This is a genomic window from Synechocystis sp. LKSZ1 (assembly GCF_040436315.1).
In the GTDB taxonomy this organism is placed as follows: Bacteria; Cyanobacteriota; Cyanobacteriia; order Cyanobacteriales; family Microcystaceae; genus Synechocystis.
Window position 1 is genome coordinate 1,664,874 of record NZ_AP031572.1, and the last position, 57,671, is coordinate 1,722,544.

Below are 57,671 nucleotides of genomic sequence, written 5' to 3' on the forward strand. Positions count from 1 at the left end.
TCCGACCGCAATGGTTCCCAGGCCATCTATCTTTTTAATACCCAAACGCGCCAGCTTCTACCGCTTCCTGGTCTCAACAGTCTTGATCAAGTGGCTTCCCAGCCTGCGATATCAGAGGATGGTCGCTACATTGTTTTTGCTGTAAGTCGCCAAGGGGCCTCGGATATTGTGCTTTACGACCGAGAAACGCAACAGAAACGTAATCTGACGGCAGACCTCGCGGCGGACACTCGCAATCCGACCATTAGTGCTGATGGCGAACGTCTGGCCTTTGAAGTAGCCAAGCAGGGCCAATGGGACATCATGGTGATGGATCGTCAGGGAAATCGTCTGTTGGAATAGCTTCCATCAATAGGTTAATTGACAGTTTCAGGACAGCAATGTGATGATAGAGCATTCTCTTTGAGGCTGATGCCTGCGTCCCTATCCCCATTGCCATGGAACCCGAATTACTGGGTGAACAGCTTCCCCTTTTTAGTACGGCCAATAGGGAAACCCTCGCCTGGATTTTATCCCTAGCCAACCCGCAAGTTCATCCCCCCCAAACCATCTTGGCTCAACCCGATAACTGGGGACGGGAGGTGGCCTTTATTTTGTCCGGTTGGGTTCAGGTCTGTACCCAAGTGGAAGGCATCGAAAAAACCCTCGATATCTTTGGTCAAGGTAGTTATTTTGGCACGATGGCCGTCCTGGATGATTATCCGCCCCTCACGCAGGTGGTGGCCCTGTCAGAAGTCCGACTTTTAGTTTTTTCAGCCCAACGCTTTCTCCAACTTCTCCTCAAAGATTCCCAGATCCAACAGCGGATGTTGAAGTTGACCACCCAACGAGTCCGCCACCTCTACCGACGCCTTAAATCCACCTACCAATCTCCCCAACGGCAGTTGATGAAGACTCTGGTTTATCTAGCGGAAAACTATGGTAGAACCACTGACCGGGGCGTAGAAATTTTTCACTTCAGTAAACAAACCCTCGCCGATCTGGTTCACACAGAACCGTCTATCATTGCGGCGACCCTAGAGAATCTAGAAGCCCATCAATTATTGCGGGTTTTACCGGAGGAATCCTGTTTCTGTTTACCGGCCCTTAAACAGCTCCATCATTTTTCTAAACAATTTTAGCAATGTCCTCCACTGCAAATCTGCCCCAATTGCACTACCAAGTGGCCCTGCCGGAACCGGCCAACCATTACTTTGAAGTGGCCCTCACGGTCACCTCCTGGTCTGCTCCAGTTTTGGATCTGAAAATGCCCGTCTGGACTCCTGGTTCCTACCTCATCCGGGAATACGAGCGCCATGTGCAGGAATTAAAAGCTACAGATCTGAGCACACAAAACCTTTTAACCGTCACCAAACAGCGTAAAAACCATTGGCAAATTAACACCGAAAGCTGTGAACAAGTTCAAGTCACCTATCGGGTCTATGCCTACGACCTGTCGGTGCGAACTAATCACCTCGACACCAGCCACGGTTATTTTAATGGCGCAGCCCTATTCTACTGGATTCCCGGTTACGAGCGGTTGCCCCTGACCCTAGAAATCGTTCCTCCCCAAGCCGATTGGCAGGTTTCGACGGCCCTGGCTCCCCTTCCGGGTAAGCCAAACTGTTTCCAGGTACTGAATTTTGACACATTAGTGGATAGTCCCGTCGAGGTCGGAACCCATCAAATTCATCGGTTTGAAGTATTGGGGAAGTCTCATACCTTTGCCATTTGGGGAGATGGGAATCTTAACGTGGCGCAACTGTTGGCCGATACACAAAAAATCATTGAAGTTGAGGCCCAACTCTTTGGTGGTCTGCCCTACGATCATTATCTTTTTATCTTGCATCTTTCTAGCCAAGGCTACGGTGGCCTGGAGCATCAGAATTCCTGCACATTAAATTATTCCCGTTTTGGCTTTCGTGACCCGGAGAAGTATCAACGCTTCCTGCAATTAGTGGCCCACGAATTTTTCCATCTCTGGAACGTTAAGCGTCTCCGGCCCAAGGCCCTGGAAAGCTTTGACTACGGGCAGGAAAACTATACCGAATCTCTCTGGTTTTCTGAAGGAACCACCAGTTACTATGATCTGCTCATTCCCCTCCGGGCCGGTATCTACGATGGCAAGACATTTCTCAAGAATTTAAGCCAGGAAATCACCCGTTACCTGCTCACGCCCGGCCGCTTGGTTCAACCCCTAGCGGAATCTAGCTTTGATGCCTGGATTAAGCTCTATCGCCGTGATGCCAACAGTGATAACAGCCAGATTTCCTACTACCTCAAGGGGGAATTGGTGACGCTTCTGCTGGATTTACTAATCCGGGAGCGCCACCAAAATCAACGCTCCTTTGACCAAGTGCTCCAGGGCCTGTGGGAAAAATTTGGGAAAGACGAAATTGGCTTTACCCCTGACCAGTTAAAGGCAGAAATTGAGGCCGTTACTGGTTTGGATCTCCAAGACTTCTTCCAGCGTTACCTCCATAGCACCGAAGAACTCCCCTTTGACGCTTACCTAGAACCTTTTGGGTTGACCCTCAAGCCTATTCTAGAAGAGTCTAGCCCCTACCTAGGCCTTAAGGTGCAGAGCGAAAACGGCGTTAACAAAATTAAATTTGTGGCTCGGAATTCCCCTGCTGAAAAAGCTGGTATTAGCCCTGATGATGAACTTCTGGCCCTGAATGGCCTGCGCGTCAGTGCCGATCAACTGGCTGACCGTCTCAAGGATTACCCAGTAGAGGGCCAGATTGAATTAACCATCTTCCACCAAGACCAACTGCAAACGGTGACGGTTCGCTTAGCCCCACCCCAACCCAGTCGCTATGAGTTGATCCCCCTGGAACGGCCCTCGGAACGTCAACGACAGAATCTCCAGGGTTGGTTAGGTTTTGGTATTTAGGAATAGTTTGAGATAAATTTGAAACACAACAATGAATATATTGTATTTATTTGCTGGATTTTTAAGCGTCTATTTTGTTTTACTTTGCTTAGGAAATGATAATAGTGCTCGGCTACTATTTATCAAAAGTTGCATAATAACAGGCGTTTGGATAACTCTCACCAATGAAATACTTAGTATAAACCAAGAATTAACTCAAAATAATTTGAGCCTGTTATGGTTGGGGTTTAGTCTTGTCACAGAAATATTGAATGGTTTATTTGAACCACCAAGGAATAGACACAACGATTCTGTAAAAGCCCAGATTCAACAATTTACCACTAACTCTCTTAGCCAGTGTACATAACTTATTTTTTCACACATAAATGCCTGTAAATACCGTAGCTTATCTAATAAAGATTCCCCAAACTCTTTCGGAATTCTTACCAATCTCAACATTAAATATCCAATCAGGCAACTATAAATCTGAATCTCTATTCCGTTTGTATTTTTAGTGATTAGCCTGTCCAACTTTAAGTGCATTTTTAAGAACTTCCATAATAGTTCTATTTGCCAACGCAATCGATAAAACTCAGCTATCTCTTCATTACTTATTCCTCCCTCTCCCTCTTCTGGTAAATTTGTTGCCAACCTAAACTCTGTTCTTTCTTCTCTATCACTAAATACTACTACTCTTCCTTCTAGCTTTTCCTTCCCACTTCCTATTTCATACTTTCCATTTTCCAGCATATTTAAGCTTATATTGTTCTTTGTTCTTAACACAAAGTAACGCTCTTTCTCTTCTTGCAGTTTTGCTATTCTTGCTAGACTACAAAATCCTCTATCCATTATCCCAACTCCATTCTCTGGCGTTGCTTCTATCGTTTCATTCCCATATTTACTATCATGCCCTTGACCAAAATTAATTACTATTCCTCCTGGGGCTCCTGTGTCTAAATTAATCCCACTAAATAGTTTTACCTGATGATGTCCTTGTCTCCATAATAATTTGCTCGTTAACGATATCACTGTTGAGTCCAGTGGAAACAAAACCAGTTCCCTTTTTTCTGGTTCTCGAGAGACTTCTACTTCTTTTTTTAGCTTTTTTAATATTTCTTTAAAAACCTTTGGGTTTCGCTTTTTACTTGCTTTTGAGAAGGTCGATATATCTACTGACTCTCCTCTCGCGTTTAATCTCTTGAATTGACTTCTCATGCTTGTTTGGCTTTGGTCTAGCACGAAACTTAGCCAAATTGAGACAAACTTAAAGGTGTCCAGTTCTGGATAATCCTTTTTGGGCAAGTGACCCAGATGCTTTTGCACAACTTGAGGAAAGTTTGATATAATCATATTCAGTTATTTTGATTTTGTGCCCCTAATTATACAAGTTTAGGGGCTTTACCTTTTTGATTTTCTTCTAACATTCAACACTTCTGGTCTTGTCAATATCACTTTGATACTTTATTTACACCAAAAGGCGAAATATGAAATAAAAGAATTTTTCCAAAAACTTTATTTAAAAATAAAGGTCATCTTATCAGACAAATGCGATTTTTGGGTCTTGATGCCAGTTGTTATTATTTTGGCAATCACCTTAGTAACGGCTGTGGTAGGAGCACCTAACAATTGGGATTCCATGACTTATCATTTGCCTAAAGTTATGCATTGGATACAGAACCAGAGTATTATTCCTTATCCTACAAACAATCTAAGACAAATCTCTTTCTCTCCTGGGGCATCCTACTTAACCTTACAAGTTACACTTCTTTCTGGTAATGATTATTTGGTAAACTGTGTTCAATGGGTTGCTTTTTTAGGTAGTATAATTTGTACATCCTTGATAGTTAAAGAAACCATTGGAGAAAAATATCAATGGGTTGGTGCTTTTTTAACTACTTGTTTTCCAATGGCTATCATGCAATCTACTACAACTCAGAGTGATTTGGTGACAGCTTTCTGGATACTTTGTTATACTTACTTTATTGTCCAAAATGATACCAAAAAACTTGCCGATAATATTACTTGGGCTTGCTTGTCTTTTGGATTGGCAATTTTAACTAAACCTACTGCCTTAATTTACGGACTCTCCCTATCGATATTTTTTCTCTGCAGAATCTTCACAATCAGAATCTGGTCAATCAGAAACAAACTTTTTTATTTGTTTACATTTATCGGATTTAGCTTGGGTTTATCATTGCCTCATTTTTTAAGAAATAAAATTCTTTTCGGAAATTTTTTGGGTATAGATACAGGAACTCGATCAACCGCTTTTGGGATAAAATATACTATTTCTAGTTTGTTTAAAAATATAATTATTAATCTCCCAATAAATCCACTCAAAACAGTAATAGAATGGGTTCACAAGAATATTCTCTTTGTCGCCGTTGATGATCCTAGGATTAACTTGGGTGGACGTAGTATCTTAAATGAAGAAAATTTACTAAAGTATTTAGTTCCCCATGAAGACTTCGTTGGTAGTCCAATTTACTTGATATTTTTAATGTTAGGCGGTTTGATAATCATAAAAAAAATGCTTTTTCAAAAATCAAGCATAAACTTAAACAACAAAAATAACATAATTTGTATCTTGATCATTGTCATTGTTAATTTTTTTATTTTCTCTACACTGTTAAAGTGGTCAGTCTTTCATAATCGATTGCTATTGATTAATTTCTTAATAGCCATGCCTGTTGTTACTCTATCCATTTGCTTTTTTGTCCATAAAAAAATAAAGATTTTTGTTCTTTTTTCGATTGCAAGCCTTGCAATATTTTATTCGCTAACTTCTATTCGCCATCCTCTAATTGCATTGCCGATAGTATCGTATCAACAACAGCAAGAACAATCTGCTTCTATTTTAAGCCTGAGTCGACTGGACACTTATTTTAGCGGATCAAGAAAAGAATTAAAAGAACCATATCAAAAAATTTCTGATGCCATACTAGATAGCAAATGCAAATACATTGGTCTTAATTTCCAGGAAGATACTTGGGAGTATCCATTGTGGCAATTACTCAAGTCGAAGATGAATGATTTTAAAATCAAACACGTTGATGTTGATAATCAGTCAAGTCATCTAGAACAAGAGTTTCCTGATGGTATTGTTTGTGCAATAGTATCAAACACACCTGATGGACACTTAAACCAACACCTGGCAAGCAATAGTGAATGGTTTGAAATCGAACAATACAAAGTGCCAACAAAAGAAGGTAATGAAATTTTTAGTCTTTACTTAAATGCAAGATACGATAAGCAACACAAATCATAAATACTATAAAACAATAAGTTTTTTAACCTTATTTAAACTGACCTGAAACTCAGAAATCCTAGTCAACAACCTGAGTGACGGACACATTTCTCAGTACTTTTACTAGTGCTCTGCTTGTAACCCATATACAACAAGGGTTTGAGCGTTGGGAAATTGTGGGCTGGTCGATTTAATTAAACCCAGTCCTAGCAAGGGTTTGAGGCACTTGTGTCCTTCAGTGAGGTCAACAACACCTCCAACGGATGCAAGTAGAAGCCTTCATTAATTCTGGGGGAGTGCATCTCTACATGCCTGAATATATCCAGCTCTAACTTGAAGCGGTCGATCACCAGGAAGTGCCCCTTGCAGATAGCAGTCATCGTCTCATTTCCGACGTTGGCCCGATTAAGCTCCAATTTCAAAATCGAGTTAGCTGTAATGGATTTTGGCGTGGATAGCGGCTTAGTAGGGCTTTTGCAGGTGCTGGGGCTCCCGGACTCGACTACGTTGGCGATAGCTTGGACGTTGGGGCTCAAACTGGCGGACCATGGTATCCCGTTTTAGAAGTTTCATAACAATGGCCATGGGGGTTACGACCAGGAAAAAAATTAATCCTAAAATGAGCCGACTGTTGACCCAGCCTAGGACATGGCCTAATTTCATCCAAAAGCGGTAGATGGGGCCCAGGGCCTGAGGATAGCTGAAACCAAGACCTACAAAAAGACCTGCCAGACCCCAGGGCCAAGGCCCGAGCCCATGGCCTTTCCAGAGGGGAATGACCAGGCCAAAGAGTCCCGCAATGACCGCGCCCATGATTAGGCCAAATTTCCGGAGTAATTTAGGAGTGAGGGAGGAGGTTTCTGCCATGATGAATTGAGACGTGCTTGAATTGATCCAAATATTTGCTTGAAACAGCTTAGCCTTTTTGATGCCCCTTCTCCCTACCAGGTGCCCCGGTCGGCGGCCCCAACCCTCGACCCAGAGGGTCTGAGGCGCTGGAAGCAAAGGATTTACGATTACCAACAGGCCCTGCGTAGTCAAGCCGTACCCCAACAGCAATCCCTTTTTGAGACTGGCCCAACCAGTTGGCACCAGCCGGAGCAGATTGATCCCTTTGAGCTGTCTACTCACTCAGCTCTCTTTTGGCGTCAGGCCCCCCAGGCAACCATCAATTCTCAACAAGGGTGTCTGTATTTCATTCTGGATCGTCAGCTTCCTCTGCTCCTCTACATCGGTGAAACCAAGCTCACGGCTAACCAGCGCTGGCGGGGTACCCACGACTGCAAAACCTATCTATTTCGCTACGTGGAACTGCATCGACGTTATGAGTTTCCTGTTGCCGTTGTTTCGGCTTTTTGGCACCATCTACCCAATCACAAAAAAATTCTCCAACGCTGGGAGCGAGACCTGATTCTCAAGTGGCGGCCGCCCTTCAACAAGGAATGCTGGCAATGGTGGGGCCAACCCTTTGGGAAAAAAGCCTAATGTCACGTTGATTGTAAGCAATGGACAACCTACGCAGTTTTACGTTGCAGCAGAACTAACATCGGTGGCCGAGCTGCTGGCCAGCCATTCGGGAAATAGCCCCGATAAAGCCGTGCAGGGTTTCTTCTCCTTCGGGGCCGCCAACCCAAACCAAGAGAGTCATGTTCGTCGCTTGGGCCAAAATCTCTGGGGTTTTGAAGATCTTCCGGGAGGGGGCGACCGGGACTACAACGATGCGGTGCTAGAGGTCACCTTTGCTAGCCTCTAGGCCAGGGGGGAGGGGTTCCCGGCATTGCTGGTGAATCTCTCCAATCCGCTGGAATAACCAGGGATAGTTGTCTCGATAGTCAGGAATCCGGGCCAGGGGACTGAGCAGGGCAGCGGCAGTCACATCGGCAATACTGATCTGGTCACTACAGAGGTAGGGCCGGTCTTGCCAGGGGGCCAGTACCCGCAGGGCCAGGGCCAAGCGTTCTTCAGCCAGGGCCACGGAAGCGGCATTGATGCCATACTGGGCCCGCACAATATTGATTACGATCTGACTAGGTAGGGACGGATCCAGGGCCTTACCCTCCCCCGCCCGGAAGTGATAGTACACAAAGCGGGTAGCCGTGCCAATGCTTTCATCTAACCAATCTTCCAAAAGTTCGGCCTGGTGTTGGTGCTCGGGATTACTCAAAAATAAAGGGGGGTCGGGTTGATAACGTTCCAGGTAACGAAAAATATGACTGGAATCGGCAATAAACTCAGGCTGACCAGCGATTTGGGGCAAGAGGACAGGAACCGTGGTCAGGCCGGTCAAGGGCCTTAGTTGTAGGGCATGGAGGCCGGGGGTTAGATTGCGGACTTGATAGGCCAGGCCCTTGTAACCTAAGGCAAGGCGCGCTTTACGGCAATAATGGGAGGTGCTAAATTGAAGTAACAACATTGTATTACCTACTTCTTTGGCCCTATTTTCTCACTCGAAGATCCACCAAGAAATCCAGACTTTTCCGTTAACGAGGCAAGCACCATGGCAACCATCTGGGTTAATGAACAACTCGATCCCACGGGCATTGTCTATGCTTGCATTGCCTGTCTAGATGAAACAGCGGCCCAGGATTGTCATCAAAGCTGGTTAAGTAATCTCAGCGATGAGCAAAAACAACAGGGCTGGTCGGCCCAGCTCCGCACCGTCGAGTCCTGGGATGAGGTGCCAGTGAATGCCCTCAAGTTAAGTTTTTAATTCTTAGTCCAAGTCAAAGCGCGTTCCCCTTCCCAAATTTTCTCCTAAGATTTGGATAGGCCCTGCCCTTTGCTATGGAGACCCTCAATGCCATCTAACCCCACTCGTCCCGGACAAACCTCTCCTCTGGGGGCCAGCGTTTATCTTGATGGTGTTAATTTCTGCCTTTTTTCGAAACATGCTACGGGCATTGAGCTATTACTATTTGATAGTCCCAATAGCCCTGAGCCAAGCCAGGTTATTGCCCTAGATCCGAAGCGGAATCGCACCTTTTTTTACTGGCATATTTTCGTCGAGGGCCTGATGGAGGGCCAGGTTTATGCCTATCGTGTGGAGGGCCCTTGGGAACCGGAGAACGGCCATCGCTTTGACCCGACTAAAGTGTTGCTCGACCCCTACGCCAAGGCGATTGTGGGGGATGAAATATATGACCGCCAAGCGGCTATGGTTCCCGGAGATAATTGCGCCCAGGCCCTCCGCAGTGTGGTGGTGGATACCAGTCCCTACGGCTACAACTGGGAAGGCGACCGGCCCCCCCGCACGCCCTACGCCGCTAGTGTGATCTACGAACTGCACGTCGGCGGCTTTACCAAAAATCCCAATTCTGGCCTGCCGGCAGAAAAACGAGGCACCTTTGCCGGTTTGATTGAAAAAATTCCCTACCTGAAGGAATTGGGCATTACAGCAGTGGAACTGTTGCCGGTGCATTACTTTGACCCGGAGGATGCCCAACCCGGACTGACCAACTACTGGGGCTATAGTACGATCAGCTTTTTCGCACCGCACCGGGCCTATAGTTCTCGACGCGACCCCCTCGGCCCAGTGGATGAATTTCGAGATATGGTCAAGGCCCTGCACGAGGAAGGCATTGAAGTCATTCTAGACGTGGTGTTTAACCACACTGCCGAGGGTAACGAAAAGGGGCCGACCCAGTCCTTTCGGGGTATTGATAACAGTACCTACTACATTTTAGATGAGGACAAATCACAGTACAGTAACTACAGTGGTTGCGGTAATAGCGTCAAGGCCAACCACCCTGTGGTTGGGGGACTGATTCTCGATTGTCTGCGCTACTGGGTGTCGGTGATGCATGTGGACGGGTTTCGCTTTGATCTGGCCTCGGTGCTGGCGCGGGATGTGAATGGCAATCCTATCCATGCCACGGATATGGGCACGGTCAATATTATCTGGGCCATTGAATCCGACCCAATTTTAGCGGGAACCAAGCTCATTGCTGAGGCCTGGGATGCGGCGGGCCTCTATAGTGTCGGCAAATTCGTCGAATTAGCGGATTGGTTTGCGGAGTGGAATGGGCCCTTCCGGGATGATGTGCGGCGCTTTGTCAAGGGCGACGAAAATACCGTGGTCAGACTGGCCTATCGACTCCTAGGTAGTCCCGATATCTACCACCGTCAGGACACCGATATCAACCGCAGTATTAACTTTGTCACTTGCCATGATGGCTTTACTCTTAATGACCTCGTTTCCTATAACCTTAAGCACAACGAGGCCAATGGCGAAAAAAATCGTGACGGCACCAACGACAACTTTAGTTGGAACTGTGGTACTGAGGGCGAAACCGACGACCCGAAAATTAATGTCCTACGCCTACGCCAAATTAAAAACTTCCTGACCATCCTTTTCTTTTCCCAGGGCACCCCCATGCTATTAATGGGTGACCCCGTGCGCCGAACCCAGAAAGGCAACAATAACGCCTACTGCCAGGACAACGAGCTGAGCTGGTTTGATTGGCAAGGGGAGGAAAACCACAGCGATGAAACCCACTTCCTGCGAGGTCTGATTCAATTGACCCAATCCCTCCAGATTTTCCAGGAAGAACGAGTCCTCGATATCCTGCAGATAGAAATTCCCCGTCAACCCATTGAGGAACCGGAACTCGAACAGGAAGAGGAAGAAAAGATCCTGCCGCCCGTGGATGAAGTGGCCCTGCGGGCTCGCTACCTCGAACAGACTAGTCAACAAACCCGGCCCTACGTGATCTGGCATGGGGTCAAACTCCTCCAGCCGGACTGGTACCACTACTCCCACTCCCTGGCCCTAACCCTCCATGAACCCAGGGCCGATGAACTGCTCTACCTGATGTTTAATGCCTACTGGGAGGCCCTGACCTTTGAAATTCCCCCCCTCCCGTCTGGCTTGGCCTGGCATCGGGTTGTCGATACCTATTTGCCCACCCCCGAAGACTTTTGTGAATTGGCCCTGGCCCCTATGGTAATGGAGACGACCTATCGGGTTCAGGCCCGTACTTCCGTGGTTCTGATGGCAAAGGCCACAGGGTAACAGCGGGGCGTTGCCGTATCGGGCAATGGTTTGCGCTGAGCTTGCTAAGCTTTATAATAAAGGGTTTGACAGCCTCCACCCTTGAAGCCGTTTACAGGAATGGGAATCGACGTGACTAAAACGAATCTAGAATTTCTCGCCGACACTGACCCGGCCATCGCCGCTATTATCGACCGGGAGTTACAGCGTCAACGTATCCATATCGAATTGATCGCTAGCGAAAACTTTACCTCCGCCGCTGTTATGGCCGCCCAAGGGTCAGTCCTCACCAACAAGTATGCCGAGGGCCTACCGGGAAAACGGTACTACGGAGGCTGTGAATTTATTGATGAAGCGGAACAACTTGCCATCGACCGGGCCAAGCAACTCTTCGGCGCGGCCCATGCCAATGTCCAGCCCCACTCCGGCGCCCAGGCCAATTTTGCCGTCTTCCTGACCCTCCTCGAACCCGGTGACACGATCATGGGCATGGATCTGTCCCACGGTGGCCACCTAACCCATGGCTCCCCGGTAAATGTTTCGGGTAAATGGTTTAAGGTGCATCACTACGGCGTGAGCCCTGAAACGGAACAGCTCGACTATGACCAAATCCGGGAATTGGCCCTCAAAGTCCGTCCCAAACTCCTGATCTGCGGCTATTCAGCCTATCCCCGCACCATCCACTTCGACAAATTCCGGGCCATTGCCGATGAAGTCGGGGCCTATCTATTAGCAGATATTGCCCACATTGCCGGCCTAGTGGCCACAGGGCATCACCCCAGTCCCCTCCCCTACTGTGATGTGGTTACGACGACGACCCACAAAACCTTGCGTGGCCCTCGAGGCGGCTTGATCCTGACCCAGGATGCCGAACTCGGTAAAAAATTAGACAAAGCCGTGTTCCCCGGTACCCAGGGCGGCCCTCTAGAGCACGTCATTGCCGCCAAGGCTGTCGCCTTTGGAGAGGCCCTGCAACCCAGCTTCAAGACCTATTCCGGTCAAGTGATTGCCAACGCCCAGGCCATGGCCAGCCAACTACAACAGCGGGGCTTCAAATTGGTTTCCAACGGCACTGATAATCACCTGATGCTAGTAGATCTGCGTTCCATCGGTATGACAGGTAAGGTGGCGGATCAACTGGTAAGCCAAGTTCACATCACGGCCAATAAAAATACCGTTCCCTTTGACCCCGAATCTCCCTTTGTCACCAGTGGTCTGCGTCTAGGCTCTCCCGCCATGACCACCCGCGGTCTGGGCGAAGCGGAATTCCGGGAAATTGCGGATATTCTGGCCGACCACTTACTTAATCCCGATGATGAGGCCAACCGACAAGATTGCCTCGAACGGGTTACTCGTCTGTGTCAGCGTTTTCCCCTCTATCCCCATTTGCGTATTCCAGTACCAGCCCTCGTCTAATCAGGTTCTAGGGGTGTAGGAGGAGAGCCGACTGGCTTGAGCCTTGGGTGCTATGCCTGGGTAACGCTCTCCCCTATAATCTCTGCATACCTGTTCAGAAAAAATACAGCGGATATGCGAATTTTATTTGTCGCGGCGGAAGTGGCCCCCTTGGCCAAGGCCGGCGGGATGGGAGATGTGGTGGGCTCCTTGCCGAAGGTATTGCGGAAACTCGGCTATGATGTCCGCATTTTTATGCCCTACTACGGTTTTCTGCCCGACAAAATTGAAATTCCCTCGGAACCCGTCTGGAAAGGCTCGGCTATGTTTCAGGACTTTGCGGTTTATGAAACGGCCCTGCCAAGTAGCGACATTCCCCTCTATCTTTTTGGCCATCCCTGTTTCAACCCCCGACGCATTTATCAAGGGGAAGACGAAGGCTGGCGTTTTACGTTTTTTGCCAACGGGGCCGCTGAGTTTGCCTGGAATTACTGGAAGCCCGATGTGATCCATTGCCATGACTGGCATACGGGGATGATTCCTGTCTGGATGCACCAATCCCCCGATATTGCGACGGTCTTTACGATCCATAATCTGGCCTATCAAGGCCCCTGGCGCGGCCTGTTAGAAAAAATGACCTGGTGCCCTTGGTATATGCAGGGGGATAATGCCATGGCGGCGGCCATTCAGTTTGCCAACCGCGTTACCACTGTTTCCCCCACCTACGCGGCCCAGATCCAGACACCAGCCTACGGGGAAAAACTAGAGGGCCTGCTGTCCTTTGTTAGCCAAAACCTGCGGGGCATCCTCAACGGGATTGATACAGAATTTTATAATCCGGCTACGGATCGCTTTATCCAGAGCAACTTTACCGCCGATACCCTCGATCAACGAGCCTTGAACAAGGTGGCCCTGCAGGAGGAAACTGGCCTGGAGGTTAACCGCAATGCCATGCTAATGGGAATGGTTTCGCGGCTGGTGGATCAAAAGGGCATTGATCTACTGATCCAGATCCTTGACCGTTTCATGGCCTATACCGATGCCCAACTGGTGATCCTGGGCACGGGCGACCGTTACTACGAAACCCAACTCTGGCAAATGGCCTCCCGTTTTCCCGGCCGGATGGCGGTGCAATTGTTGCACAATGATGCCCTGTCCCGTCGGGTTTATGCCGGTAGTGATGTCTTTTTGATGCCCTCGCGCTTTGAACCCTGTGGCCTGAGTCAATTGATGGCCATGCGCTACGGTTCGATTCCCATTGTGCGGAAGACAGGGGGTCTGGTGGATACGGTTTCCTTCTATGACCCCATCCATGAAAGCGGTACGGGTTATAGCTTTGACCGTTATGAACCCCTCGACTTCTTTACGGCCATGGTTCGGGCCTGGGAAGGCTTCCGGTATAAAGCTGATTGGCGCAAACTGCAACAGCGGGCCATGCGCATGAACTTTAGCTGGTATCGTTCCGCTGGTGAGTACATTAAAACCTATAAAGAAGTGACGGGCCAACCGGGAGAATTGTCTGCCCAGGAGCAAGCCACTTTAGATAAGTTAACTATTGCAACTCGACTCTAGGCTAGAAAACCGGCCCTTAACGCTAATTGACCCTGCCCTTGTGAATCATCCATCCGAACTGCTATGAAAATTGTTGTTGTCGGCAGTGGCGGCCGTGAACATGCCCTGGCCCACCAGCTTGTCCAATCTCCCCAGGTCGAACGTTGCTACTGCTTGCCGGGTAATGGCGGAACAGCCACCCTCCCTAAAACAGAAAATATTGCCCTCAGCGGAGACGATATAACGGGAATTACCCAATTCTGCCAGGGCCAGGCCATTGACCTGGTGGTGGTGGGGCCAGAATTGCCTTTGACTCTCGGCCTTGCTGATCAACTCCGACAGGTGGGGATCAAGGTCTTTGGGCCAGGCCAAGTCGGTGCCCAGATCGAAGCCAGTAAGTCCTGGGCCAAGGCCCTGATGATGGCGGCCGGTGTCCCGACGGCCTTTGGTGAAACCTTTACCAACGAAGCCTCTGCCCAGGCCTATGTGACCCAGCAGGGGGCCCCGATTGTGGTTAAGGCCGATGGCCTCGCCGCTGGCAAAGGGGTAGTAGTGGCCATGACGGAAGCGGAAGCCCAGCAGGCTATTACCGAGCTCTTTAGCCAAGGATTTAACAAAGTTGTTGTCGAAGAATTTCTAGTGGGCCAAGAAGTCTCTGTACTGGCCCTGACTGACGGTCTAACCGTGCGGCCCCTCCTACCGGCCCAGGATCATAAGCGCATTGGTGAAGGGGATACTGGCCCGAATACGGGCGGGATGGGAGTCTATGCCCCAGCTCCCCTCGCGACGCCCAGCCTGATGGAGCAAGTACAAAAAACGGTTCTGGAACCGACGGTAGCGGAACTCCGCCGACGCGGCATTGATTACCGGGGCGTTTTGTATGCCGGCCTGATGGTAGGCCCCGAGGGCCAGGTCAAGGTACTGGAATACAATTGTCGCTTTGGTGATCCCGAAACCCAGGCCATTCTGCCTCTGCTGGTCACGCCCCTGGAGGAAGTTCTCCTGGCCTGTGTTGAACAACGTCTAGCGAGTTTGCCCCCTCTGCAATGGCAATCGGCCAGTGCGGTCTGTGTGGTTCTCGCCGCCGGGGGCTATCCTGGGGCCTATGCTAAAGGCCAAGTGATTACGGGTATTGAGGAAGCCAGGGCCTTGGGAGCCTTGGTGTTCCATGCGGGGACTGAACTTCAAGCAGAACAACTGCTGACGGCAGGCGGTCGCGTTTTGGGCATGACGGCCCTAGGGCCAGACCTGAAAACAGCTATTGCCGAGGCCTATCGCGTTCTTCAGCCGATCTATTTTGAAGACATGTACTATCGTCGTGACATTGGCCATCGGGCCCTGAGCACCTAAGCGTCCTCCGACTACTTGATGGAATGTTCCCTTCCTCCCAGGGCTCGTTTTTATCTCGGTTGGTAAACACCGCCGGGGCAAAGCGCCTACAGACCGTTGGCGTTATTTTTCTGGCCATTCTACTGCGCCTGAGCCTGCTGAGCCATGAAACCAGCGACTACCGAGACTTTATTAGCCCCTGGTATGACTATATTCAAAACAATGGTGGATTTTGGGCCTTAGGGGATAATTTTAGTAACTATACCCCGCCGTACCTCTACCTCCTGGCCATAGCCACAGCCTTGCCCTTTCCTAAACTGATTGCCATTAAGCTACTGACTTTTCCCTTTGAGGGCCTGTGTGGTTTTTGGATCTATCGCCTACTCCGCCTACACTATCCCCTCGGGCCTTTACCCCGCCTAGGGGCCTTGACCTTCAGCTTTGCTCCCACGGTGGTGCTCAATGGGGCCTACTGGGGCCAGTGCGATATTCTCTACACCACCGGCCTGGTGGGTTGTCTCTACTACTTGAGCTTAAGCCAGCCCATAGGCGTCATCGTGTGTCTCGGCCTGGCCATTGCCTTTAAACAACAGGCCCTCTGGTTTTTACCGGTGATCGGAATTTTAATCCTTAAACGCCAATTCCCCTGGTGGAGTTTGGCCGGATTGCCGGTCATCTATGCCCTAGCCATGGTTCCGGCGGGCCTGGCGGGCCGTCCTTGGCAGGAACTGGAGACGATCTATTTCCAACAGGTCAACACCTATCGATATTTAACCCTCAATGCCCCTAATCTCTATCAATGGCTACCTAACGAGGGCTATGCGCTCTTTTTTCCCCTGGGCCTGTTGTTGGCCCTCGGCGTTGTCATTGGGCTGATGGCCGGGGTGATCGCCCAAAAGCAGGCCATTAATGCTAGTCAACTCCTGCAGCTCAGCCTGATCTTTCTGGTGCTGATTCCCTATTGTTTGCCCAAGATGCACGACCGTTATTTCTTTGCGGCCGATGTTTTTGCACTCATTTATAGTTTTCGTTTTCCGCTGTACTTCTGGGTGGGCCTCGCCATTAACGGCATGTCTCTCCTGGCCTATTTTCCCTTTCTCGTGGGCCTAGAAATTGTGCCCTTAAAAATGTTAGCAGTTTTATTCGTCGCGGTTATTGCTGGCCTCCTGCACCATTATCATCAATCGACCTTGCAAGGACACATTGATCAAGTGAACCGTTAGGCCCACTGGCCCAATCCCGACGGCTATCTCTGCTGAAAATGCATTGAGACCCCTTAAAATATCAAGTGAGGCTACAGTGAATACAGTGGTTTTAAAGCTAGAAATATCCAGCCAATGGCTGACTCCATCAGCGTTCTTGCTTGAGGATTATCGCCCATGCCAGAGATCAGTGCTGTACTGTTGGTCTTTTCTCGTTATGTCGCGATACGAGAGTCAATCTGATGTCCGTCTCTCCCCCGTTTCCTTTACCGGATAATGTTGATTATCAAGCCATGGTCGAAATGGCCAATGCCATTATTTTGCGCTGGAATTGTGACGGTGATATTCATTTTATTAATACCTATGGTTTAGACTTACTCGGCTTTACAGCCCAGGAATTATTGGGGCGTAATGTTGTCGGCACGATTGTTCCGGTCACCGAATCTTCAGGGCGAGATTTAGGGATTTTAATCAATAACATTTGTAATGACCCAGCCCAGTATTTGCTCAATGAAAATGAAGTAATCTGCAAAAATGGCGAGCGTCGCTGGATTTCTTGGTCGAATCGGCCTATTTTTGATGACCAGGGCCAACTCCAGGAAATTTTATCGATTGGCCTGGATATTACTCAGCATCAGAAGACAGAAATGCAATTAGTGATGGAGGGAACCGCGAGTAAAACGGGCTACGATTTTTTCTGTTCTTGCTTGGAATATTTAGCTCGAGTACTCCAGGTTAGATACGCCCTAGTTACCGAAGTTGTAGGGAATCAGCCTCTACAGGCTAGGGTATTAGCGGTTCTTGGGACAGAGCACATTCAAGAAAATCAAGTCTATGAATGTACCCAGACTATTTGCGCCCCAGTACTCCAAGGAGAGACGGTGTACGTTGCCCAGCAGGCGGCGCGTCAGTTTCCGCTGGATTCGATTCTCCAAAGCCTCCAGGCCGAGAGCTACCTGGGGATTCCCTTGCTGAATGCAGAGAGGCGGGCCATTGGCCACCTGGCGGTAATTGATACAAAAACCATGCCCTACAATGTCCATCGTGAGGCCATCCTGCGTATTTTTGCCGCCCGGGCCAGCGCAGAATTAGAACGCCAACATTACCAAAATGCCCTCTGTCAAGCCAAGGAGGCGGCCGAGGCCGCTAACTTTGCCAAAAGTGCTTTTTTGGCTAATATGAGCCACGAACTGCGAACCCCCCTTAATATTATTCTGGGATTTTCCCAACTTCTGGAACGGGAACCACTCCTAAATGCCCAGCAACAGGAATTTATTAAACTAATTAATCAAAGTGGGCGGCATCTTCTCACCCTGATTAACGATGTCCTTGAACTGTCGAAATTAGAAGCGGGTAAGTCCGACTTTAAACCCAGGGTTTTTAGGCTCACTCAGCTTTTACAAACTTGCCAGGATATGTTTTCCTTACCCTGTCAAAATAAGGGACTAGACCTCCACTATCAGGTGGACAGGAATCTTCCCCAATTGATAGAAACCGACGAGCAAAAGCTCCGCCAAGTCCTGATTAATTTAATTAGTAATGCCGTGAAGTTTACACCCCAGGGACAGATTTGGGTGCGGGCCCATTGTGCCGCCCGGCAGGGTAAGCAAGTACAGTTGGCCATTGCTGTCGAGGATACAGGGGTCGGCATTCCCCCAGAAGAACGGGAAAATCTCTTTAAACCCTTTACCCAGACTTCTTCCGGAAAAAATATCCAATCGGGAACCGGCCTAGGCCTAACCATTAGTTACCAATTTGTTCATTTGCTAGGAGGAGAGTTGACCTTTGTGCCAGCACAACCCTCGGGGGCCAAGTTTAGCTTTGTGATTCCTGTCTTGATTCCCCCAGAGGAGGGGGCCAGGGAGACCGGTTCTTGGCAAGCAACCCTGCCCCATCCAGTTCCAGGAATGAAAACCCTCCGGGCCGATGACCTCAAGACCATGCCCTTGGAATGGCGAACCGATGTGAGTCAGGCCGCCCTGGCTACGGATCGTGGTCAACTCCTTCGCCTCATTCAACAAATTCCCGCAGAACAGCAGGCCCTGCAACAACAACTAATGGCACTAGTGCAAAATTTTGATTTTGATGAAATTTTAGCGGCTGCGGAAGAGCCTCCCCACGGAGCCTCGGCCTAATCCACCGATTTTTCTAGGCTAGCAGACCCCTTGAGGAGTGTGCTTTTCAGGGAAAATAATACAATCAGGAGCGCAAAATAGGTACAAAACCCTAGAGCAATGAAATTAGTCATTCGTAACTCCTTAACATTTCTTTAATTTTCTTTCCCTAGCCTAGGCGAAAACCATTGGCGATGAAAACGATTTTTCTTATTGACTCTATAGGTTTTAGCTATGCTGGTGCCGCTTCCTCTCCCTAGGCCCAGGAGAACAACTTGTCAAAAATAATCCAAAAGTCTTTACTATCATTATTAAGTTGAGCCACCAACGGAGGATGCGAGTGCTCCTTCCTGGCTGCTCCCGCCTAGCCCTGCTCAACAACGCTGGTTCCCTATCCGATTTCCCTGTTCTGTAATTGCCGCCAACCCTATGTCCAAACTTGTCATTGTCGAATCGCCTACCAAAGCACGGACTATCCGCAATTACCTGCCCCAGGACTATCGTGTTGAGGCCTCCATGGGCCATGTCCGCGACCTGCCGGCCTCGGCGGAGGAAATTCCAGCACATTACAAAGATAAGCAATGGGCCAACCTCGGGGTCAATGTGGAAGGCAACTTTGAACCCCTCTACGTCATTCCCAAGAGTAAGAAAAAAGTAGTGAAGGAATTACAATCGGCCCTGAAACAGGCGGAGGAAGTGATTCTGGCGACGGACGAAGACCGGGAAGGGGAAAGTATTAGCTGGCACCTCCTGCAACTGCTGGCCCCCAAGGTGCCGATTAAGCGGATGGTGTTCCATGAAATTACCCAGGAAGCCATTCAAAAGGCCCTGAAGAATTGTCGGGATATCAACGAAAATTTAGTCCACGCCCAGGAAACACGCCGCATTTTAGACCGACTAGTGGGCTATACCCTGTCTCCCCTGCTCTGGAAAAAAATTGCCTGGGGCCTGTCGGCAGGACGAGTGCAATCCGTAGCGGTACGCCTGCTGGTGCAACGGGAACGGGAGCGCCGGGCCTTTAAGGAAGCCAGCTATTGGGATCTCAAGGCCCAATTAATCCAATCCCAAAATCCCTTTGAAGCCAAGCTCGTTAGTCTGGGGGGAGAAAAACTGGCCACAGGGGCCGATTTTGATCCGCGCACCGGCCAACTCAGTGCGGGCAAAAAAGTGGTGGTGCTCGATCAGGCCCAGGCGACAGCTTTGAAGGCACGCTTGACCGGCAAACCCTGGCAGGTCAGCCAAACCGAAGAAAAACCCACCACTCGCAAGCCCTATCCCCCCTTTACCACCTCAACTCTCCAGCAGGAGTCGAACCGCAAATTGGGGATCTCGGCCCGCGACACCATGCGCATTGCCCAAAAGCTCTACGAAGAGGGCTTTATCACCTACATGCGGACAGATTCGGTGCATCTTTCCGAGCAGGCCATCGCCGCCGCCCGCAGTTGTGTCCAGCAGATGTACGGCCGTGAGTACCTCAGCCCCCAGCCGAAACAGTACACGACCAAAAGTAAGGGTGCCCAGGAGGCCCACGAAGCCATTCGCCCGGCGGGGACAGAATTTCGTATTCCCAATCAGACGGGCCTAACGGGGCAAGAACTGGCCCTCTACGACCTCATCTGGAAACGAACCGTGGCTTGTCAGATGGCTGATGCCCGTGTTACCCAGTTGAGCGTCAGTCTGACGGTCGAAGATGCCGAATTTCGGGCGGCGGGTAAACGCATTGATTTTCCGGGCTTCTTCCGAGCCTATGTGGAGGGTTCCGATGACCCCGATGCTGCCATTGAAAACCAAGAGGTGATCCTGCCTCCCCTGAAAAAAGGAGACCGCCCCGATTGCCAACGCATCGAGGAAGTGGGCCATGAAACCCAACCCCCCGCCCGTTATACAGAGGCCTCGCTGGTGAAAACCCTGGAAAGCGAAGGGGTGGGCCGACCGAGTACCTACGCCAGTATCATTGGCACCATTATGGATCGCGGCTATGCCCAAATGCGGGGCAAGGCCCTGGTGCCGACCTTTACGGCCTTTGCCGTCGTGACCCTGCTGGAATCCCATTTTCCCGACCTAGTGGATACCGGCTTTACCTCGCGTATGGAACAAACCCTGGATGAAATTGCCACGGGAGAAACGGCCTGGTTGCCCTACCTCCAGGGTTTCTACCTGGGGGAACAGGGCCTGGAAAACCAAGTCAAGGTGCGAGAGAGCCAGATTGATCCGGGAACCGCTAAAGCCATTCAACTGGAGAACCTCGCCGCTAAAGTCAAGATCGGCAAGTTTGGCCCCTACATCGAAATTCCCCAGGGTGAGGCCGTTGTTACTGCCTCTATTCCCACCGATCTCACCCCTGCAGATCTGAGCCCCGACCAGGTGGCCACCCTGCTCAAGCAAAAAACCGAAGGCCCTGACCAAATCGGCCGCCATCCCGATAGCGGTGAACCGATTTTTCTGCTCCTGGGAACCTATGGCCCCTACCTGCAACTAGGGGAAATTACAGAAACTAATAAAAAACCCAAGCGAGCCTCCCTCCCCAAGGGCATCACCCCCGAGATGGTCACCCTAGAGATGGCCGTGGGTCTGTTGGCCCTGCCCCGAACCCTGGGCCAGCATCCGGAGACTGGAGCCAAAATCCAAACTAATTTAGGACGTTTTGGCCCCTACATCGTCCATGACCAAGGCAAGGAAGGGAAAGATTATCGTTCTCTCAAGGCTGGGGATGATGTCCTGACCATTACCCTAGAACGGGCTCTAGAATTGCTGGCAGAACCCAAACGGGGCCGGGGGGGCGCTCGAGGGGCCAAAACTCCCCTCAAGGAATTGGGCCCCCACCCCGAAGACCAAGAACCTGTCAATGTCTATAGTGGCCCCTACGGCAACTACATTAAGCACGGCAAGGTTAATGTTGGCTTACCAGAGGGAGAAACCCCTGATAGCATAACCCTAGAAAAGGCCCTGCCCCTGTTGGCGGAGAAGGCCGGTAGCAAGCGTAAGCGCACTAGCAGTGCCAGCAAATCATCCAGTTCCCGCAAGAAAAGCACCTCCCAAGAAACAACCCGTAAACGCTCCGTTAAAGCGAAATCAGCCGAAAGTTAAGCCCCTCCATGGATTTCTACTATCAACGAGAAGTTAGTCAGCCTGATGACCAGATTCACTTGGCTAAGGCGGCCCTGTACTTTGCCCGAGCTGAATATCCTGACCTCCAACCCGACCCCTACCTGTTTCAACTGCGGGAAATGGCCGCGGCCCTGGCCCCGCGTTTGCCGACCCCCCGCTATCCCCTCAAGGTAATCGAAGCGATCAACCAATATCTCTTCCAGGAGTTAGGCTACAGTGGCAACAGCCGCAATTACTACGACCCCCGTAATAGCTTTTTGAATGAGGTTTTGAGCCGACACACGGGGATTCCTATTTCTCTGGCGGTGGTTTATTTAGAGTTGGCAAAACTCCTCGATTTTCCCATGGTGGGCATTGGTCTCCCTGGTCATTTTTTGGTACGGCCTGACTTTGAAGACGTAGGCATTTTTGTCGATGTCTTCAACGAGGGGGAAATTCTCTTTGCCGAGGATTGTGAACAACGACTCCAACAGGTTTATCAGCAGGAAATTCGACTCCAACCCCATTTTCTAGAGCCGGTGGGAAATCGCCAAATCCTGGCCCGGATGCTGACCAACCTCAAGTTTATCTACATCAATAGCCACGACTACGAACGGGCCCTGACGATGGTCAGCTTTTTGTTGGCGACGCTCCCCCATGCCACGACGGAACTGCGTGACCGGGGCCTGCTTTATTACCAAACTGGCCAGTTTGCAGCGGCCGTTCTTGACCTAGAGGCCTACCTTAACCTGGCCCCCCAAGCCCAGGATGCCCCTACCATCCACCAGATCCTAGAGCAAATTCGTTAGGGGCCTGGCCGGGTATCCCGATTTTCATTGGTTACAATAAAACGTCCTCCTTCCCCAGCGTCATGTTTTTTAGCGTTGTTATTCCTACCTACAATCGCCGGCTCATTTTAGAAAAATGCCTCCGTGCGCTGACCGTCCAGCACCTCACCAATACCCAGGTTGAGGGCTACGAAATTGTCCTCGTCGATGATGGCTCCACCGATGGCACCCTGGAATGGCTGGCCCAGCACCGCCAAGACTTTCCCCAGGTCGTTACCTACAGCCAAGACCACCAAGGCCCTGCCATGGCCCGCAATCTCGGCGTTCACCAGGCCAAGGGAGACATCATTATTTTCATTGATAGTGACTTGGTCGTCACCGAAAACTTTCTCCAGGCCCATGCCGATGCCCTCATCGCTGGCCAGGCCCAACTCCAGAGTGACCGCCTGTTTACCTACGGGGCCGTAATCAATACCTGCAACTTTGACGACCCTACCAGCGAACCATACAAAATTACCGATTTCTCGGCGGCCTATTTTGCGACGGGTAACGTAGCCATCGCCAAGCAGTGGCTGGAGGCCGCTGGCTTATTTGACACTCAATTTCAACTCTACGGCTGGGAAGACCTGGAACTCGGGGTGCGGCTAAAACAACTGGGTCTGACGTTGATCAAGTGTCCCGCCGCCGTTGGCTACCACTGGCATCCGCCCTTCAGCCTGGCCCAGATTCCCCAACTCATTGATCGGGAAATCCAACGGGGCCGCATGGGTGTGCTGTTTTATCAAAAACATCCCACCTGGGAAGTACGGATGATGATCCAAATGACCTGGCTTCACCGCCTGCTTTGGGGCCTATTATCCTTGGGGGGGCACCTCAACGAAAAGACGCTGGCCCCTTTGCTCCAGTGGTTGATCGACCAAAAACGTCCCCAATTAGCCCTGGAGATTGCCCGTATTTTTCTCAATTGGTACAACGTTCAAGGGGTTTATGCGGCCTACCAGGAACAGGCAGCTGATCCCGCTTCGACCTGATTTTTTAAAATATCTTGACATAATTATAAAACCCATACAAAGTTTTGTATTATTCAAGCAAAGACTCTAAACTTAGGCATTACCGTTGTGTCCGGGGGGAAGAGACATCAATTCGCCATGGCCTGACTCAAAGGAAACCAAAGGACTAGGCTATGTTTACTTGCATTGCCGATGCGGGAACGCTAAATTAGCATTAATTTTTTGGAGATACATCAATAATCATGCAAAACATTATATTTGGACTTATTGGACTCCTTGTTGGTGCGGGGGGCGTCTATCTATTATTGGTCAGTAAACTTCAACATCAACTCGAAGGAGCTAGACGAAAATTAGAACGAGCTGAGCAAGCCGGGGGCGATGCCCTAGACCTTCAGCAACAACTCCAGGAAGCCCAGGCTCGCTACCAAGACCTCGAAAGCCGTTATCAAAACCAGTTGGCCCAAACGGAGCCCACGGATAGTCCGCTAACCCAAGAATTGGCAGAACTCCGTCAACGCCTGCAACAGCAAGAGCAAGACTACCAGACCCAGACCGCCCAATTCCAGGCCGAGAGAGATGCCTACCAACAGCAGATCACAGACCTACAAAGCCGCCTGGAATCAAAGGAAGAGTCGGGCCAGGGAAATGCCCTAATGGGCGGAGTAGCGGCCGCTGGCCTGGCGGGAGTAGCTGGCTGGGCTGCCAATGAATTTTTATCGAAGGAAACTCCGGCCCCGACAACCGAAACGGTTGAAGCACCCGAGGTCGTAGAAAACTTTGCTCCTGCTGAGGAGGAAGCTCGACCGGCGGTCAGTGAAGCAGAGATTTCCGAAACCGTAGAAGAAGTGGCAGCCCCGGAAGCCGAAGCAGAGCCTTGGGCCAATGTTGCCACACCGGAAGCTCCGGCGGTAATGGAAGAAGCCGTTGAACCCTCCAATTGGGAACCCCCCGCTCTGGAAGACAGGGCCCCCGAGGCTAGCGCGGATTTTGCTGATTTTACCGTTGCTCCCGAGGAAAATTGGGTTGATGCGGCCCCGACCGTGACAGAGTCCAGCTTCGAGCCGCCTAACTGGGAAATGCCGGAGGCCCCCGTCGAAGACGTTTTTGCTCCAGAATCCGAGAGTGCCGCCGCTGAAATTACCTCTCCCTTCACCGAGGAAAGCGATAACTGGGTGGATACCGGAGATTTGGGAGAAACACCTACCAGCGAAGCCCTGGCCGATTTCCCTGAACTGACCGTTACAGAAGAGGGCCTAGGCGAAGCGGCCGAACCCGCCATCTTTGACCTAGAGGATTTTGGCACCAGCCCATTGGCGGCGATGGAACCCGAAGCTTTATTTGAAGACGTCGCCAGTCCGGTGTTGGAGGAATTACCCTTATCTGAGGAAAGTCCCCTGATTCTAGAGGAGTTGAGTAGCGCCGACGATGCGCTGGAATTACCCATCGATTTTCTAGCCGAAATCCCTACGGATCAACCCGAAGTGCTGGTCGAAGAAGTGAGAGCGGTGGAAGAAGCCGAGGCCCTGCCGGCGGATTTTCTGGCAGACTTTCCCCTTGACCAAGCCCAAGGAGTGGAATTAACGGAGGAAATTCCCAGTTCGGGGGAAGAACTCGACTTTTTGATGGAGCTACAGCAGAGTACACCGGAAACGGAGGCCGCCGACGATCTGTTTGCCGGTTTTGGGGAGGCCCCCGATGATGCCGATATTCCTGGCCTCGACCTCTTTGAAGAGAATACCGAGGAGATGCCCGAGTTGCCGATCTCAGGAGCCGATGATAACTTGGCTGATCCGTTTATCAATATCCTCGATACCAGCGTGGATACCCCCGACCACGAACTGCTGGAATTACTACAGGCCGATAACGAGCCAAACCCAAACGCCCTAGAAGGGGATTTTCTAGATGGGTTGGACGATCTCTTTGGGGAAGAAAAACCTACCACCAGAGACGACCATGATTTGGACGCCTTTTTGAGTGGCCCGGAAGCCGAAACCAACACGGGCAATACAACAGATACCATGGAGAGCTTAGAGGAATTACTGGCCAGCGATCCCCTGAGCTCGGAGGAGTGGGGACTACCGTCGGATCCCGCCTCGGAACATCCCTTCCAATAAATCCTTCAACCTAAAACCAGAACAGCGATGTCCAGGCAACTGGAAACACCGCTGTTTTTTATTGGGGATGGAAGTATTGATAAATTTCCTGGGCCAGACGTTCGCCAATGCCCTCTACTTGCTTTAGTTGCGTCACCGAGGCCTCGCGGATGTAGTCCAGGGAATGGAAATGGGCCAGGAGTTGTTTTTGGCGCTGGAACCCCAGTCCGGGAATCTCTTCCAGATGGGAACGGCGGCTATGCTGGAGACGTTGCTGACGATGGAAACTCACGGCAAAGCGATGGGCCTCATCCCGCACCCGGCGCAGGAGTTGCAGGCCCGGTTGTTCGGGGTCGGTGTCCAGGGGCTGGGGTTCACCGGGCAAGAAAATTTCCTCCCGTTGTTTAGCCAGACTGACAAGCTGCAATTCCCCTAACAGGCCTAACTCCGTCAGTACCGCCACCACGGCCGATAGTTGGCCCTTGCCGCCGTCAATCATCACCAGGTCAGGAAAGCCCTCACGGTCAGGGCCTTGGCTATAGCGACGAAAACGACGGCCAATTACCTCCGCTAAACTGGCAAAATCATCGGAATGACCGGGTTGCACCGCAGGATTTTTAATTTTGTAGTGGCGGTAGTGCTGTTTAGCCGGCACGCCATCGATGAAGACCACCTGAGAAGCCACCGCATTGGCCCCTTGAAAATGGGAAATATCATAGCCTTCAATGCGTTGGGGCAGTTCTGCTAAATCCAAGATTTCGGCTAAATCCTCCAGGGAACTGAGATTACGGGCCACCTGGCGCTGACTGCGCTCTAGCTCGTAGCGGGCATTGCGTTCTACCATTTCGAGCAGTTCCGCCTTCTGTTGGCGTTGGGGAATGACTAAATTCACCTTGCGGCCCCGACGCTCACTCAGCCAATGGAGAAGCCAGTCGCTCTCCGGCAGGGGGGCCTGAGCCACAATTTCTAAGGGAATTTCCAGGGGTTCCACCTGTTGGTAATGCTCTTCTAGAACACGCTGGAGGATCTCGCCCGCATCTACCGTCTGGGCCTCGGCAAAAAAGCCTAAACGACCCACCAGGCGACCGGCCCGAATTTGAAAGAGTTGAATGGCGCAATGGTGATCATCCCGAGCTAGGGCAATCACATCCTGGGATACCGTATCCTTGGGCAGGGCCACCTTTTGGTCAGCATTGAGGTGTTCGAGGGCGCTCATTTGGTCTCGGATCAGGGCCGCCTGTTCAAAGTTGAGGGCTTCCGCCAGGGCCTCCATTTGGGTTTGTAGGGTTTGGCGCAGTTCCTGGGTGCGGCCCTGAAAGACCATGGCCACCTTGAGCAGGGTTTGGCGGTAGTCTTCGGGGCTAATCAATTGTTGGCAGACCCCTGGACAGCGACCAATATCAAAGTTCAGACAGGGCCGATGTTTAAAGAGGGGCTTGGGACGTTGGCGCAGGGGAAAAATTCGCTTAATCAGGCGCAGGGTTTGGCGGAGATGGAAACTATCGACGTAGGGGCCGTAGTAACGATCCTTAGCGTTGCCCAGGTGGCGTTTACGGGTAATAAAAATGCGGGGATAGGTTTCCGACCAAGTGATGCAAACGTAGGGATACTTTTTATCATCCTTGAGTAGAACGTTGAAATGGGGTTGGTGCTTTTTAATCAGATTGGCCTCTAGGGCCAGGGCCTCCGCCTCCGTATCCGTGACGATAAATTCAATCTCGGCAATCTGTTGCACCATCAGGGCAATGCGCGGACTATGGGGCTGGGACTCCCGAAAATAGGAACGGACGCGGGTTCTCAGCTTTTTCGCCTTACCGATGTAGAGAATATCGCCCCGGCCATCCCGCATAAAATAGACCCCCGGATCGCCAGGAATCTCCTGGAGACGACTTTCCAGTAGGGCGGGGTCTTGGAGTAGCGGGGCCGATAAACGCATGGGAGATAGACGGCGAGGAAACCCCCGCCAGGGACTAAGATAAAAAGCTAATGTTGAAAATTGTAACGGAGCCAGCCCATGGATCAGGCCAACTTTGCGGTGCCCCGCCATCTGGGACGTTACCTCCTCCTCACCGGAATTGCGCTACTAATGCTGTTTCCCCTGGTGTGGTTGCTAGGAACGGCCCTCAAGTCCCCCACGGAGGATATTTTTGGTTCACTGCTCCAGATCTGGCCCCAGCGGCCCACCCTGGCCAACTTCCTGACGGTCTGGCAAAATTACCCCTTTGCTCGCTACCTCGGTAATAGCCTCTTGGTGGCCAGTCTGACCGTCGGTTTCAATCTCCTATTTTGTTCCCTGGCGGCTTATCCCCTGGCCCGCTTGAACTTTTGGGGCCGGGACACCCTACTGGCGGCCATCGTCGCCACCCTGATGATTCCCTTCCAACTGGTTATGATCCCCCTCTACATCCTGACGGTGCAGTTGGGCCTGCGCAATACCTACCTGGGCATCATTTTTCCGGGTCTGGCCTCGGCCTTTGGTATCTTTCTCCTACGCCAGGCCTTCCAGGGAGTACCCAAGGAACTGGAGGAAGCGGCCCGCATTGATGGTTGTACGGAATTGGGAATTTGGTGGCATGTGATGCTCCCCGCCGTGAGGCCGGCCCTGGTGACGCTGGGGATTTTTGTCTTTATCGGCGCCTGGAGCGATTTTCTCTGGCCCTTAATTGTCCTCGACCAGCCGGATTATTTCACTCTACCCCTGGGGGTGGCTAAGCTAGCCAGTGCCCTGGATTTTGATTGGCGTCTCATTGCCGCCGGCTCGGTCATTTCCATCGCCCCGATCATCGTTCTTTTCATCTTTGCCCAACGGTATATCATCCCCACAGAGGTCGGTAGTGGCGTCAAGGGTTAGGCGCCATGGCCCTAGGGCCAACGCAGTCGGTCGAGGAATTTTCGCTTCGACGCTGGTTCGGTCATAGCGGGCTGTTTGGCGGCATAACGCCAAGGGAATAATCCCGGTAAAACTTACAGTGAACTGGTTTACAGGAATCAAGCAAAGCGTGTTATGCGGCAGAAACAAGATTTTACATTTTTGTCAACTCTTACTTAGTCAGACTTAGGGTAGCTCTTCTAGAGGCGTTATACGGCGCTGGCGCTGTGCAGGGATTGACTCCCCCGAAAAACGGCGCTAGCATAAGCCCAAATTCTTGAAAAATTGTTGTTTTCACTAGCCAACACCCTAGAGTGTTATGCGGTTACTCGCCGCATATCCCCTAGTTATGCCGCAAGTTCTTGGTAAGGGCAGTACGTAGGGTTATTTCTCTGAGTTCAAGGTAAATATGTAGCTAGAGTAGGCTCAAATCCGATTGAAAAGCTATAATCTTTTTCTAGGAATTATAGGTGCTGCTCTGTTTTGAGTGTATTTTTTCTACTGACACTTTTTAAATGGCGTACAACTACTCAAAGCTAGACGAGGATAACCTTAAATGGTTTCCTAATGACAATTCGTGTGCAACACTACGCACGATCAAGGTCTTGCGAGGTCAGATACGAGGTCTTAGAAAAGTTACTGTAGAGTTTTGTTACCCAATAACAGCCATCGCTGGGCGTAATGGTTCATGTAAAACTACAGTTCTGGCATTATCAGCCTGTGCTTTTCACAATGCACCCAACGGCTTTAAGTTATCTGGGAGAAAACAGCCTTACTATACTTTTTCGGATTTTTTCGTCCAGACAAAGGAAGAAACTTCACTTGGTGAGATACAAATTGACTGTGAAATTCTTCACAATAAATGGAAAGGTCGTGAACCTGGAGCTGGCTGGCAAACTCGCATTAAGAAGTTAAATGGTCGTTGGAATAACTACGATTCCAGGGTTCATCGCACAGTTGTGTTTCTTGGAGTTGAACGCATTGTTCCACATTCAGAAAGAAGTGTATCTAAGAGTTATCGAGGTAAATTTCAGTCAGGAATTGCTCACGGCTGGGAAGATGATGTTCGCGAAATTGTTGGCAGAATCCTTGGGACTGATTACACTATTTTTAGTTACAGGCAGCATTCAAGATATCGAATGCCTGTTGTAGCTAAAAAAGATCAGAAAATCTACTCAGGCTTCAACATGGGAGCGGGTGAGCACTCTTTATTTGAGTTATTTTCAATCATCAATGAATGTCCACATGGATCTCTGATTTTAATTGACGAAATAGAACTTGGTCTTCACGAGAAAGCTCAAGAAAATTTAATTAAAGAGCTGAAAGAAGTTTGCAAGAAGCGTAAGTTTCAGATTATTTGTACCACTCATTCTTCTCGTATCCTTGAATGCTTACCTCCAGAGGGCAGAATTTTTCTTGAACGCACTGGTGTTGAGACTGATATCATATGTAAAATTTCTCCAGCTTATGCGACTGGAAAGCTTTCAGGTCGCCCAAATGTTGAGTTGGATATTTTAGTAGAAGATGAAGCAGCTAAGTTAATATTGGAAACAGTGCTAGGCAAAGAACTTCGTTCCCGTACCAAGATTTTACCTATTGGCTCAGCCGCAGCAGTCATGCGACACCTCGCTGCAAGGTACAAGGAAGAAAGACATAAAAAAGATAGTATGGTTAGAGTTTGTGTATTCCTTGATGGAGATAAAGCATCAAAGAAAACTGAGCAGATTAATCAATTTACAAAAGCTCTTGAAAATCCTGATGAGCAAAAAGAATCTAAAGATTGGGTGGAGAAGCGCCTACTATTTATACCAGGCAATGAATGGCCCGAGGCATGGATTATTAAAACCATTGATAGAAAACCTTTTTATGATCGATTCGAGCGAGAACTGCAAATGTCAATAGCGGAAGTCGATGATCTACTAGATTCTGCATCTAGAGCTGGTAAACATAATGAGTTTTACGAAGCAGCAAACATTTTGAACCTCGATAAGAAAGTTGTGGCAACTCATCTAATCAAGAGCGCGTTTGAGTCTGTTCCAGAAGAAGCACAAAAAATCACTGATATTATTCGAGGTTTTCTTGGTTAAATGGTACACGGTACAATTACTGCATAACAATCCCGTTACACACCGACCGTATCGAGACGGTTGGTTGAGTCCGAAAGGTTATTTGCGGCGGGTGAACGGGGTCGTTAGACTGCTTCAATTCGAGTCTTGAAACACACTTAATAGGGTGATGGCAGTAAACTCAAAACTTTCACAGAGTTCAATCAGGCGGAATTCGATTTGCAGAGTAGCGAGATCAACTTTGTGCCCATCAAATTGAGCAAAAATGGCTCTCTCGGATCTAGGGTTGAAACCGTATAGGATGTTCAAAAATCTGCTCATTCAACGGCTAAAACCTGGTATTGTTGTGGCATGAGCTTTTCTTGTCGGCACAAGGTTTCAGGACAAATTCAGTATCTTTCACGGAGATAGATTATGCTAAAAAGCCTACAAATAGGGTTACTAGGTCTAGGAGGAATTCTAGCTTCAGTTTTTCCATCACTAATTACCTTATCCCAGCCTGCCAATTTCCCAAAAGAATCTTATCGTTTGCAGACACAGTTTACAGGCAAAAATAAGTGCTTAGATATTATTAATGATGGAAACAATAATCAGCTAACGATGGCAGACTGTGGAAACTATTCTGGACAGTTCTGGAGTATTAAACCTGCTGGAGATCGCAAGTCTTACCGTTTGCAGACACAGTTTACAGGCAAAAATAAGTGTTTAGATATTGTTAATGATGGAAACAATGATCAGCTAACCATGGCAGACTGTGGCAATTATTCTGGACAGTTTTGGAGTATTAAACCTGCTGGAGATCGCAAGTCTTACCGTTTGCAGACAAAGTTTACAGGCGAAAATAAATGTTTAGATATTATTAATGATGGAAACAATAATCAACTAACTATGGCAGACTGTGGAAATTATTCTGGACAGTTCTGGAAGATTTTCTAGAAATCTCTTAATCCAGTACGATCACGCCTATCTCTTGTGAGATGAGTTCCTGAATGCACGATAAGATCCTTTACTGATAGATTATTAGGAACGCACGATCCTTACAAATTTCTTGAAGCAAGCGATCGCCGTCTAACAACCCCCATGCATACCGACCGCCGAGAGGTTGTCTGAAGGCAGCTGATGGGCAACGTTAAGTATATTTATCACGGCTATACCAAGCAACGCTTATTCAAGAGGTAGTGACCTGGCACGAGATCGCTTAACCTTGTTGTCAATATTTCGCAATATATTTGCACTGAGAGCATAGGCATATAAACTAGCGGGCTCAAAGCGAAATCGTATATCTTTGTATAAAAAATTGGGATCCCTAATAGTTTTACTTGTCACCAAGATCGGTTGAGATATGCCGGGATTCTTTTTTAAAAATTCTGTGCAGTTGTCCAGTTCGGAAGGTGTACTATGAGGGCGATCGCTCCACTTAACCTCAACTATCCAAGAAGGTGATTGATGGGCAGCATCTAAATGTACAATATCAATTTCTCCAGTTTTCCATCGTGCGTAGTAAAGCTCAATTATTTTACTGTGCTGCCATTGACTAAAAATAGCGGTTTCAGTCATGGCTCCCATCGCCTTAGAGTCTGTTTCAAGCTGACCAAATAGCGCGGCGCGCATTGATGGATTGGTTAAATAGACTTTAAAGCAAACTGCTCTCTTAAACTTTTTAGCGTTTTGATCAATTCTCTCTACTCGGCGGATTAGGAATGCAGCCTCAAGATACTCGAGGTAACGTTTGATAGTGTTTTTTGCTACACCAGAGGATTGCGATAACCCCTCTAGACTTAATTCGTTGCCTGAATTATACGCCAGGGTTGTGAAAAGTCTATTTAGTTCTTGAATATCACTAATTCCATAAAGGCTTGGCAAATCTCGCAGTAAAACTTTGTCAATGATATCGCTTTTAATATATTGCCCAGGATCCTGTCGAATTGTTTCAGAAAAGACAGCTTCTGGATATCCACCAAAGTTCAAATAATCAATAAAAATCTCATTCAACCGATCAATATCCTTAGACACAAACTCATACATCTTGGATGGATAACTAGAATCTTCAGAGTCATGGACATTTGTCTCTATTAATTCATTTTCTTTTCCTATAAACATTAAATATTCAGCAAAGGTTAGCGGTGGCAGGATATAGTCGCTGAATCGACCAGCACCAGACTCAGTGCTTTTAAGCCTTAGAGCAGCAGCAGCAGAGCCAGTAGCGACAAACCGACAGATTGGAAATGAATCAACTAAAGATTTTAGATGAATTTCCCACTCACGCAAGTATTGAATTTCGTCAAAAAAGACAAATAGCCTCGAATTGCGATCGTGATTGAATAGTTCCTGAAAATACTTAAGTATTCGCTCTAATGGAAGCCCTGTATAAATTGGAGTTTCAAGAGAGACATATAAAATATTTACCGCACTAATGCCAGAATCTAAGAGTAGACGGATAGTGTGATAGACCATGACAGTTTTACCAACACGTCTAGGTCCCATCAAGACGGTTGCTCGACGCACACTTGTGTCCAAGATGTTTTGAGAAAAAGCCTCAAAGTACTTGCGCCGTGGCGTATCTTCATAGATTACTTTTCCCTCACAGCCTGTCTCCCACCAAGGATTATCAAATTGAAGGCGGGAGAGGATATCTTCTTTTGCGATCTCGAGCATAACACTAGAGTTAGAAAGCTAATCTTAGCCTAGCCCAAAATCAAGCTAAGGTCAATCTGCTAATCTTATTTTTGGGACTGAGACGGAGAGCGTCCCGCATCAAGATACTGAATGGGCTTTCTGACCAGATGCAGTTACTTAAGCACCAGTTCAATATCTCGGCTCTCTTGAATGTTCTTTGGCATACAACTTTGGGGGATCCCAATATTGGCATCACTTTTCTAGATGGATTCGTCGATCTGTCCCATCCTTGTTTCAAGAGATCTGACCGGACTAAGATACAAACCTTGGTATCGGATCGTTCCGGTGCTGGCTATGCTTTGCAACAAAGGACTTACGTTGCCAGCATCATCTGCCCAGCCAATGGCCCATAACTCGACCGGGTTTGATAGGATCTAGCTCAGGCCTATATAAAATCTGACTGGTAAGCCCTATGCCCCGGACGCAACGGAACGATAACTTTATTGATAAAAGCTTTACGGTGATGGCAGATATCATCCTCAAAATTCTGCCCACCAACCAAAAAGCCAAGGAAGCCTTTGTTTACTATCGAGATGGGATGTCCGCCCAGGCCGAAGGGGAATACGCCGAGGCCCTGGAAAATTACCAAGAGGCCCTGACCCTAGAAGACAATGCCAATGACCGCAGTTATATTCTCTACAACATGGCCCTGATCTACGCCAGCAACGGCGAGCACGAGCGGGCCCTAGAATCCTACCACCAGGCCATTGAACTCAATCCCCAAATGCCCTCGGCCCTCAATAATGTCGCCGTGATCTACCACTACCAAGGGGAACGGGCCAAGGAAGCCGGTCATGAAGAGGAGGCCGAGGCCCTTTTTGATAAAGCCGCTGAATATTGGAAACAGGCGATTCGACTGGCTCCGAATAATTACATTGAGGCCCAAAACTGGCTTAAGATTACCGGCCGCTCTGAAATCGACGTTTTCTTCTAATTTCCTCACTCCCTCTTTTCCCAACCCTGCCCCCATGCTCGACCAAGCCCAAGTCCATAAGATTGCTCACCTGGCCCGCCTAGAGATTACCCCCGAAGAAGAGGCCCAGTTTGCCCCCCAACTCAGCGCGATTCTGGATTATTTTGAACAACTTGAAGCCCTAGATACAACGGATGTGGCCCCGACAACGCGGGCAATTGAACTCCACAATATCACCCGGCCGGATACCCAAGCGACTTACCCAGACCGCCAGGGCCTGATGCACAATGCCCCGGAGCCCGAAGGCGATTTCTTCCGAGTACCCCAGATTTTGAGTACGGATGAAGCGTGAATCGTGCTACTATGATAAATGGCTCGGCCCCATGCGATTACAACGCCTAAATCTTGTCAGGCCCGGAAGGGAGCAGCAATACGGGATGCTTGTAGTAGGCGTGGTCTCCGGGCCTTCCCATGGGATGATCCACGTCACGGGTTTCACCACTTAACCCTCGTCTCCAGAAATTAACTATACATTTTTTCACAATTTCCCTTGGCCAAGACTCCAGTCTATTCCCCGCGCAGGACATAGACCTAGCTCTGCATGGATGTGGGATCAAGGAAGCAATGCTGATACAATCAGCTACAGTTATTAGCAAAATTTGAGACCAACTCAAAAAGGTGCGGAAATCCTATGGCTCTTGGCTACGTTGCCCTGGTTCTTCATGCTCACTTACCCTTTGTCCGACACCCGGAAAGTGACTACGTTTTAGAAGAAGAGTGGTTGTATGAGGCAATTACCGAAACCTATGTTCCCCTAATCCACGTTTTTGAAGGTCTCAAACGGGATGGCATTGATTTCAAAATCACCATGAGCATGACCCCGCCCTTGGTCTCCATGCTCCGTGACCCCCTCCTACAAAAGCGCTACGAAGAACATCTGACCAAGCTTCAGGAGTTAGTTGAAAAGGAAATTGTTCACCACCAACACCACGGACATTTTCGTTACCTCGCCGAATATTATCAAAAAGAATTTGCCGCAATTCGAGCCACTTGGGAGCGCTACGATGGCGATCTTATTTATGCCTTTAAGCAATTTTTAGATAGTAATAACCTGGAAATCATTACCTGCGGGGCCACCCACGGCTATTTTCCGCTGATGAAAATGTATCCCCAGGCCGTTTGGGCCCAGATCAAGGTGGCCTGTGAGCATTACGAAGAACATTTTGGCCAGGCTCCGAAGGGGATTTGGTTGCCGGAATGTGCCTACTACGAAGGGGTAGAACGGATGTTGGCCGATGCCGGCCTGCGTTATTTCCTTGTTGATGGCCACGGTATTTTGTATGCTCGGCCTCGCCCCCGCTTTGGCACCTACGCCCCCATTTTTACGGAAACCGGCGTTGCGGCCTTTGGTCGGGATCACGAGTCGTCCCAACAGGTGTGGTCTTCCCAGGTCGGTTACCCTGGGGATCCCGAATATCGAGAGTTCTATAAAGACCTGGGCTGGGAAGCGGAGTACGAATACATCAAGCCCTACATCATGCCCAATGGTCAGCGCAAAAACATTGGCATTAAGTACCATAAAATCACCAGTCGCCAGGCGGGCTTATCGGATAAGGCCCTGTACGATCCCTACTGGGCCAAGGAAAAATCGGCAGAACATGCGAGTAATTTTATGTATAATCGCCAGCAACAAATTGAAAATTTGGCCGGCATGATGCACCGGCCGCCCCTGGTGGTTTCCCCCTACGATGCAGAACTCTTTGGGCATTGGTGGTACGAAGGGCCCTGGTTTATTGATTACCTCTTCCGCAAGGCCTGGTACGATCAAAACACCTTTGATATGACCCATTTGGCCGATTATCTGCGTCACAATCCGACCCAACAAGTTTGTCGGCCCTCCCAGTCGAGTTGGGGTTATAAGGGTTTCCATGAATATTGGCTCAATGAAACCAATGCTTGGATCTATCCCCACCTGCATAAAACCGCTGAGCGCATGATCGACCTGAGCCGCCGGGAAGCCCAGGATACCGTAGAAGAGCGGGCCTTAAACCAAGCGGCCCGAGAACTCCTGCTTCTGCAATCCTCGGACTGGGCCTTTATCATGCGCACTGGCACCATGGTTCCCTACGCGGAACGCCGTACCCGTTCCCACTTGTTACGCTTTAATAAACTCTATGATGATGTGCGGGCCGGTACCCTAGACGAAGCCTGGTTGGCCCAAGTTGAGGCCATGGATAATATTTTTCCCAGTATTGACTATCGGGTCTATCGCCCGTTGTAGGCTGAGCCGGAGAGGCCGGGAAGCAGATCGGTATGGCAACCTTTGAAAAAAACAGTTGGAGCTGGCAAGTCCAACAATGGCAACAGAACCTGGGGGAATGGTGGGAATGGCAACAAAGCCAATGGTTCCACCACTTGCCTAGCCTGAATTTGCCGACTCCGGACTGGCCAGAAGAATGGGGAACTCTGCTTGTCCATGCGTTGTTTGGTCTGCTGGTGGCCCTGCTAGCCCTAAGTCTTTGGTGGAATCGTCGCTTTTGGCTACGCCGTTGGCAACAACTCCAAGCTGTGAACTTCACTTTACCAGAACTCACCCCGGCCCTGACGGCGGCCCACTGGCTCAAACAGGCCCAGCAGTTGCAGCAATCCGGCAATTATTATCAGGCCTGCCGTTGTCTCTACCTGGCCATGCTCCAGCACCTCCATGACCAGGCCCTGATTCTCCATGCCCCTGACCGCACGGATGAAGAGTATTTACTATTAGTTAGCACCCTGCCTGACCCAGAACCCTACGAAACCCTACTGGAAATCCATCAACAGCTCTGTTTTGGGCAACGAGAGGCTTCGGCTCACCTCTACGCTCGGTGTGACCAGGCCTATCGTCACCTTGCGCCCTAGTTTCTAATGCTTAAATCCCTGTCCCAACGACAAAAAATTCTTCTGGCGAGCCTCCTGGCGGGGTTACTACTCCTGCTGTTGCTCTTCAATAACGGGGCACAGGCCCAGCGGAGTCAAGGTTCCACCTATAGCCGCACTCCCACCGGTTATGGGGCCTGGTATGCCTACCTACAAGACCAGGGAATATCGATCCAACGGTGGCAAAAACCTGCTAGTCAATTAAGTGACCAACCCCAGCCGATAACCCTGGTGCGTGTTCAGCCAACCCTGATCGAGCGCACCCTCAGCGAAACATTACCGGAGGCAAAATGGTTAGCCAAAGGCAATCGCCTAATTGTGCTGGGAGTAAGGGCCCCGGCCACCAACGCCCCTTTCCACAACCGCCTAACTAGTGACCAAGGTTTGGTGCGCATTGACACCCGTCGTCGCTGGGGGGCCAAGGTCGATACCCTGCTCGAAGATCAGTACGGAGCCATCATTCAACGGCAATCCCACGGCCAGGGAGAGTTAATCTGGGTCGTTACGCCCTACCTTGCGGCTAATGCCTATCAGGATTCTCCAGGCAACTTTCAATTGCTGGCAAAACTGGCTAACACACCAGGCTACACGCTCTGGATTGACGAATACATCCACGGTTATAAAGATGCAGAAACCTTAGCCCAGGAAGTAGGAGAGACGGTCTGGGCTTATCTGCAAAAAACCCCGCTATTATTTCTCTTCCTCCAGGGCCTAGTCCTCCTAATGATTGCCCTCTGGGCCGGTAATCAACGCTTTGGCTCGGCTCTTAGTCCCCGGCCCCCACGTTTGAACAATAACCTGGCCTACATTGAGGCCCTGGCCACGGTGCTCGAAAAAGCAGAAAGTACCGATTTTGTGGCCCGGTATCTCCAGCTCGACGCTTTAGATAGCAACCCTTCCACCCTTCCCCGTCGCAACGAGGCCCTGGCTCGTTTTCTTTCTCCCCCGCCTAAACCATGACCACTCCCCAGACCTTTCACCATCTCCGAGAGGCCCTCGCCGCCCTGGTGGTGGGCCAGCCCAAACTGATTAACCAGCTTTTAATCGCCCTACTCTCCGGGGGCCATGTCATTCTTGAAGGCGTTCCTGGCACCGGCAAAACCTTGCTGGTTAAAGTCTTGGCCCGTTTAATCCAGTCCGATTTCCGCCGTATTCAACTCACCCCGGATATTCTACCCTCGGATATTTTAGGAACCAATATTTTTGACTTTAACAGCCATAGTTTTAGTCTGAAAAAAGGGCCAATCTTCACGGAAATTTTGCTGACCGATGAAATTAACCGCACGCCCCCCAAAACCCAATCGGCCCTATTGGAAGCCATGGAGGAGCAGCAGGTCACCCTCGACGGCGAAACCCTGGCCCTGCCAGCCCTGTTTTGGGTGGTGGCTACGCAAAATCCCCTAGAGTTTGAGGGTACCTATCCGCTACCCGAGGCTCAACTCGACCGCTTTCTCTTTAAGCTAGTTGTTGGTTATCCTAGCCTCGCCGACAGTAAACAAATGTTGATCAATCATCAGCAGGGCTTCCAGGCCAAACGCCAGGATCTGGAAAACCTGACGGCGGTAACGAGCGTGGTGGATATTTTAGAAGCTCGCCAACAGGTACAAACTATTAAAGTAGAAGAAAAACTCCTCGATTACCTCTTAGAGCTGGTGGAAAAAACCCGCCATCATCCCGACCTGTTGATTGGGGTTTCCCCTCGGGCCACCGTCCATTGGCTCCGGGCCGCCCAGAGTCGGGCTTGGCTCCAGAATCGGGATTATCTGATTCCTGACGACCTCAAAAGTGTGGCTCCGCCCCTCCTACGCCATCGTCTCATTTTGAAACCGGAAGCTCAACTGGATGGCCTAGCGGTGGATACCGTCATTCAAGAGCTATTGCAAAAGGTTGCCGTACCTCGCTAAATCACTCAATTATTCTAGCGTCGGGTCAGGCCCTCTGCCGCTTCGCGGAAGGGTTCTACTGTATCGTTGAAGTCAATGGGAAGTACCGCTACAACGTTTTCGTGGGGACGGGGGATAATTACCCAGGTTTCTAAGACGGCCCCCTCTGTGCGACTCACCGCTTCAATCCCTGCCGCCATAGCGGTTTTGACTTCCTGCACATCCCCCCGAATATTCAGGGTGAAACGGGCGCTTCCGGCCCGGATATAGCCCACAATGGTGATTCGACCCGCTTTGACCATGGCATCAGCGGCGGCGAGAATACCGGGAAATCCTTTTGTTTCAATGGAACCAACAGCGGATTGGGCTGACATGCGACGTCTCCTAGGGGATATGGATAAAAATAATTGAAAACGGCTGAGTAGGGTAAATCCCAGACCTTACTATAGGTCAAGAAGGGCCTTTCGGCTAGTTGGCAGCGTTGCGGAAGCGAGCCACTTTTTCGGTGTATTCAACCGGCAGAACCGCTAATACATTTTCCGGGGGATTGGGCACAATGTAGTGACTGACTACTTCTCCACCGGGGGTACTCTCCGCGGCGGCCAGCCCCTTTTCCACCGAAAGATTTACCTCCGAGACTGGCCCCCGTACTGCGACTAAAAATTCCCCCCGCTCGGCCAAATCATAGTACACGAGAGTCACCCGACCGCCCTTAACCATGGCATCAGCGGCGGCCAGCACGGCCGGAAATCCGAGGGTTTGTATGACACCAACGGCTTGAGGCATTGTCTTTCTCCCAGGAATCGTATGCGAAGGGGTTGACCATTCCCCATTGTATCGGCTTAGGGGACAGCCTCCAGGGCCGAATCGGATCCTAGGAAGACGGTGGTACGGGGTCGTACCCCCCCGGATGCCAGGGATGACAGCGCAGAATTCGTTGGAGGGCCAGCCAACTGCCGCGCCCAACCCCATGGGTATCAATGGCCGTCAGTGCGTACTGGGAACAAGTCGGCTGAAAGCGGCAACTGGGGGGAAAGAGGGGAGAAATCAAAAGACGGTAGGCCTGGATACAGGCTTTAACGAGGGTTTTCATCGCGCCTCGAAAGAAAGTAGGGGCCTATTGATTGTAGCCCAGCCCCGATCTAGAGATTAGCGTGAAGGACTAAATGCCGGTCACTATCAAAACTAATGCGGCCCTGGCTTTGCAGTTCCCCCAACAACCGAGTAATGGTGACGCGGGTGGTGCCAATGGCATTGGCCAGGGTTTGGTGGGTCAGACGTACAGATAGGCGAATCCCGTTGGTGACGGGTTGTCCCATTTCCTGGGCCAGAAGCTTAAGCAGCTCTTGCAGGCGTTCATCCACTCGCTTCAGCCCGGCAATGGCCAGCAGGGTTTCCGTTTGACGTAATCGCTTCAGGGTTTGCCCCAGCACCAGTTGGGCCAACTTGGGGGTATTTTCCAGTTCTGCCGTGGTGTACCAGCGGAGATAGACATCGGAAAGGGCCTTGGCCTGATAGGTATCTAACTGGCCCAGAGTGAGGGACATACCGAAAAAAGCCGAGGCCTGGGCCCAGCCCAATAAAATTTCATCACCATTAGCTGCAAATTGACTCACCTGCACAATGCCGCGATAGACTTGCCAAGTCCCCTCGGCCGCCAGGGGAATCGTGTTGCCCTTGTCGTAGAAATGGAGGCGACGACCCTCTAAGCCTTCTTGGGGAGAAACTAAGTCAGTGGGCGAGTATGTCAGTACCATGGCAAGTTTGGGGGTTTAGCTCTCAGGGTAAGGGGCCGAGGTAAACATTGGGTAATCAATGGCTTAATCTTTCACCAAGACTTGTACTTTTAGGTCTTGATAAAACTCTTCTTGGGCCAGGGCCACCTTGGATTGGGAACTCAGCAAGAGCAAGGCCCAAAAGACCCCGACTCGGTCTTGCTGGGGAGAAGGGTTGGGCATTGCTTGGGCTTGGTGCCAGTGGTGCAGGAGGGTGTCTAGGTCGATCCAGTCCTCGCCGGTTAAGGGACTAGCCCATTGGGTTTGCAAAAAGTGATCCAGTTGGGCGGCCAATTCCGTTAAATTTTCCTGGTGGGCCAGTTCGGTAATAATTTGCAGGGCCTCACGACGGGATTGGGGTCGGGCTCGCTTCAGGCGTTGGGGAGGACGATCGTTCTCAATTTCCTGGGCGATCTGTTGAATTTGTTGGATCAGTTCTGCCAGAGTGACGCGACGACGCTGGAGGGGGGGAGCGGCAGTGCGACGACGGAGATGGCGTTCTAGGGCCACTGGCAAGGTCGAGGGAAATGCTTCCGGCTCTATGGCTTCGGGGACTTCCGCCTCTTCTGTATCGCTTTGCTCCAACCGTTCTAGGGTATCGGCTTTGTAGCGGACAAGCATGGAGGCCCAGAGAAAGGCCTGACCGGATTTGGGTAACTGTTGTTGTTGGTAGGCCAAATCCCGGCTTTGCAGAATGCCAACCTCCCCTAGAAAACGGTCAATCACATCAATGACCGAAACATCCCAGGGATCAATTTCCCCCTGTTCTGCGAGGGTAATCAGAGTGGCAATCGCTTCACTCGCGGCCGTTGTGGTCATAATGTTAGTAACTAGTTTGAATGAGCCTCAACCACGCCAAGGACGTATAAATACTGATGGGGGTTTCTTTAGCCGATCTACGCTTGAATTACAGCCAGGGAGGCCTCCTGGAAGAGGAGACTGCCGACCATCCCTTTGTTCAGTTCCAGCAGTGGCTAGACCAAGCTATCATCGCTGAGCTACCGGAGCCGAATGCCATGACCCTGGCTACCCTCACGGCCGAGGGCCGACCTACCGCCCGTGTTGTCTTGCTGAAGGGTCTAGATGACCAGGGTTTTACCTTTTTTACCAACTATAACAGTGCCAAAGGACGAGAATTGCAAGCTCAGCCCTGGTGTTCCCTTGTCTTTTGGTGGGCCGGCCTAGAACGACAAGTCCGTATTGAAGGCCAGGTCGAACAACTCCCGGCCGCGGAGTCCGATGCCTATTTCCAAGCACGCCCCCGGGCCTCCCAGTTAGGGGCCTGGGCCTCTCCCCAGAGCCAAATGATTGCCAATCGCCAGGTTTTAGAAGATGCATTGGCAGCCCTAGCAGCGGAGTATCAGGGCCAGACCATTCCCCGACCCCCGCACTGGGGAGGCTTTCGGGTGATTCCCCTCTCTCTAGAATTTTGGCAGGGCCGCCCCAGCCGTCTCCACGACCGCATTCTCTACCAACGGGACGGAGCCGGTTGGCGGAAATCTCGCCTCGCCCCCTAGTCAAGGCCTGCCATGGAAATCCTCTGTACCCGACCGGGCTGTGGTCGTCTCAACCACTTCCCTGACCTCGATAACCGCAATACCCTACAAACGGCCCAGCAAAAGTTTTGTACCAGTTGTGGTATGCCCTTGATTTTAGCGGGTCGTTATTTGCCCGTGAAGCTCCTGGGCCAAGGGGGATTTGGCGCCGCCTTTTTGGCCCTGGATCGGTTTACCCCCACCATGCGCTTTTGCGTGGTCAAGCAATTCCAGCCCGCTGGAGACATGACCCAAGAGCAACGGGATTTGGCCCTGTCCCTGTTTGAACGAGAGGCGGCGGTGCTGGAAAAATTAGGCAATCGCCACGACCAAATTCCCGACCTCTATGCCTTTTTTCCCCTGGTTTTGGATAATCCCCGTAGCGGCAAAACCGAGCAGTTTTTTTATCTGGTACAGGAATTCATTGATGGCAAAAACCTAGAAGAGGAATTGGCCCAACGGGGAACCTTTAGCGAAGCCGAAGTCCGTCACGTGCTCACCGAAATGCTGAAGGTGTTGGCCTTTGTCCATGGCAAGGGCTCCATTCACCGAGACATTAAGCCTTCCAACATTATGCGAGCCAAGGATGGCCAGCTTTTTTTGCTGGATTTTGGAGCCGTTAAGCAAATTGCCTCCGGTGCCGCTACCCCCGCCGCCTCCACCGGCATCTATTCCATGGGCTTTGCGCCTCCTGAGCAAATGACCGGGGGCCAAGTTTATCCCGCCACCGACCTCTACGCCCTGGCCGTAACCTGTCTCTACCTGTTAACGGGCCAGACGGCCCAAACCCTCTTTGATGCCTATCACAACTGCTGGCAATGGCGAAATCCTCAGTTAAAGGTCAGTGATGACCTAGCCCAAGTTCTAGATCGACTGTTATTGCCGACGCCCAGGGATCGTTATCAATCTGCGGAAGAAGTCCTAGCGGCTCTCCAGGGCAGTATCTCGACCCCGCAACCGATTCCGCCAGCCGCGCCGGCCCCCAGTACCAAGCTCCAGGCGACGCCCGCTCCTGCACCGGCCCCAGCACCTACCCCGGCCCCCGTCAAAACCCGGCCCCCGCAACCCTCTCTCCTGGCCCGTATCTCTACCTCCAAAGTGTTGCTCGGTGCGGCCTTTACCGGCTTTGAGGGCCTGTTGATTTGGCTGGCCGCTACGAGTCTTTTACCAGGCCCTGGCCTGAGTATGGGCGTGGTGGGCATGGCCTTGGGCGGCTTGATCTTTAGTCAAAGCCGACGCTGGATTGAGGCCTTGGAAATGGCGATTATTGCAGCCTTGACCCTCATCGCCTTCTGGTTTTTACCGGTTCTACATCGTTTGCCGGTTGTTGCCCTTATTCAGGCCCCGTTAGCCACAGTTAATCCCTTCTTTCAAAACCCCTTTTTTGTGGTGTTGGCCATGGCCCTCTTCATGGCCTTCGGCTTGATTGCCATCACAGCGCTATTTTTACTGATTTATAAATTGCTGACTTATTTGCTCCAAGGCCGTTAACTGACTGGCCCTGGGCTTCCTAGAAGCGCGTTACACTAAGCAGATACCGATGGCTTGACGGCCCTTCTCCCCTCAATTTATTGCTTTTTGTAATCTATTACGAATGACCTCCCTGTCTTCCCCTGACTCCATTACCCCCCATCACCACGGTTCCCATACCCATCCCCACGTTCACAGTGAAGCCTCCCTCCGGCAACTGATTAATCGCCTCTCGCGGATTGAGGGCCATATCCGGGGTGTGAAAACCATGGTCAATGAAAGCCGTCCTTGCCCGGAGGTTTTGGTGCAGATCGCGGCGATTCGCGGGGCCTTAGACCGGGTCGCTCGCCTGATTTTAGATGAGCATTTGAGCGAGTGTGTGGCCCGGGCGGCCCGGGAGGGCAACATTGATAGTGAAATTGAGGAACTCAAGGCGGCTCTAGACCGTTTTCTGTGATCGTCTTGGCAACCCCAGTGGTAAAGAGTCAGCTTTCTTCAGACTCCCCCGTAGAGAACTTTTGACCCACTTCATCCCTGTCAACCACTATGATTGAACCCACTGGTGTCGAACGTGATGCCGTCGTTACCTCCCTAGGGACGATGGTTTACTACCGCCTCATCGACCAACCCTGGCCAGACCTGCCCCCGACCACCTCGGCCAAACCGACCCTCCTGTTTTTCCATGGCTTTGGGGGCGGTTCCTCGGCCTACGAATGGTCAAAAGTCTATCCGGCCTTTGGGCCTGAGTACCGTGTCCTGGCCCCCGACCTGTTGGGCTGGGGACGCTCCGACCATCCCGAGCGGGATTATCAACCCCAGGACTACATCCAAAGCCTCCAAGAATTTATCGAGCAGACCTGTTCTGAACCGCCGTGGGTAGTGGCCTCGTCCCTGGTAGCGGCTCTCACGATCCGGGCGGCCATCACCCGGCCGGAGCTATTTAGGGGCCTGATTTTGTCAACGCCCACGGGCCTGTCGGATTTTGGTGAGGATTATCGCCGTAACCTCTTTGCCCAAATTGTGGGGATTCCCGTTCTGGATAAGGTGATCTACCGGACGGGGATTGCCAATCGTAATGGCATTCTAAGCTTTTTAGAAAACCGTCAATTTGCCCAGGCCAATCGCATTTTTCCCGAAATTGTCGAGGCCTACCTCGCTTCCGCCACCCAAGCCAATGCGGAATACGCGGCCCTGTCCTTTGTGCGGGGCGATCTCTGTTTTGACCTGGCCCAGTTTATTCCCCAACTCACCACTCCCACTGCCATTTTCTGGGGCGAACGGTCGCAATTTACCCCCCCGGCCCAGGGACGACGCTTAGCGAGCCTTAATCCTAGGGCCATCAAGGCCTTTGTGGAATTGCCCGATGTGGGTCTCACCCCCCAGTTAGAATTACCGGCGGTGACCATTGGCCTCCTGCGTCAGTTTTTGGCCCTCTTACAAGCAGACTCGCATTGAACATGACCCATCCTGTCTCCAGTTCCCCGTCTTGCCTACTAGCCATCGAAAACCTGTCCATTACCTATCCCCATAGTCAACACCCAGCGGTTCGGGGGGTTTCCTTCCAGTTGCATCGGGGGGAAAAGCTCGGCCTAGTGGGGGAATCGGGCTGTGGGAAATCTACCCTCGGCCGAGCGATTATGCGCCTACTGCCCCCCGGCTCCCAGCAAGAGGGCCAGATCTGTTTTGAGGGCCAATCCCTGGCGGCGTTGAACCCGGAGGCCCTGCGACGATTTCGGGGCGAAGTGGTGGCCCTGGTCTTCCAAGACCCCATGACCCGCCTCGATCCCCTGATGACCATTGGCGAACATTGCCTAGAAACCCTGTTGGCCCATCAACCCCAGTTAAGCCGAGCCGAAGCCAAAACCATTGCCCTCCAGACCCTAGACCGGGTCAAAATTCCCAACAGCCGTTGGGGCCAGTATGCCCATGAATTTAGTGGCGGTATGCGTCAGCGGGTGGCCCTGGCCCTGGCCCTGCTCCTGAAACCGAAACTGATCTTGGCTGATGAACCGACTACGGCCCTGGATGTCACCGTCGCGGCGGAAATTATGCAGGAATTAACCCGACTCTGCGCCGAGGATGACCTGGCCCTGCTGTTGATTTCCCATGACCTGGCCATGGTGGGGGAATACTGCGACCAGTTGGCGGTGATGAACCAGGGCGAGATTGTGGAACGAGGGCCAATCCAGCAATTGTTGGAAAATCCGCAACACCCCTATAGTTGTTCTCTGCTCCAGGCAGCCCTCCATATCCATGACCTAGAGGGCCGCAAACCCTTTACGACAGACCAACCCCAGCCCCTTTTAGCTGTCAAGCATCTCCGGCAACACTTCAGCCTAGAGGGTAATTTAATTCAACAGTTCTTTACCCGTCAAAAAACCTGGATCAAGGCCGTTGAGGACATTAATTTTGAGCTTTATCCGGGGGAAACTCTAGGCCTGGTGGGAGAATCCGGTTGTGGCAAAAGCACGCTGTCCCGGACAATTTTACAACTCCTCAAGCCAACTTCCGGCCAGGTGGAATTCGAGGGAGAAGACTTAACCTGTCTTTCCGAGGGCCAACTGCGGGCCAAACGCCGAGACATTCAAATGATTTTCCAAGACCCCCATGCCTGTTTGAATCCAATGATGACGGTGGGCCAAAGCATTGCCGATCCCCTCTTCATCCATGGCCTGGCTACCCCCGCAACGGCCGAGACGGAAGTTAAGCAGATGCTGGAACGGGTCAAGTTAACGCCGGTAGACACCTACTATCATCGTTATCCGAGGGAACTATCCGGGGGCCAACAACAGCGGGTGGCCATTGCTCGGGCCCTGATTACTAAACCCAAACTGGTGATCTGTGACGAGCCGGTGAGTATGTTGGATGCCAGTGTCCAGAGTCAGGTACTGGATCTGATGCAGGAATTAAAGGAACTCTTTGGCCTGACCTACCTGTTTATTACCCACGACCTCTGGGTAGCCCGCTTTTTCTGCGACCGCATTGCTGTCATGCAACAGGGCCAAATTGTCGAGATGGGCGAGACCACCAGTCTGTTTCATCAGCCCCGCCATCCCTACACCCAAAAACTTCTGCAAGCCGCTCCCCTACTGGCCCAACTGGGGTAATCTGTCCCTGGACAATAAATGGTTTTGTCGGTGGATCTGCCAGGGCCTGAGCAGACTTTTGAGAATTAGTTCTAATGATCCTAATTCACCAGGGCTTTGGCGGTAGGGCCAGGTGCCCGGTTGACAAAAGAGGAATTCAATTAATTGACGTTCCTGCTCCAGGCTCAGGGGAGCAAATTCGATACTGAGGCGAGAGCCATCTCGCTCTGGATATTGAGCCAGGGCCTTGGCCGGTAATTGCAAGGCCGTTTCCGTAAACACGAGTTCAAAGGTGTTTTGGGGGAGTGTTGGCGTTTTTAGCCGCAGTTCCGCCCCTTTTTCCGAAATTTTGACCACTTCTCCGGAGACCAATCCTTGGGGAAAGAGCAGGGTGACAGGTTTTTGTACTGTTAGCCAGGTGTAGAAATCCACCTTGGGCACATCCAAGAAAGCATTGAGGGCCGCCGTCAGAAACAGCAGATTAAAACAACCCCAAACAATCGACAAATTAAAATGGCCCTTGCCGTAGGCATCCGTCGTGATCCAGTACAAGCTCAGCAGGGTAATCAGCAGAAAAATAATTACCGGAAAAGCTAATTGGTAATCGTAGCGGTAGCGCTTTCTTAGCAGGCCCTTGGGAGTGACGTTAAACTTTTTACCGAAGGGATTGAGCAGGGTTTGTACAACGGTAATGCTCACCGGAAAAAAGGAGACAAGCGCATAGAGTTCCGAAAGAAAAATGGAGCGGGAACGATAATTGAGCCAATGAAAGGTACTCAATTGCAGGCAATAATAGGGTACAAAGAAATAGAAAGCCTCGGCGGCCGTAACCCGCAGGGGCACAATGCCAAAAACGGCGTAGAGAAAGGGAATCAATAAAAAACAAACCCGCGGTAAGACCCCAAACCAATTCAACAGGCCCTCTAGGTGGGCCAGGCGTTGTCGCCAATTTAACCCCGGAATGGTCAGTGGATTGGCCTGGATAAAAAAAGCCTGGAGGGTTCCCTGGCCCCAGCGCAGACGCTGCATCAAATGGGTAGAAATGCTTTCCGCCGCCAGGCCAGCACTGAGTTTTTCATCTAAATAGGCCAGGTCATAGCCTTCAGCGGAGAGACGAATGCCGGTGAAATAGTCCTCACTCAAGGAATCGGTATCAAACCCCCCAATACGCTCCAGGGCCTGACGACGCATCACAAAGGATGTCCCTGCACAGAGGACACTCCTGGCCCCGTCCTTCATCGGTTGGATCTGACGATAAAAGGATTCTTCTTCACTGGTCAATTGGCCCGCCAGGCCTAAATTCGTGGCGATGGGGTCAGCATTATAAAAACTCTGGGGGGTTTGCACCAAGGCCAGATTTTCCTGTTGGAAAAAGCCCACGGTACGGGTCAAAAAGTTACGAGTCGGAACAAAATCCGCATCAAACACCGCAATCAGTTCCCCCTGGGTGTGGCGGAGGCCAAAATTCAGGTTGCCCCCCTTGGCCTGGTGATTGTCGGGATAGGCCAGATAATAACAGCCGAGTTTTTGGCAGAGTTGCTCAATTTCAGGACGGCCGCCATCATCGAGGACATAGATCGTTTTAGGGGTATAGTCCAGGGCCTGGCAAGCAATAATCGTGCGCTTAAGAATGAATACCGGTTCATTGTGGGTGGGAATTAGCACATCCACCGTTGGTTGATACTGCCCAGTCAGCACCGCTTGACTATAAATATCTGCTTCCCGTTGGCGGTCTCGGCTATGGGGCAAGAGCAAAAACTGGATCAGCGTCGAGGCCAAGCCAACGCTTTCCGCAACCAATAACAAAAGACTAAAACCCCCATTGAGAGCATTATCGAAGTTCAGGCTAAACCCCAGTCGCCAAACGAGATAGCGCAGGAGAAATGCCGACACAATGGCAATGATCAGGGCCCGCGACCAACGATTGGGCCGGGGAGACAGATAGATTAGGGCTTGAGTCAACAGGACAAAAACCACCGTTGGCCAGAAAAGAATGAGGGGAGAAGGATTCGTCGGAATCGTGAAAAGGCTGGTGACCAGGGGAAGTAAAACCGGCCCTAGAATGAGCGTTTGGCAAGTCTGGAGCCATTGACTCAGGTCAAGCATGAGGGTAAACCCCAAAACGGCTAGGAGACCTAGACCGAGCCAGCGGAGCCATGTAGGCGAAGAAAGAAGCGGAGCAGTGGGAACGGAGACCCCAGAGACAGTGGAGGAGGGAGAAGACGAAAGGGGCATAGTCAGCTTTAATCAACAGCAGGGAACTAACGGGCCCTTGCCTTGGCAAAGGGTATGCAATTTGAAAAGGGGTCTCGGTGGACGGCGAAGACCGTCAATCTCTGATATTTAAGTAATCCGAACGAAGCATCCCGTTGGATGAACTAGACTCTAACTTAACAAAGGACATCTCGCTTTAGGGAGTAGCGGCTAGGGGAATTATTCCTGTCGTTGTCTCTGGGCCAACAGGCCATGCTTGGGCGCAAACACCAGGGCCAGTAGGAAAAATAGGGTCTGTACCACCACAATACAGCCCCCCGTGGAGCCATCAAGGTAGTAACTCAGGTAGGTTCCCAGCAAACTGGATAATACGCCTGACGCCATGGCCAGCCCTAACATTTGGTCAAAGCGATCACAGAGGAGGTAAGCCGTCGCACCGGGGGTAATCAGCATAGCAACGACCAAAATAATACCCACAGTTTGTAGGCCAGCAACGGCGGTCAAGGACAGGAGGGACAGCAGAGTGTAGTAGAGAAAATCGGTATTCAGGCCAATGGAGCGGGCGTGAGTGGAATCAAAGCAAAACAGTAGTAAATCCTTGCGGAGCAGGGCCAGGGTTGCTAGGGTGATCAGACTAATAATGGCGGTTTGAATAATATCTTCGTTGGCAATGCCCAAAACGTTGCCAAACAAAATATGGGTTAAATCCACAGAACTGCGAATCTTCGAGATTAGCACTAGGCCAAAGGCAAAAAAACCCGTAAAGACAATGCCAATGACGGTATCTTCCTTAATCCGCGTCCGGGCTTGGATAAAACCGATGGCCAACACAGAGCCGACCCCAAAGACAAAGGCCCCCAGGGCCAGGGGCAGATTAAAGGCATAGGCCAAGACGACACCGGGCATCACCGCATGGGACACGGCATCCCCCATCAAGGCCCAACCCTTGAGGATCATAAAGCAGGACAGGGCCGCACAGACCAGGCCCACCAAGGCACTCACCAGCAGGGCCTTGATCATGAATTGGTGTTGGAGGGGAACCAGCAACCAGTGCCAGAGATCCATCAGGCCGCCTCCCGTAGGGATAACCAGGGGTCAGATACCGGAGCTAGCGGCGCGACATTGGCACTAAAGGTGCGTTGCAGATTTTCCGGGGTAAACACCTCCGAGGTGGCCCCGTAGGCCAAAATCGTGCGGTTAATCAACACGACTTGGTCACAAAAGGTGGTGATGGAATCCAGATTATGGGTGGAAATCAGGATGGTATGGCCCAGATCCCGTAGTTGGATGAGCAGATCAATCATTAACTTTTCCGTTTTCACATCCACGCCGGCAAAGGGTTCATCCAATAGCAGAATGGCGGCCTGTTGGGCCAGGGCCCGAGCCAGAAAGGCTCGTTTTTTTTGACCGCCCGATAGTTCGCCAATTTGCCGGTCGCGTAAATCCCACAATTCCACTTGCTCTAGACTGCGTCGCACCCTGGCCTTGTCCTCCGGACGGGGCATTCGTAGAAAATTGAGATAGCCGTAACGGCCCATCATCACCACCTCATGCACACTGACCGGAAATTGCCAATCCACCTCCTCCGCTTGCGGCACGTAGGCCAGCCAATGGCGTTTTTGGGCCTGGCGCACCGAAAGGCCTTGAATCAAAACCCGGCCGCTACGGGGTGGTACAAAACCCATGATCGCTTTAAACAGGGTCGATTTACCGGCGCCATTCATTCCGACGAGGCCACAGATAGAACCGGCCTGGAGTTGCAGAGAGGCTCCGTGCAGGGCCACCTTGCCGTGGTAGGCCACGGTCAAATTTTGAATCTCGATACTAGGGGAGGTTAGGGCCATGGTCGTTGCTAAGAAGGATTAGATAAACCGTTAATTAGGGTGTTGAGATTGTGTTCTAAAAGCTGGAGATAGGTCGGGGCTGGGCCCTCGGGAGGCGAGAGGGAATCGACGTAGAACACCCCCGCAAATTTGGCTCCACTTTCCTGGGCCACCTGGCGCTGGGCCTTATCGCTGACGGTACTTTCACAAAAAACCGCTGGGATTTTCTTGTCTTTAACCGTTTCAATCACTCGACTCACCTGCTGGGGTGTGGCCTGTTGCTCAGCGTTGGTGGGCCAGATGTAGATGTTTTCTAGGCCATAATCCTTGGCCAGATAGGCAAAGGCCCCTTCGCAGGTGACGAGATAGCGTTGATTTTTCGGTAAGGTGGCGATGACTGTTTTTAATTTTTGATCCAGGGCCTGAATCCGTTGGCGATAGGCCTGGGCATTGCGGTTATAAATTTCGGTGTTAGCTGGGTCAAGCTTTACCAAGGCCTGGCGGATATTGTCCACATAGATCAGGGCATTGGCCGGAGACATCCAGGCGTGGGGGTTGGGCTTGCCCTGGTAAGCATCGGATTGGATAGGGATGGGGGTAATGCCCTCACTTAGCGTGACATGGGCCACCTGGGGTAAATTCTGGTAAAAACGCTGGGCCCAACGCTCTAGGTTAAAGCCATTGTCTAGGATGAGCTTGGCCTCCTGGCCCCGCTCTAGATCACTCGGGGTTGGCTGATAGCCGTGTACTTCGGCTCCTGGCTTGGTAATCGATTCCACCTGCAAGCGGTCTCCCGCCACATTTTGGGCCATATCGGCAATGACGGTAAACGTCGTTAACACCACCGGCTGGCCAGCGTTTTGAGACGAGGGTGGCCGAGAACTTTCCCCCTGACAGCCCGTTAGACCCAGAAAGAACAGAAGACTAATACCCAGATTGACCCCAAAGCGTTGCATGGTGAACGGCTTTCATTTTTATCTCATAATTTTCACTCTAGCACCTCGGCCTCAAAAAGTGAAAAGATTATGAGAAATGCGGCTTCCCCATCCCCTGGGATAGACATCAATCAATTGCTACACTAAGCAGTACAGACTCTGTAGATGATGCAAGCGCTATGGTGACAACTTCTCCGGTATCCTATGACCAAGACTTTGCCCTTTGGCTGGAATCCACGGTGCAGCTGCTAAAAGCCGGGGAGTTTGCGGGGGTAGATTGGGAACATTTAATTGAGGAGATCGAAGGCTTGACCCGCAGTGATAAGCGTGAGCTAGAAAATCGCTTGATTACGCTGTTTGAACACGCCCTCAAACGATGTTATGTTCCCTTCCCAGACTGCTATCGGGGTTGGGACGTCACTCTCCTTCGTACTCAAAAGCAGATTCAGCGGATTCTCAAAGATTCTCCCAGTTTACGCAATTATCTGCGCGAGATTTTAGAAGCCTCGTACCAGGAGGCCTGGGAAGATATGAGCCAAGAATATGATGCTAGTTTTCCTGACCAATATCCCTTTAGCAAAGATCTGGCAATCCTGTTATCCACCTCCTTTTGGCAATGAATGAAGCTGTATGATGTTTACCTCAGCATGGGCCTCAAAAAGTGAAAAGATCATGAAAGCCAATCTAGAGCTAGAAAGTTAGGGCCAGAGAAAATAGCGTGAGGAGCAAAATAACCGCCTAAAATATTGAGTTATTCCCTTCAAATCCGCCATTTCCATGGGGCCGCTACATCGCATTCTGATCCTATTTGCCCATCCCGCCCTAGAGAAATCCCGCCTAAACAAAATTTTCCTCAAGGCGGTGCAAAATCTCTCCGGTGTTACGGTGCATGATCTTTACGAGCAATATCCTAGCTTTCATATCAATATTGCTCAGGAACAAGCTCTATTACTCACCCATGACATTATCGTCTTTCAGCATCCCATTTACTGGTATAGTAGTCCGGCTATTTTGAAAGAGTGGCAAGACTTGGTTCTAGAGCATGGTTTTGCCTATGGGAAAGGCGGGACAGCACTCCAGGGGAAAAAATTTCTGTCGGCGGTGACCACTGGGGGAGGGGCCACTGCCTATAGTCTAGATGGGCTCAATCGTTTTACCCTCCGACAATTCCTCTTGCCTTTTGAGCAAACGGCCTATCTGTGTGGGATGGATTATCTTCCCCCCTATGTAACCTTTGGAACCCACCAGATGCAAGCCCCCCCAACTCTCCAAGCCCAAGCGCAGAGCTATCGACAGGCAATTATGGCCCTACGGGATAATCGCGTTCATTGGGATCGGCTCCGGCAAACGGCCTATTTCAATGAGGATTTGACCCAGGTGATTTACGGTGAGGCGACTGAGACCGATGCATAATCAAGATTTTTTCTTTCAGGCGTTTATTTATCTAGGGGCGGCAGTTATCTCCGTACCCATTGCCAAACGATTGGGGCTAGGCTCCGTACTCGGCTATCTGATGGCCGGTATCCTGATTGGCCCCTTCGGCTTTCATTTAGTTGGCCAAAATGGGGAGGATGTCCTGCACTTTGCTGAGTTTGGCGTGGTCATGATGCTCTTTTTGGTGGGACTGGAGTTACAGCCGGCGTTACTTTGGCGTTTGCGGGTGCCGATTCTTGGCCTGGGAGGACTCCAGGTTCTGGGAACATCCCTTGTTGTGGCTAGCTTGGGACTGTTGATCGGTTTACCCTGGCAAAGTTCTCTAGCAGTGGGCTTAATTTTAGCAATGTCTTCTACTGCTATTGTCTTGCAGACCTTAAACGAAAAAGGATGGATGAAAACCGAGGCAGGCCAATCAGCCTTTTCCGTACTCTTATTTCAAGACATTGCAGTGATTCCCATTTTGGCGCTGTTGCCCCTCCTCGCCATTACTCCAACGCATCAGGCCCGTCTCGTCAGCAGCACTGCATCCCCTTGGCTGAACGTGGCCCAGACCACTCAGGCCAGTTTACCGCCTTGGCAACAAACCCTATTGGTGATAGTCACGGTCGGCGGCATTATCCTGGCAGGTCGTTTTTTGATGCAACCCGTGTTTCGCTTCATTGCCACAACCGGCTTGAGGGAACTGTTCACCGCCACAGCTCTCTTCCTGGTCATTGCCATTACCCTGGCGATGAATGCCGTTGGCCTTTCACCGGCCCTTGGCACGTTTGTGGCGGGTGTTGTCTTAGCAGAAAATGAGTACCGCCACGAACTTGAAACCGATATTGAACCCTTTAAAGGCCTGTTATTGGGGCTATTTTTTATTTCCGTGGGGGCCAGTATTGATTTCAGCTTATTATTTCAAAATCCCTGGCTGATCCTTAGCCTTGTCATCGGTCTGGCCCTGATTAAAGGGCTAGTGCTCTTTGTTTTAAGTCGGATCTTTCGCCTAGAGTTGGGCCAGGGTCTACTCTTTAGCTTTGCTTTGGCTCAAGGGGGAGAATTTGCCTTTGTACTCTTTTCCTTTACGCTCCAGAATAATGTCTTAACCTCAGCGATTACCGCACCGCTCGTGGTCGCCATTGCCCTTTCCATGGCCTTGACCCCCGTGCTAATTATTGGCTATGAACAATGGGTTTATCCTCGCTTTCGCTTGCTTCAACCGGACAGAGAAGCCGATCTCATTGATGAGGATAACCCGGTCATTATTGCGGGCTTTGGTCGTTTTGGACAAATCGTCGGACGTTTGTTAATTGCCAATGGGGTGCGCGTCACCATTTTAGACCATGATCCTAGCCACATTGATTTGTTGCGACGCTTTGGTTGGAAAGTATTTTATGGTGATGCCGCCCGGATCGACCTATTGCGGGCAGCGGGAATTGGGCATGCCCGTTTACTGATCATTGCCATTGATGAACCCGAAAAAACCCTCGGCATTATCCACGCGGTACAAAAATATTTTCCCCAGATTCAGATCCTGGCCCGAGCGACCAACCGCCAACATGCCTATGACCTCATCCGGGCAGGGGTACAGGTCATTGAACGAGAGACCTTTGGCTCTTCGTTAGCCATGGGTGTAACCGCCTTACAGCTATTGGGAATGCGGGCCTATAAAGCTCAGCGAGTGGCTCAAACCTTTAAGGATCACGATGAACAGGTGCTACGGGAAATGGCTTTCATGGCAGGAGATAAAATCCAACTAATGGCCCGTTCCCGTCAAATGAACGAAGAATTAGCTCAATTACTACAATCGGATGATCAGGAGATTGCTCACCTTATCGATCATGCCTGGGATGCGTCCAGTCTTTATGCCGAGGGGAAGGATGAGAGCCCAAGGGAAGCGACCCCAGGATAATTTTCAGAAAACCTTCATGAAATGAAGAGAGCCGTTCCCCCTCGATGTCTATAATGAACGAGGAAAATTTCAAAACCTTGAGCCATTGGAGTCTTGCAACACCATGTTAAGTAAAGTCCCCGCCAAGATTGAGGCGATCGCCGCCCGCGAGATTTTAGATTCCCGTGGCCGTCCCACTATTGAAGCTGAAGTGAGATTAGAAAGCGGTGCCTATGGTATTGCTCAAGTCCCCAGTGGAGCATCAACAGGGAGTTTTGAAGCCCATGAACTGCGGGATAATGACTCCCATCGCTACGCTGGCAAAGGGGTCGAAAAAGCCGTCCGCAATGTCATCGAAAAAATTGCTCCAGTCGTGGAAGGGCTCGATGCCTTTGACCAATTGGCCGTTGACCAAGCCATGATTGACCGAGACGGAACAGCGAACAAGAAAGAATTAGGGGCCAATGCGATTTTGGGCGTTTCCCTAGCCAATGCCAAAGCTGCCGCCGCTGAACTAGAACTCCCCCTTTACCGCTATCTGGGCGGCCCCTTAGCCAACGTTTTACCCGTACCGATGATGAACGTGATTAACGGGGGGGCCCATGCTGATAATAATGTAGACTTTCAAGAATTTATGATCATGCCCGTCGGGGCCGAGACCTTTAAGGAGGCCCTGCGCTGGGGGGCAGAAGTCTTTGCCGTCCTGGGGAAAGTCCTCAAAGAGCGTAAACTCCTCTCCGGCGGCGTCGGGGATGAAGGCGGGTACGCACCGAATCTGCAATCCAATCAACAGGCCCTGGATATCCTGATCGAGGCCATTGAAACCGCTGGCTATAAAGCCGGTTCCCAGATTGCCCTGGCCATGGACATTGCTTCTAGTGAGTTTTTCAACAACGGTCAGTATACCTACGATGGCGCTCCCCACTCCCCCCAGGAATTTATCGAGTACCAAGCTGCATTAGTGAGTCAATACCCGATTGTCTCCATTGAAGACGGGCTCCAGGAAGATGATTGGGACAACTGGCAAGCCATGACCCAGGCCCTGGGGAGCAAAACCCAACTGGTGGGGGATGACCTAATGGTGACAAATCCGATCCGTCTGCAAAAATCCATTGATCTGGGTGTTGCCAACGCCATTCTAATCAAGCTCAATCAGATTGGTTCCTTGAGCGAAACCCTCGAAACCATCTCCCTGGCTACCCGCTCTAGCTATCGCTCGGTGATTTCCCACCGTTCTGGTGAAACCGAGGATACCACCATTGCCGACTTGGCCGTGGCTACCCGAGCTGGTCAGATTAAAACCGGTTCTCTTTGCCGTTCTGAACGGGTTGCTAAATACAATCGCCTACTCCGTATTGAGGATGAGTTGGGCGCTCGGGCCATTTACGCCCCTAAACTGGGTCTTGGCCCTAAACACGGCTAGGATAAACGCCTGTTAGAGACAGGGCTCTATTATTTTTTGAGATCATGTAGGGCCCTCATAGCCGTTGTTGCATCCTAGGCCTAACCATACTGGGCCACCTTCTGTAAAAATTCTTCCGTTAGCTTAACAAAGGCCTTAGAGCCTTGGGTATTGGGCATTGCTGTTACCACCGGCATAAAAGTATCCACAGCCTTGGCCACGTTGACATCCATCGGAATGGATTGCGTAAAAATTTGTTCGGGTTGGAAATCGGATTGGACTCGGCGCATCACTTGGTTGTAGTAACGGCTTAACAGTCCCCCTCCGGACAGGATGAACACAACACCAATCAGATTAATCGTCAGGGGGTCTGCCGAGGCCTTGTGGCTTTCTTTTAGCTTGGCAATACGACGCTCTAACAATTGCATCCCCACAATAGAAAGGGGTTCTGGTCGGGCTGGTAAAAGGTAAAAATTGCTGGCCGCAATGCCGCTACGGGTCAGCAGATTATAACCCGGCGCACAGTCTAAAATGATAAAATCGTACTCATCCAGAGCGGGTTCTAGGATTTGTTTAATCAAGCTACTTTCAAAGCGATTCCAGATTGCTTCAAAGTTAATATCCTGGGACTGGCTGGCTTGTTGGTGAAGCATTTCAGAAACCAAGTATTCATCGTAAAGCTCAATATCTCCTGGTAAGAGTTCCAAACCTTCGATGTCGCAAATACCGGGGCAAATAATGTCAAAAATTTCTAGCTTACTGTGGGGATTTGGCTGGATAATATTGTCAATTAAATAACTAAGGGTACGGCGTTTTTTGCGGGTTTTAGCAAAGTCATGGGGGGACATGAGGCTCAAGGTAGCGCTGATTTGGGAGTCCAGGTCTAAGACTAGGACTCGTTTTTGGTAGTACTTTGCTAAACAGGTAGCCAGATTAACAGTGAGGGTTGTTTTTCCCACCCCCCCCTTCATATTTACTGTACTAACAATGCTCGCTACCATAGTGCTCCCTAGTGCTACGTCTTTCGTTTCGCTAGTTTAGCAGGCGGTCAGGCCGGGAAGAAGCTTTCGGTGCAAGGCCTTACCTAGATTTTTGGGGCATTCTCCGGCCCATAAGCGACAATAGGGAGAATATGGCC

50 protein-coding genes and 1 other RNA gene (1 of these 51 only partly in view) are annotated in these 57,671 nt (G+C 50.7%); 36 read left to right on the plus strand and 15 right to left on the minus strand.

Annotated elements, in window-relative coordinates:
* The 3 genes from ABXS88_RS07865 to ABXS88_RS07875 all read left to right on the plus strand — a co-directional run.
* A protein-coding gene (locus tag ABXS88_RS07865; RefSeq protein ID WP_353674624.1) for a Tol biopolymer transporter periplasmic protein crosses the window boundary here: on the plus strand, nt 1–342 show its 3' portion. It extends 168 nt beyond the left edge of the window; 342 of the gene's 510 nt are visible here — the last part of the coding sequence; its start codon lies beyond the left edge, outside the window; it ends in the stop codon at nt 340–342.
* 95 nt (nt 343–437) lie between these two features.
* Nucleotides 438–1,121 (plus strand): Crp/Fnr family transcriptional regulator, encoded by a 684-nt coding sequence (locus tag ABXS88_RS07870; protein ID WP_353674625.1) that lies wholly within the window; start codon nt 438–440, stop codon nt 1,119–1,121.
* 2 nt (nt 1,122–1,123) lie between these two features.
* Nucleotides 1,124–2,875 carry a M61 family metallopeptidase gene (locus tag ABXS88_RS07875; protein ID WP_353674626.1) on the plus strand — a complete coding sequence of 584 codons (1,752 nt, stop codon included), beginning with the start codon at nt 1,124–1,126 and terminating at the stop codon, nt 2,873–2,875.
* Nucleotides 2,876–3,181: 306 nt separating this feature from the next.
* On the opposite strand, the gene ABXS88_RS07880 is transcribed toward ABXS88_RS07875, so the two are convergent.
* A complete protein-coding gene (locus ABXS88_RS07880) occupies nt 3,182–4,201 on the minus strand; it encodes an IS4 family transposase (protein WP_353674761.1) in 1,020 nt (339 codons plus the stop codon).
* A gap of 106 nt (nt 4,202–4,307) precedes the next feature.
* Between ABXS88_RS07880 and ABXS88_RS07885 the strand changes: the two genes are divergently transcribed.
* Nucleotides 4,308–6,122, plus strand: a complete 1,815-nt coding sequence (locus ABXS88_RS07885) for a glycosyltransferase family 39 protein (protein WP_353674627.1) — start codon at nt 4,308–4,310, stop codon at nt 6,120–6,122.
* Between the two features lie 441 nt (nt 6,123–6,563).
* Here ABXS88_RS07885 and ABXS88_RS07890 read toward each other — a convergent pair whose 3' ends face one another.
* Nucleotides 6,564–6,968 (minus strand): SxtJ family membrane protein, encoded by a 405-nt coding sequence (locus ABXS88_RS07890; protein WP_353674628.1) that lies wholly within the window; start codon nt 6,966–6,968, stop codon nt 6,564–6,566.
* A 39-nt stretch (nt 6,969–7,007) separates the two neighbouring features.
* On the opposite strand from ABXS88_RS07890, the gene ABXS88_RS07895 reads away from it, so the two are divergent.
* Both ABXS88_RS07895 and ABXS88_RS07900 read left to right on the plus strand, forming a co-directional pair.
* Nucleotides 7,008–7,586, plus strand: coding sequence for a GIY-YIG nuclease family protein (locus tag ABXS88_RS07895; protein WP_353674629.1), 579 nt, complete (start codon nt 7,008–7,010; stop codon nt 7,584–7,586).
* Nucleotides 7,587–7,650: 64 nt separating this feature from the next.
* Nucleotides 7,651–7,854: a DUF4114 domain-containing protein gene (locus ABXS88_RS07900; RefSeq protein WP_353674630.1), complete on the plus strand. Its 204-nt coding sequence runs from the start codon at nt 7,651–7,653 to the stop codon at nt 7,852–7,854.
* Here the strand turns inward: ABXS88_RS07900 and ABXS88_RS07905 are convergent.
* Nucleotides 7,828–8,514, minus strand: a complete 687-nt coding sequence (locus ABXS88_RS07905) for a glutathione S-transferase family protein (RefSeq protein ID WP_353674631.1) — start codon at nt 8,512–8,514, stop codon at nt 7,828–7,830. The genes ABXS88_RS07900 and ABXS88_RS07905 overlap by 27 nt on opposite strands.
* Before the next feature lie 84 nt (nt 8,515–8,598).
* Between ABXS88_RS07905 and ABXS88_RS07910 the strand changes: the two genes are divergently transcribed.
* From ABXS88_RS07910 to ABXS88_RS07960, 11 genes are all read left to right on the plus strand, one after another.
* Complete coding sequence (locus ABXS88_RS07910) at nt 8,599–8,811, plus strand: glycogen debranching protein (RefSeq protein ID WP_353674632.1); 213 nt, start codon at nt 8,599–8,601, stop codon at nt 8,809–8,811.
* An 87-nt stretch (nt 8,812–8,898) separates the two neighbouring features.
* Complete coding sequence (gene glgX, locus ABXS88_RS07915) at nt 8,899–11,112, plus strand: glycogen debranching protein GlgX (protein ID WP_353674633.1); 2,214 nt, start codon at nt 8,899–8,901, stop codon at nt 11,110–11,112.
* Nucleotides 11,113–11,223: 111 nt separating this feature from the next.
* Nucleotides 11,224–12,507, plus strand: coding sequence for a serine hydroxymethyltransferase (gene glyA, locus ABXS88_RS07920; RefSeq protein ID WP_353674634.1), 1,284 nt, complete (start codon nt 11,224–11,226; stop codon nt 12,505–12,507).
* Nucleotides 12,508–12,621: 114 nt separating this feature from the next.
* A complete protein-coding gene (glgA, locus tag ABXS88_RS07925) occupies nt 12,622–14,058 on the plus strand; it encodes a glycogen synthase GlgA (protein WP_353674635.1) in 1,437 nt (478 codons plus the stop codon).
* A gap of 63 nt (nt 14,059–14,121) precedes the next feature.
* Nucleotides 14,122–15,387, plus strand: coding sequence for a phosphoribosylamine--glycine ligase (purD, locus tag ABXS88_RS07930; protein ID WP_353674636.1), 1,266 nt, complete (start codon nt 14,122–14,124; stop codon nt 15,385–15,387).
* 23 nt (nt 15,388–15,410) lie between these two features.
* Complete coding sequence (locus ABXS88_RS07935; protein WP_353674637.1) at nt 15,411–16,589, plus strand: hypothetical protein; 1,179 nt, start codon at nt 15,411–15,413, stop codon at nt 16,587–16,589.
* A 221-nt stretch (nt 16,590–16,810) separates the two neighbouring features.
* Nucleotides 16,811–18,703, plus strand: coding sequence for an ATP-binding protein (locus ABXS88_RS07940; RefSeq protein ID WP_353674638.1), 1,893 nt, complete (start codon nt 16,811–16,813; stop codon nt 18,701–18,703).
* A 408-nt stretch (nt 18,704–19,111) separates the two neighbouring features.
* Nucleotides 19,112–21,769, plus strand: a complete 2,658-nt coding sequence (gene topA / locus ABXS88_RS07945; protein WP_353674639.1) for a type I DNA topoisomerase — start codon at nt 19,112–19,114, stop codon at nt 21,767–21,769.
* Between the two features lie 8 nt (nt 21,770–21,777).
* Nucleotides 21,778–22,578 (plus strand): transglutaminase-like domain-containing protein, encoded by an 801-nt coding sequence (locus ABXS88_RS07950; RefSeq protein WP_353674640.1) that lies wholly within the window; start codon nt 21,778–21,780, stop codon nt 22,576–22,578.
* 62 nt (nt 22,579–22,640) lie between these two features.
* A complete protein-coding gene (locus tag ABXS88_RS07955) occupies nt 22,641–23,588 on the plus strand; it encodes a glycosyltransferase (RefSeq protein ID WP_353674641.1) in 948 nt (315 codons plus the stop codon).
* A 221-nt stretch (nt 23,589–23,809) separates the two neighbouring features.
* Nucleotides 23,810–25,681, plus strand: a complete 1,872-nt coding sequence (locus ABXS88_RS07960) for a hypothetical protein (protein WP_353674642.1) — start codon at nt 23,810–23,812, stop codon at nt 25,679–25,681.
* 58 nt (nt 25,682–25,739) lie between these two features.
* Here the strand turns inward: ABXS88_RS07960 and uvrC are convergent, their stop codons facing one another.
* Nucleotides 25,740–27,596, minus strand: coding sequence for an excinuclease ABC subunit UvrC (gene uvrC / locus ABXS88_RS07965; protein WP_353674643.1), 1,857 nt, complete (start codon nt 27,594–27,596; stop codon nt 25,740–25,742).
* A 78-nt stretch (nt 27,597–27,674) separates the two neighbouring features.
* Here uvrC and ABXS88_RS07970 point away from each other — a divergent pair, with 78 nt between their 5' ends.
* From ABXS88_RS07970 to ABXS88_RS07980, 3 genes are all read left to right on the plus strand, one after another.
* A complete protein-coding gene (locus tag ABXS88_RS07970) occupies nt 27,675–28,511 on the plus strand; it encodes a carbohydrate ABC transporter permease (protein ID WP_353674644.1) in 837 nt (278 codons plus the stop codon).
* A 533-nt stretch (nt 28,512–29,044) separates the two neighbouring features.
* The gene (locus tag ABXS88_RS07975; protein WP_353674645.1) at nt 29,045–30,616 is read left to right on the plus strand and encodes an AAA family ATPase; all 1,572 of its coding nucleotides are present in this window, start codon (nt 29,045–29,047) and stop codon (nt 30,614–30,616) included.
* A gap of 393 nt (nt 30,617–31,009) precedes the next feature.
* The gene (locus tag ABXS88_RS07980) at nt 31,010–31,531 is read left to right on the plus strand and encodes an RICIN domain-containing protein (RefSeq protein WP_353674646.1); all 522 of its coding nucleotides are present in this window, start codon (nt 31,010–31,012) and stop codon (nt 31,529–31,531) included.
* Nucleotides 31,532–31,759: 228 nt separating this feature from the next.
* Here ABXS88_RS07980 and ABXS88_RS07985 read toward each other — a convergent pair whose 3' ends face one another.
* Nucleotides 31,760–33,250: an ATP-binding protein gene (locus ABXS88_RS07985; protein ID WP_353674647.1), complete on the minus strand. Its 1,491-nt coding sequence runs from the start codon at nt 33,248–33,250 to the stop codon at nt 31,760–31,762.
* Between the two features lie 433 nt (nt 33,251–33,683).
* Here ABXS88_RS07985 and ABXS88_RS07990 point away from each other — a divergent pair, with 433 nt between their 5' ends.
* The 7 genes from ABXS88_RS07990 (at nt 33,684) to ABXS88_RS08020 (ending at nt 39,004) form a co-directional block, all read left to right on the plus strand.
* Nucleotides 33,684–34,205 carry a photosystem I assembly protein Ycf3 gene (locus ABXS88_RS07990; protein WP_353674648.1) on the plus strand — a complete coding sequence of 174 codons (522 nt, stop codon included), beginning with the start codon at nt 33,684–33,686 and terminating at the stop codon, nt 34,203–34,205.
* Nucleotides 34,206–34,239: 34 nt separating this feature from the next.
* Nucleotides 34,240–34,536, plus strand: coding sequence for an Asp-tRNA(Asn)/Glu-tRNA(Gln) amidotransferase subunit GatC (gene gatC, locus ABXS88_RS07995; protein WP_353674649.1), 297 nt, complete (start codon nt 34,240–34,242; stop codon nt 34,534–34,536).
* A gap of 20 nt (nt 34,537–34,556) precedes the next feature.
* Nucleotides 34,557–34,653: signal recognition particle sRNA small type (ffs, locus tag ABXS88_RS08000), an RNA gene on the plus strand.
* A 222-nt stretch (nt 34,654–34,875) separates the two neighbouring features.
* Nucleotides 34,876–36,465 (plus strand): glycoside hydrolase family 57 protein, encoded by a 1,590-nt coding sequence (locus ABXS88_RS08005; protein WP_353674650.1) that lies wholly within the window; start codon nt 34,876–34,878, stop codon nt 36,463–36,465.
* 32 nt (nt 36,466–36,497) lie between these two features.
* Nucleotides 36,498–37,082, plus strand: coding sequence for a DUF4129 domain-containing protein (locus ABXS88_RS08010; protein WP_353674651.1), 585 nt, complete (start codon nt 36,498–36,500; stop codon nt 37,080–37,082).
* 6 nt (nt 37,083–37,088) lie between these two features.
* Nucleotides 37,089–38,060 carry a DUF4350 domain-containing protein gene (locus ABXS88_RS08015; RefSeq protein ID WP_353674652.1) on the plus strand — a complete coding sequence of 324 codons (972 nt, stop codon included), beginning with the start codon at nt 37,089–37,091 and terminating at the stop codon, nt 38,058–38,060.
* Nucleotides 38,057–39,004 carry a MoxR family ATPase gene (locus tag ABXS88_RS08020; RefSeq protein ID WP_353674653.1) on the plus strand — a complete coding sequence of 316 codons (948 nt, stop codon included), beginning with the start codon at nt 38,057–38,059 and terminating at the stop codon, nt 39,002–39,004. The genes ABXS88_RS08015 and ABXS88_RS08020 overlap by 4 nt, the downstream gene beginning before the upstream one ends.
* A 14-nt stretch (nt 39,005–39,018) precedes the next feature.
* On the opposite strand, the gene ABXS88_RS08025 is transcribed toward ABXS88_RS08020, so the two are convergent.
* The 5 genes from ABXS88_RS08025 to ABXS88_RS08045 form a co-directional block, all read right to left on the minus strand.
* The gene (locus ABXS88_RS08025; RefSeq protein WP_353674654.1) at nt 39,019–39,357 is read right to left on the minus strand and encodes a carbon dioxide-concentrating mechanism protein CcmK; all 339 of its coding nucleotides are present in this window, start codon (nt 39,355–39,357) and stop codon (nt 39,019–39,021) included.
* A gap of 94 nt (nt 39,358–39,451) precedes the next feature.
* Nucleotides 39,452–39,769, minus strand: coding sequence for a carbon dioxide-concentrating mechanism protein CcmK (locus tag ABXS88_RS08030; protein WP_353674655.1), 318 nt, complete (start codon nt 39,767–39,769; stop codon nt 39,452–39,454).
* Between the two features lie 88 nt (nt 39,770–39,857).
* The gene (yidD, locus tag ABXS88_RS08035; protein ID WP_353674656.1) at nt 39,858–40,076 is read right to left on the minus strand and encodes a membrane protein insertion efficiency factor YidD; all 219 of its coding nucleotides are present in this window, start codon (nt 40,074–40,076) and stop codon (nt 39,858–39,860) included.
* A 49-nt stretch (nt 40,077–40,125) separates the two neighbouring features.
* Nucleotides 40,126–40,740, minus strand: a complete 615-nt coding sequence (locus ABXS88_RS08040; protein WP_353674657.1) for a Crp/Fnr family transcriptional regulator — start codon at nt 40,738–40,740, stop codon at nt 40,126–40,128.
* A 63-nt stretch (nt 40,741–40,803) separates the two neighbouring features.
* A complete protein-coding gene (locus ABXS88_RS08045) occupies nt 40,804–41,577 on the minus strand; it encodes a segregation/condensation protein A (RefSeq protein WP_353674658.1) in 774 nt (257 codons plus the stop codon).
* A 53-nt stretch (nt 41,578–41,630) separates the two neighbouring features.
* Here ABXS88_RS08045 and pdxH point away from each other — a divergent pair, with 53 nt between their 5' ends.
* The 5 genes from pdxH to ABXS88_RS08070 all read left to right on the plus strand — a co-directional run bounded on the left by pdxH (nt 41,631) and on the right by ABXS88_RS08070 (nt 46,870).
* Nucleotides 41,631–42,275, plus strand: coding sequence for a pyridoxamine 5'-phosphate oxidase (pdxH, locus tag ABXS88_RS08050; RefSeq protein ID WP_353674795.1), 645 nt, complete (start codon nt 41,631–41,633; stop codon nt 42,273–42,275).
* A gap of 12 nt (nt 42,276–42,287) precedes the next feature.
* On the plus strand, nt 42,288–43,784 hold the full coding sequence (locus ABXS88_RS08055; RefSeq protein ID WP_353674659.1) for a serine/threonine-protein kinase: 1,497 nt from the start codon (nt 42,288–42,290) through the stop codon (nt 43,782–43,784).
* 103 nt (nt 43,785–43,887) lie between these two features.
* Entirely contained in the window at nt 43,888–44,220 is a 333-nt protein-coding gene (locus ABXS88_RS08060; protein WP_353674660.1) for a metal-sensing transcriptional repressor, read from the plus strand.
* An 89-nt stretch (nt 44,221–44,309) separates the two neighbouring features.
* A complete protein-coding gene (locus ABXS88_RS08065) occupies nt 44,310–45,218 on the plus strand; it encodes an alpha/beta hydrolase (RefSeq protein ID WP_353674661.1) in 909 nt (302 codons plus the stop codon).
* A 2-nt stretch (nt 45,219–45,220) separates the two neighbouring features.
* Nucleotides 45,221–46,870, plus strand: a complete 1,650-nt coding sequence (locus ABXS88_RS08070; protein WP_353674662.1) for an ABC transporter ATP-binding protein — start codon at nt 45,221–45,223, stop codon at nt 46,868–46,870.
* Here ABXS88_RS08070 and ABXS88_RS08075 read toward each other — a convergent pair.
* The 4 genes from ABXS88_RS08075 to ABXS88_RS08090 all read right to left on the minus strand — a co-directional run bounded on the left by ABXS88_RS08075 (nt 46,850) and on the right by ABXS88_RS08090 (nt 51,842).
* Complete coding sequence (locus ABXS88_RS08075; RefSeq protein ID WP_353674663.1) at nt 46,850–49,084, minus strand: glycosyltransferase; 2,235 nt, start codon at nt 49,082–49,084, stop codon at nt 46,850–46,852. The genes ABXS88_RS08070 and ABXS88_RS08075 overlap by 21 nt on opposite strands.
* A 198-nt stretch (nt 49,085–49,282) precedes the next feature.
* Nucleotides 49,283–50,128, minus strand: a complete 846-nt coding sequence (locus ABXS88_RS08080; RefSeq protein WP_353674664.1) for a metal ABC transporter permease — start codon at nt 50,126–50,128, stop codon at nt 49,283–49,285.
* Nucleotides 50,128–50,907, minus strand: a complete 780-nt coding sequence (locus ABXS88_RS08085) for a metal ABC transporter ATP-binding protein (protein ID WP_353674665.1) — start codon at nt 50,905–50,907, stop codon at nt 50,128–50,130. The genes ABXS88_RS08080 and ABXS88_RS08085 overlap by 1 nt, the downstream gene beginning before the upstream one ends.
* An 8-nt stretch (nt 50,908–50,915) precedes the next feature.
* On the minus strand, nt 50,916–51,842 hold the full coding sequence (locus ABXS88_RS08090) for a metal ABC transporter substrate-binding protein (protein ID WP_353674666.1): 927 nt from the start codon (nt 51,840–51,842) through the stop codon (nt 50,916–50,918).
* A gap of 158 nt (nt 51,843–52,000) precedes the next feature.
* Between ABXS88_RS08090 and ABXS88_RS08095 the strand changes: the two genes are divergently transcribed.
* The 4 genes from ABXS88_RS08095 (at nt 52,001) to eno (ending at nt 56,554) form a co-directional block, all read left to right on the plus strand.
* Entirely contained in the window at nt 52,001–52,441 is a 441-nt protein-coding gene (locus ABXS88_RS08095; RefSeq protein ID WP_353674667.1) for a DUF29 domain-containing protein, read from the plus strand.
* A 157-nt stretch (nt 52,442–52,598) separates the two neighbouring features.
* Complete coding sequence (locus ABXS88_RS08100; RefSeq protein ID WP_353674668.1) at nt 52,599–53,234, plus strand: NAD(P)H-dependent oxidoreductase; 636 nt, start codon at nt 52,599–52,601, stop codon at nt 53,232–53,234.
* The gene (gene kefC / locus ABXS88_RS08105) at nt 53,227–55,152 is read left to right on the plus strand and encodes a glutathione-regulated potassium-efflux system protein KefC (RefSeq protein ID WP_353674669.1); all 1,926 of its coding nucleotides are present in this window, start codon (nt 53,227–53,229) and stop codon (nt 55,150–55,152) included. Before ABXS88_RS08100 ends, kefC begins: the two co-directional genes overlap by 8 nt.
* A 103-nt stretch (nt 55,153–55,255) precedes the next feature.
* A complete protein-coding gene (eno, locus tag ABXS88_RS08110) occupies nt 55,256–56,554 on the plus strand; it encodes a phosphopyruvate hydratase (RefSeq protein ID WP_353674670.1) in 1,299 nt (432 codons plus the stop codon).
* 80 nt (nt 56,555–56,634) lie between these two features.
* Here eno and ABXS88_RS08115 read toward each other — a convergent pair whose 3' ends face one another.
* Entirely contained in the window at nt 56,635–57,534 is a 900-nt protein-coding gene (locus ABXS88_RS08115; RefSeq protein ID WP_353674671.1) for a ParA family protein, read from the minus strand.
* Nucleotides 57,535–57,671: the final 137 nt, after the last annotated feature.

Coding starts and splice junctions, on each gene's coding strand:
- ABXS88_RS08020 (WP_353674653.1), top strand. CDS start 38,057: ATGACCACTCCCCAGACCTTTCACCATCTCCGAGAGGCCCTCGCCGCC.
- ABXS88_RS08095 (WP_353674667.1), top strand. CDS start 52,001: ATGGTGACAACTTCTCCGGTATCCTATGACCAAGACTTTGCCCTTTGG.
- kefC (WP_353674669.1), top strand. CDS start 53,227: ATGCATAATCAAGATTTTTTCTTTCAGGCGTTTATTTATCTAGGGGCG.
- ABXS88_RS08080 (WP_353674664.1), bottom strand. CDS start 50,128: ATGGATCTCTGGCACTGGTTGCTGGTTCCCCTCCAACACCAATTCATG.
- ABXS88_RS07990 (WP_353674648.1), top strand. CDS start 33,684: ATGCCCCGGACGCAACGGAACGATAACTTTATTGATAAAAGCTTTACG.
- ABXS88_RS08005 (WP_353674650.1), top strand. CDS start 34,876: ATGGCTCTTGGCTACGTTGCCCTGGTTCTTCATGCTCACTTACCCTTT.
- ABXS88_RS07985 (WP_353674647.1), bottom strand. CDS start 33,250: ATGCTCGAGATCGCAAAAGAAGATATCCTCTCCCGCCTTCAATTTGAT.
- ABXS88_RS07890 (WP_353674628.1), bottom strand. CDS start 6,968: ATGGCAGAAACCTCCTCCCTCACTCCTAAATTACTCCGGAAATTTGGC.
- ABXS88_RS08045 (WP_353674658.1), bottom strand. CDS start 41,577: ATGACCACAACGGCCGCGAGTGAAGCGATTGCCACTCTGATTACCCTC.
- ABXS88_RS08085 (WP_353674665.1), bottom strand. CDS start 50,907: ATGGCCCTAACCTCCCCTAGTATCGAGATTCAAAATTTGACCGTGGCC.
- glgX (WP_353674633.1), top strand. CDS start 8,899: ATGCCATCTAACCCCACTCGTCCCGGACAAACCTCTCCTCTGGGGGCC.
- ABXS88_RS08055 (WP_353674659.1), top strand. CDS start 42,288: ATGGAAATCCTCTGTACCCGACCGGGCTGTGGTCGTCTCAACCACTTC.
- ABXS88_RS08065 (WP_353674661.1), top strand. CDS start 44,310: ATGATTGAACCCACTGGTGTCGAACGTGATGCCGTCGTTACCTCCCTA.
- ABXS88_RS07910 (WP_353674632.1), top strand. CDS start 8,599: ATGGCAACCATCTGGGTTAATGAACAACTCGATCCCACGGGCATTGTC.
- ABXS88_RS08070 (WP_353674662.1), top strand. CDS start 45,221: ATGACCCATCCTGTCTCCAGTTCCCCGTCTTGCCTACTAGCCATCGAA.
- ABXS88_RS08090 (WP_353674666.1), bottom strand. CDS start 51,842: ATGCAACGCTTTGGGGTCAATCTGGGTATTAGTCTTCTGTTCTTTCTG.
- glgA (WP_353674635.1), top strand. CDS start 12,622: ATGCGAATTTTATTTGTCGCGGCGGAAGTGGCCCCCTTGGCCAAGGCC.
- ABXS88_RS07905 (WP_353674631.1), bottom strand. CDS start 8,514: ATGTTGTTACTTCAATTTAGCACCTCCCATTATTGCCGTAAAGCGCGC.
- eno (WP_353674670.1), top strand. CDS start 55,256: ATGTTAAGTAAAGTCCCCGCCAAGATTGAGGCGATCGCCGCCCGCGAG.
- ABXS88_RS07975 (WP_353674645.1), top strand. CDS start 29,045: ATGGCGTACAACTACTCAAAGCTAGACGAGGATAACCTTAAATGGTTT.
- gatC (WP_353674649.1), top strand. CDS start 34,240: ATGCTCGACCAAGCCCAAGTCCATAAGATTGCTCACCTGGCCCGCCTA.
- ABXS88_RS08075 (WP_353674663.1), bottom strand. CDS start 49,084: ATGCCCCTTTCGTCTTCTCCCTCCTCCACTGTCTCTGGGGTCTCCGTT.
- ABXS88_RS07935 (WP_353674637.1), top strand. CDS start 15,411: ATGTTCCCTTCCTCCCAGGGCTCGTTTTTATCTCGGTTGGTAAACACC.
- ABXS88_RS08115 (WP_353674671.1), bottom strand. CDS start 57,534: ATGGTAGCGAGCATTGTTAGTACAGTAAATATGAAGGGGGGGGTGGGA.
- ABXS88_RS08040 (WP_353674657.1), bottom strand. CDS start 40,740: ATGGTACTGACATACTCGCCCACTGACTTAGTTTCTCCCCAAGAAGGC.
- ABXS88_RS07960 (WP_353674642.1), top strand. CDS start 23,810: ATGCAAAACATTATATTTGGACTTATTGGACTCCTTGTTGGTGCGGGG.
- ABXS88_RS08015 (WP_353674652.1), top strand. CDS start 37,089: ATGCTTAAATCCCTGTCCCAACGACAAAAAATTCTTCTGGCGAGCCTC.
- ABXS88_RS07950 (WP_353674640.1), top strand. CDS start 21,778: ATGGATTTCTACTATCAACGAGAAGTTAGTCAGCCTGATGACCAGATT.
- ABXS88_RS07970 (WP_353674644.1), top strand. CDS start 27,675: ATGGATCAGGCCAACTTTGCGGTGCCCCGCCATCTGGGACGTTACCTC.
- purD (WP_353674636.1), top strand. CDS start 14,122: ATGAAAATTGTTGTTGTCGGCAGTGGCGGCCGTGAACATGCCCTGGCC.
- uvrC (WP_353674643.1), bottom strand. CDS start 27,596: ATGCGTTTATCGGCCCCGCTACTCCAAGACCCCGCCCTACTGGAAAGT.
- ABXS88_RS07940 (WP_353674638.1), top strand. CDS start 16,811: ATGTCCGTCTCTCCCCCGTTTCCTTTACCGGATAATGTTGATTATCAA.
- ABXS88_RS08030 (WP_353674655.1), bottom strand. CDS start 39,769: ATGCCTCAAGCCGTTGGTGTCATACAAACCCTCGGATTTCCGGCCGTG.
- ABXS88_RS07875 (WP_353674626.1), top strand. CDS start 1,124: ATGTCCTCCACTGCAAATCTGCCCCAATTGCACTACCAAGTGGCCCTG.
- ABXS88_RS08060 (WP_353674660.1), top strand. CDS start 43,888: ATGACCTCCCTGTCTTCCCCTGACTCCATTACCCCCCATCACCACGGT.
- ABXS88_RS07870 (WP_353674625.1), top strand. CDS start 438: ATGGAACCCGAATTACTGGGTGAACAGCTTCCCCTTTTTAGTACGGCC.
- ABXS88_RS07955 (WP_353674641.1), top strand. CDS start 22,641: ATGTTTTTTAGCGTTGTTATTCCTACCTACAATCGCCGGCTCATTTTA.
- ABXS88_RS08025 (WP_353674654.1), bottom strand. CDS start 39,357: ATGTCAGCCCAATCCGCTGTTGGTTCCATTGAAACAAAAGGATTTCCC.
- topA (WP_353674639.1), top strand. CDS start 19,112: ATGTCCAAACTTGTCATTGTCGAATCGCCTACCAAAGCACGGACTATC.
- ABXS88_RS08010 (WP_353674651.1), top strand. CDS start 36,498: ATGGCAACCTTTGAAAAAAACAGTTGGAGCTGGCAAGTCCAACAATGG.
- ABXS88_RS07980 (WP_353674646.1), top strand. CDS start 31,010: ATGCTAAAAAGCCTACAAATAGGGTTACTAGGTCTAGGAGGAATTCTA.
- ABXS88_RS08100 (WP_353674668.1), top strand. CDS start 52,599: ATGGGGCCGCTACATCGCATTCTGATCCTATTTGCCCATCCCGCCCTA.
- yidD (WP_353674656.1), bottom strand. CDS start 40,076: ATGAAAACCCTCGTTAAAGCCTGTATCCAGGCCTACCGTCTTTTGATT.